This is a genomic window from Allobosea sp. GW823-FHT01F03, from assembly GCF_058798075.1.
In genome coordinates, this window is sequence record NZ_CM179505.1 from 4155370 (window position 1) to 4211806 (window position 56437).

A 56437-nucleotide genomic window follows, 5' to 3' on the forward strand; every position below is an offset into this window, starting at 1 on the left:
CGCAACTGAGACTGCAGCCGTCGAGATCGACGACGATGATTACGAAGACACCGGCCTGTACCACTTCATTGGTCCGCTGAAGGCGCTCCCCGATCTCGAGCCGGGTGATCCCGAGCCGACGCCTGCCGAGCATGCTCATCACGTCGAGTTCATGCGTCGGCGCGACTGGGCTGAGGCAGAGGTGCGCCGCGTTGAACGAGAGCGCGAGCGTGAGGAACGCGTTGCCCGTCTGCGCCTTGATCGGGACATTGCAGATGCCGCCAGGAAGGGCGACCACGTCAAGGTCGCGACGCTCACCGGCAAATCCAACCGGTTTCCGCCGGTCGCCAGCAACGATAACCGAAAGGGCGGCTCGGTTTATCCCGGCATCGTCAGTAGCGCCGAGTTCGTCAGCGGCTTCGTGCCGCCCGACTACCACTTGGACGGCGTAGCGCAGGCCGGGTTTTTGTATGCCCTGACAGCCGGCACAGGCACAGGCAAGACAGCCGTCCTCCTGGCGCTGACCGCTTCCACGGCGCTCGGAACGTCTCTGTGCGGCAGGGACGTCCGCAAGGGGAGTGTCGTCTATTTCGCAGGTGAGAACCCCGACGACGTCCGGATGCGATGGCTCGCTATGGCTGACCGGCTTGGCTTCGATCCTGCTGATATGGATGTCCATTTCATCGCCGGCACCTTCAGCATTCCGGTAGCGGTGGCGCGTATCGGTCTCGATGTCGATCGCCTGGGCGGCGCCGACATGATCGTGGTGGACACGAGCGCGGCCTATTTTCAGGGGGACGATGAGAATGGAAACACTGCTCTCGGCAAACACGCCCGCGATCTCCGCCAGTTGTGCAACCTGCCCGGCAAGCCCGCCGTCTTCGTCGCCTGCCACCCGACCAAGAACGCGGACCCGGCGAACCTGCAGCCTCGCGGTGGTGGCGCCTTCATTGCCGAGATCGACGGCAACCTGACGCTCACGAAGGATGCGGGGCTGTCGGGCAAGAGCGCATCGGAATCGTCCGGCGCCCTGCTTCAGCTTTCGCAGGCATTCAGCAACGGCAAGGTGCAGGCCGAGGAGTACAACTCGCTCCTCGATGGCGCCTATCCCCTCCTGCAGGCGGCGGCCGCGGGGATGCAGCAGGCTGGTGGTGACGTTGCGAAGCTCACCGCGCTCGTCAAGGACGGCAAGGTGTCGTCGGAAGGGTTCTTCCGAGCCATCCAGGCCGGCGCTCCGTTGCTCGAGCAGAAACTAGCCGGAGCCTCTCTCACGTCAGCCCAGGCGATGGAGAAGCTTCAGAATGAGGTTATCAAGGCCGCGGGTGAGTTCGACACGGCCACAGGCTTCTCGCGCGGCCTGGCGGTCGCGATCGACGGCCTTGCCGGCTCTATCGGCGGCGTCGGCACGGCGGCCTCCGGCGCCGTAAATGGCGTCCAAGCGCTGATTGCGAAGGTTGGAGAGCTGGCCCGGGCCAATGCAGGCGTCCAGCGCCAGCAGGGGCTGACCTATCAGGAAGAGCGGGCGGCCCGTGTTGCGCAGGCGCGCGAGATGGGCACGGCTAACGCCGGCGGGCGCGAAACTGTAGCGACTGAGCAGGCGGCAGCCAATGCCCGCGCTGCGGAGGAAAACCGCAAGGCTCTGGCGTCCTTCCGGCAGTCCGAAGTGGAATTCGCCAACGCCCTGAAGACCACTACGCTGCCCCCGGCGCGCCCAGGCGGCACGGGCAAGATCAACCCGATCGATAACGACAAATATAAACCGGTCGGCAGCAAGGACGGCAAAGGCGGCGGCGGATCCAGCAAGGACACACTCGACTCTTATGAGAAGGCCCTGGTCGCCAGCGAGAAGCGGCGTCAGGCGCTGCTCCTCGAGGCTGAAACCGAGGGAAAGGGCACGTTTGCGAAGGCCAAGGCCCGCGAAGCACTCGAGCTAGAAACCGCCGCAAAGCGTGCCGCGATCCCGATCACAGAAGAAATGCGAGCTGCGATCGATCGCGCTGCGACGGGTTACGCGAACGCAAAGGTCCGGGTCGAAGAGGTCCGCAAGGCTCTCGAGGATGCGCATGAAGCTCAGAAATTCCTCGGCGACGCCATCACGGACTCGCTCGGCGACCTGATTGTCGACGGCGAGAAGGCCGAAGACGTCATGCGCAATTTGGTCAAACAACTCGCGCGCGCAGCCCTGCAAGCCGCGCTGATTGGCGGCGGACCACTCGCCGGCCTTTTTGGGACTAGCGGCAGCAACGGCGCGCCCGGCGGGCTGCTCGGCATGCTGTTCAAGGGCTTTGCCGATGGCGGCTACGTCGGCGCCGTAAACTCAGACAATATGGAGGTGCTCGCGTGAGCGCTGTTGCGACATTTATCGAGCATGACCGCGTGCATCTTCTGGCCGACGCCTGCTTTTATGATGATACGGGCACCCTCACGGCGATCGAGCCGAAGGTCTGGACGGTGCCGCGCGCCAAGGCGGTGTTTTCAAGCCGGGGCGCACGCTTCGCGTTCGAAGCGTTCGAAACCGCCTGTGAATGCGTCGAGTACGACGGCTTCGACGACTTCGTTGCGAAGCTCGATGATATCTTCGCCGTGTTTGATATGCTGATGGGCGATCTCCTCGGAGAGATCGTCATCGCAGGCTGGTCCGATCGTGATGCAGTCGGGCGCGTCCTATTCCGCAAGACGTATCCTCGTGACGGCGACGAATGCGAGCCGGGGATTGTCTACGTTATGGGCAAGCGCTCCGGCTTCGGAGTCGATCGGCTGGATCTCGGCGATGAGTGGGTGGAGCAGCAGGCTGTGGCGGCCTTCCAGCGGGCTCGCGAGGGCTTGGAGGATATCCGGTACGGACTTGGCCCGGCCCCTGTGCTGCGGCACGCCGTAGGCGGCTACGTGGGGCACGCGGTAGTCGGGCCGGATGGTGTTGCCGGCGGCGTGATCCATGCTTGGCCGGAAGATGAGGTCGGTAGGCTAATTGAGCCTGCGACGGCTGCGATGGCGGTCTAAAATGATGATCTGGCGCCGCACGGACCGGCGCGGCGCCAGATTGAGACTACTTCTTTGCGCTACCGCTCTTGCCGTGCGCGGTCTCTGACTGCGCATGCGCATCCTTCGAGTGCGACATGGCATCCTTCGAGTGCTCCATCCCCTTGGCGTGATCGCCCTTGGAATGGCTGTCTGCTGCCGATTGGTGCGACTTCGCCGCTGCTGTATGGTGCTCGGCGGCCTTCTTGTGGGAGTCCATAGGCATAGGTGTGCTCCTTGGAACCACGGCTCGGGCATCAGTATTTTGAGCCGTGTCAGGGAAACCACCTGCTGGATGAACTGTTCCGGCCGTTCACGGTAACTTGTAACGCCCCCCAGCGCGCGGCAGACCGCCACAGGAACCGAGCCGGCTCCGGCTAGTTTCCTGTTTCCAATCATGGAGACTTATCATGGCCGCCACCCGCCTTCGTGACCATGATGACGGCGCCGCATACCGGCCCGCCCATGAGAGCGATTTTGGTTGCGTCGGTGATTTCGAGCCGGCGGTTTAGGTTTTCCATGACGCAGGTTAGCACGGCGCGCGGCCTGGGGGCGCGCCTCACACGCCATCCTACAGGAAATCGCCATCCACAGCTCTCCGGCGTGCTAGTGTGCATCTCAGCTCTGAATGCTGACAGCACAAAGGAGCGATTATGGATCACCATTTCAAAGTCGGCGACCAAGTCAGACTGAATTTCGGTTTCCACGACCAAGACGCCGTTGGAACGTATGCCGTCACCCGCCTATTGCCGACAAGCGACGACGGCGATCCGCAATATCGGGTTCGCGGCATGGACGACCGGGAGCGGGTTATAGGGGAGGCGCAGATTGATTGGCCCGGCAGGCCGAACTCTCCCGCCCGTCCCCGAAGTCCTCACAACCCGATTACCGAAATGTTCAACCGTCTCCTAAAGCCGAAGTAGCTTCCATCAATCCTCACTGTTGTCAGGGCTCGGCTTGCCGCGTGCCTTGCCGCGAGCCTGCCCGATCATCTCGGACTCGTCCGTAAGTGCACCACGGCGCTCGGCCTTCTGCTCCGCGGTCGCGTCCGAGCCGATTAGAGCTTCGTCTACGGCATCCGCGGCTTGTGAGCGGACTTCGTCGGCGCTGGCGTGCATTTCCGCCTCGGTGGCCGACTGGCGGGCCGGCAGGCGCACCGCAACACCCGGGCCGGCTGCCGCTTGGCCCTCAGCTAGGAGTTGGACGCCTGCAGCTTCAAAGGCGGCGCGGATGGCGGCTAGGTTGTTAGGGCCAGGGATGCGCCTGTTCTTCTCAAAGTCCCGAACGGTGCTCTCGCTCAGGTTTGAACGAGACGCCAATTCGGACTGGGACCAATCAAGAAGGCCACGCGCCGCGCGACACTGAGCAATGGAAATCTGTTTCATGAAATTCGTGTACCACAAACGAATTCCGTTGACGCGTCTTGTTTTCCGTGTTTTACGTTTATCATTAACGAAAACCGCGAAATAGGAGCGCCGGACATGGCCAGTATCGGATACACCTACAACGCCAACGCAGAGCCGAGCGCCGGCTATACCCCCCTGCCAGCCGGCGAGTACACCCTCGAGATCGTCGAGACCGATTACGACGTGAACGCCAAGGGCACCGGGATGATCCTGAAGTGCAAGGCTGAGATCATCGGCGGGGAATTCGACGGGCGTCCGTTCTACATCAACTACAACCTCGAAAACCAGAACGAGACGGCGCAGGAAATTGGCCAGCGTGACTTCGCCGGCCTGCGGCGGGCAACCGGCGTGCTCGCGCCGGAGTGGAGCACGGACCTCCATTTTATTCCGTTCCGCGTAAAAATCGGCGTGAAGGCCCACAAGGATACTCGCGAGCCGCAGAACGTCATCAAGCAGTATCTGTTCGATGGCGAGCCGATCGCCGCCTGATAGACGCCGGGCCGCTTGGGGGCTGGGGGCACTTGGGTGGCCCGGCGTCCGCTGCCGCATCTCTGAGGCGCACCCTAGCGGGCTCCGCAATTCGGGCTGAATTGGGGCCGCGAACGCCCTTCTCCGCAAGGGGAGCGGGTTAGCAATGGCGCCTGCCTAGCGTGGACGGAGCGAACACAGCGAGGATTGTGCTCGGCCGCCCCGTCCGCCCCCTGTAACGCCGGAGCGGGATCAGTTGATGATTTGAACGATGCGCCGGGTGCCAGGCTCCACCAGAACGGTGCGGCCGTTCACGACCGTGTAGCTGTAACCCTGCGGGCCGAACTCGGCAGGTAAGTCGCGATAGACTACGCCCTGCTGCGGCAGCACGGCACCGACCACCATGGGCTCGGCGTACGTGTAGGACGGGACGCGCTGCTCAACTATGTAGGCTCGGAATCGCGGCGTGTCGTCGATCATCACCCCGCCCGCTGGATCGCGCTTCAAAGGAGCCTCCACGGTGCCCGCGCCGAGCGCTGGATCGCGCGTCGAGCCCCCAGTTGGATCACGGACGACGACACCGGAATTCTGTGCGAACGCCATGGCGGGCAGTGCGACTAACGCAAACGCGAAAGCGAGTTTTTTCATCACCAATCTCCAAGGTTGCGTGCTCGAAGAAGCAACTTGGATGCGGCGATGAGGTTCCGGCGATTGACGAGCGAGGCGATGCGCAAAATCCAAGCGACGCGAATGCCCGTCGCTCCAAGCTACGGGCGCCAAATTGGCGGAAAATCGGTACTACAGACGGTACTACATGCCGCCTGCATACCCCGACAGGCCCGCAAAATTAGGCTTTGTCAGTCCAGTCCATCATAGGCGCAATGCAAAATTTCCATTCCATTTCAGCGGCTTATACGTTTTTTCCGTCCAGCGCAACGATGAGCAAATTCTGTTGGCCTATTGTCGGCGACCGCTGAAATCCGTCACATGAAGCCCGGATTTCGCGGAAGATACCGCCTCCAATCGCCGAATTCGCGCGTTGAAGCCAGAACCATGGGAAAAGTAATCCGCATCCCGTGCTTGAGAGCGACACCGGGAGCTTCGCTCGGGCCGGGGAGGAACGCTGACACATGCGCGCAACCGCCTGCTGCCGCGAAGTCCAGCGCGGTCGCGAAGGCAGCGCCCATATGGTCCGCTTGCGCGACCGCCAGGGGGCCGATGTGACCGGTTGTCGAGACGTAAGCGTAGCCAACGCAATCGCTACCGTCGTGGAGGAGAACGCCTTTCATCGAGGCGTCGTCCAGAAGATAGCGGTGATGCTTCTCGCGCGAGACCCCCAAGGCGCCTACATCAAGTTGCGCCAAAAAGTTGCGATGCGAGGGCGAAGGTTCGATGGCGACGCAGTGGAGCTTGGCGCCCGGCTGATTGGCGGTCAGCCCGGAACTGGCACCGCTGAAAAAGTAGATCGGCAGGCGCGGCAGCAAGCCATGCCGGATATAGAGACCCTGCGAAACGACATTGAATGTGAACGTGATGAGGCTTTTGTTGGTGGCCTTCGATTTTCTGGCATGATCGAGAGTATGTGCCAGCAGCTTGTCGCCAACGCCGCGACCTTGCTGACCAGGCGCGACGAAAAGCTCCGCTAGAAACCACAGATCGCCGCACGCCCAACTGAACGCGAAGCCGACAATCTCGTCGCCGGCTTCCGCGACCCATAGGCCGTCGGGATCATCCTTGAGTGAAAACAATTGAAAAACCGGGCGCCGCACGCTGGCCATCGGTCCAAATCCATGACGTTCGGTCAGATCATTGATGCTGCGAACGACGAGTTCCTGGGCCTGCTGCAAATCATCAGCACAGGCGGGTCGGAAGACGAGCGGCATAAGCGTCATCCTCTCGCGGACTACGGTGATAGCGCACCAAACCGATGCAGCGGCGCGACGATCATGCGTCTTGGGAGCAGTCGTCGGTCACAGGATTCATCACAACGAAGTTTGGAGCCCGGCAGCCTACCGGAATATTTTAACAACCTCGTTCAGTCCGTCCAATCCATCATCGCGGGACGGAGAAGCGAAGCCGCTCCGTAAAGGCCGTAATGCCGTGTTTCACGGGCATTTTGGTCAAGATAGCTCGCCTTTTTGTCTCGCTCCTTGCCGTTTCCATCAGGTCGCGACAGCAGTTTCAGTAGATGCCTTAGCGCTGGCGCGGCGGGAGCAGACATTCCGCGACGCCGTACCAACCTCCAGTCTCCGCATAACGCCCGCGAGCGCCTGAGAGCTGTGCTTGGGGGGCACCGGCGGACCTCGCCGCGCGCAGTGCGGCGCCGGACGTCAGATCAGTGTGGAAGCGCTGGATCTCGGAAATGCCCATCCGGCAGATCTCGCCTATTGAGATCAATGCGACACAGCAGCGAGATCGAGGCAATAAGAAGATTTATACACTTCCTTGTGTCATCGAAACACAAAAATCGAGAATTTACGAAACAATATATAATTTTAACTTGAAGATAAAATCAGATATCTATGCAAATTTAACTTACCAGAACAGATATACGTAAAATCTAAACCACGGGAAAACACGTTGCTTACCCCCCGCTGCAAGCCGAAATTTGAATATCGTCACCTGGATGGCACCGGCCTCCCCCGGGGACCATTCTTCCCGGTTGAACCGTCGCGTTGCGGCCACTACCTTTCGGACATGACAGTTTCCCCAGACATCATACGTTCGGCCCTTTGCCGGAGTTTCACCAGCGATGGACTGACGGTGCAGATCGAGATCTACCGGCTCCGAGACAGCGACAGCTGGACGTTGGAACTGGTCGATGACGAAGGCGACTCGATCGTGTGGGAAGAGCAGTTCGCGACTGATGCTGCGGCTTTCGCCGAGTTCACCGAAGGGCTTGAAGAACTCGGCTTGGAAAAGCTGATCGCGCCGGACGAGGAAGACACAGCCACGGTGCATTGAGGTCGGCGCGACCAATCCCTTGACAGCAGGCTCAGCTGCGCCGTCGGTCACCCCATTGTCATGCAAAGATGCCAAGGCTGCGTTTGCAGTCTTCGCTCTTGTTCCGTTCCTGGCGATCACCATAATGGCGAGGATTACGACGTAGCCTGCTCTCGCCTCCGGTGGAGTCGCCTATGTACGAAGACCAGTTGAAGCAATTTTCCGCGCGATCGATCGAAAAGACGCTGCGCGCCGGCTTGCCAGCTTACATCATGGACGAGGTCCGAGGCGAAGGCGTCATTCGCTTCCGCGTCGATGGCGTCAAAGAGCGCATAGTCATCGTCAGAGGAAAGGCTGTGATCGAGCCTTTTGAAACGCGCCCGAGCTGCAGCGGATCTCCCTCTTGGCGATGAAACGGACGAACCCGCTTCTCGCCATCTGAGCGTCGCGTGCGTCACGCCTCAGCGAATTCGAACAGGCCCAAAACCGGCCGGTGATGAGCCCGGACGGCAAACAACCCGGCCAGGGCCGGGCTGCGTGGTCGGCCTCGTCGCCAGGGGTGGGCCTCGCAGGCGGCCGCCTCAGGCGAGTTCGGCGGCACCGATCCGGTTGAGCAGCGCAAGCCGGTCCGCCGGATCGGCAGCACCTGGAGCCAGCGCCTGCTCGATCAGTCCGGTGAGCTGCTGCAGCGCACCCTCCGCGACGTCGAGCGGCAGCGGGCGGCGATCATAGGCTTCGGAGAAACGGCCGGCGAGATCGGCGAGCAGGCGCAGCAGCGCGGCATGCTCGGGCTCGGCGGCGCGCAGTTCGAGGGCGCGGCCCTGGAATTCGAGATAGGTGTTCATGCTGCCCTTCTGCTGGAGCAGCCAGTTCAACAGCTCGTTCATTGTCCTCTCCGGGTAGGCGGCCGTCCGATTTTGCGGCGGCCGATCGTTCAGGCCCGCGCCTTTCCGGCGGGCTTCGGGCGCGACGGGGCCGTCATCGCCTCGATCTTCAGGAGCTCGTCGAGCTCGGCACGGCTGAGCAGGCCTTCCTCGAGCACGATCTCGGCGACCTTGCGCTTTTCGGCGAGGGCGCGGCGCGCCACGCGCGAGGAGGCCTCGTAGCCGAGCCGTGGCCCCAGCGCCGTGACGAGGCCGATCGAATCCTCGACCAGCGCCATGCAGCGCTCGCGATCGGCCTCGATGCCGGTGACGCAACGCGTCGTCAGCGTCGTCACCGCGGCGGTGAGATGGCGCAGCGAGGAGAGCAGGCAATAGCCGATGGTCGGCTCGAAGGCGTTGAGCTGGAGCTGGCCGCCCTCGGCGCAGAGCGTCACGGTGAGGTCGTGGCCGATGACGAGATAGGCGACCTGGTTGACCACTTCCGGGATCACCGGGTTGACCTTGCCCGGCATGATCGAGGAGCCGGCCTGCACCGCCGGCAGCCTGATCTCGCTGAAGCCGGCGCGCGGCCCGCTAGAAAGCAGGCGCAGATCGTTGCAGATCTTCGAGAGCTTGACCGCGACGCGCTTGAGCACGCCGGAGAACAGCACGAAGGCGCCCATGTCGGAGGTCGCCTCGATCAGGTTCGTCGCCGGCACCATGGGCTGGCGGGCGGCGCGGGCCAGCTCCTCGATGGCGAGGGAGGCATAGCGCGCATCGGCGGTGATGCCGGTGCCGATCGCGGTCGCGCCGAGATTAACCTCGCGAAACAGCGCCGCCGCCTCGCGCAGCCGCGAGACATCCTCCTTGATCGTGGCGAAGAAGGCGTCGAATTCCTGGCCGAGCGTCATCGGCACGGCGTCCTGGAGCTGGGTCCGGCCGATCTTCAGCACATCGGCGAACTCGACCGCCTTGGCCTTGAAGGCGAAGGCGAGCTCGTCCAGCGCCGCGATCATCGGCTCGGTGGCGAAGATCACGGCGAGGCGCAGCGCTGTTGGATAGGCGTCATTGGTCGACTGCGCCATGTTGACGTCGTCATTGGGATGGAGCGCGGCGTAGTCGCCCTTGGCCTGGCCCATCAGCTCGAGCGCGACGTTGGCGATGACCTCGTTGGCGTTCATATTGGTCGAGGTGCCGGCCCCGCCCTGGACGGCATCGACGACGAACTGGTCGTGGAAGCGGCCATCGACCGCGATCAGGTCGCAGGCACGCTCGATCACCTCGGCTTTCGCGGCAGGAAGGTTGCCGAGGCGGCGATTGGCGCGCGCCGCCGCCTGCTTGACCAGGGCCAAGGCCCGCACGAATTCCGGGAAATGACCGACCGGCACGCCGGTGATCGGGAAATTGCCGACGGCGCGCAGCGTATGCACGCCCCAATAGGCGTCGGCCGGCACGTCGATCTCGCCGAGCAGATCATGCTCGCGGCGGGTTTTGACCTCGGCGAGCGCGATCGTCTGCGTCGTCGCGAGCTGGACGCTGTCGGCCTGCGGCGGCGCGGTGATCGGCGTTGCTGCTGCGGCATCGGCCATGGCGGAATCCTTGCGGGATCTGGGCTTCATCACAGGCCCTGCGTGTCAGACGCGCGGGGAAAGGCTGACGCGGCCGCCATGGCGGGTCGACCAGGCGACGGGATCGGCCAGGAAGCGCTCGATCTCGGCGCGATCCTCGGCAGCGAGTTCCTGGCCTGCATCGGCACGCAGGACATCGGCCCAGGTGGCGAGCGGATGCAGGGAAAGCCCCGCCTCCTGCAGGCGCTCGCCGGCGCCCGGAAAGACGTCGTGGTAGAAAATCGTCAGGACGTGCTCGACGCTGGCACCCGCCGAGCGCAGGCCGCGGGCGAAGCCGAGCTTGCTGCCGCCATCGGTGGTCAGATCGTCGACCAGGAGCACGCGCAGCCCATCGACCGGGCCGCCCTCGACCTGGGCATTGCGGCCGACGCCGAGCGGGCGCTTGCGGACATAGCGCAGCTTCAGCCCGGTGCGGTCGGCGAACCAGGAAGCGAAGGGAATGCCGGCGGTCTCGGCCCCGGCGACGGCATCGAAGCTGCCGGCGGGAAAGACCGCCTCGGCATAGCGGACGGCGAGATCGGTGACGGCGCGGCGCAATTGCGGATCGCCCAGCAGCAGGCGAACGTCGACATAGACCGGGCTCGCCCAGCCGGCCGCGAGCACATAGGGCTGCTGGCGGCTGACATGAATGGCGCCGGCCCGGAACAGCAGCCGGGCGACCGCCTCGCCGATCTCGCCGGCGCTCACGGACGCACCTCGCCGATCGACCAGGGCAGGTTCTCGGCGCCGCGGAAGATCACGACCTCGCTGTCCTCGACCTCGACGGCGGCGAGCGCCCGGCTCGGCTTGCGCTCCAGGGTGATGGTGCCCTCGTTCAGCGGCAGGCCGTAGAAGCGCGCGCCATTCTCGGAAGCGAAGGCCTCGAAGCGGTCGAGCGCGCCCGCCTCGTCGAAGACCTGGACATAGGTCTGCAGCGCGGTGGCGCCGCCGAAGACGCCGGCCGAGCAGCACTCGGCCTGCTTGGCGCCGCGCAGATGCGGGGCGGTGTCGGTACCGATGAAGAAGCAGGCATCGCCGGAGGTGACGGCCTCGCAGAGGGCGAGGCGGTGGCTCTCGCGCTTGGCAACCGGCAGGCAGTAGAGATGCGGGCGCAGGCCGCCCTGGAAGAGCGTGGTGCGGTTGATGACCAGATGGTGCGGGGTGATCGTGCCGGCGGCGCGCCCGGCATGGGCCCGGACGATCGCGACCGTCTCGGCGGTGGTGACATGCTCGATCACGACCTTGAGCCCGGGATGGCGCTTCAGCAGGGGCAGCATCTCCTGCTCCATGAACACCGCCTCGCGGTCGAATATGTCGACCTCGGGGTCCGTCGCCTCGCCATGGACGAGGACGGGCATGCCGATCTTCTCCATGCGCTCCAGCACGGGAGCGAGCTTGGGAATATTCGTGACGCCGTGGTGGGCGTTGGTGGTGGCGCCGGCCGGATAGAGCTTGGCGGCGGCCCAGACACCCTCCCGGAAGCCGCGCTCGATCTCGTCCGGCACGGTGGTGTCGGTGAGGTAGCAGGTCATCAGCGGGATGAAATCGCAGCCTTCCGGACGGGCGGCGAGGATGCGCTCGCGATAGGAGGCCGCCGCGGCGATGGTCGTCACCGGCGGCACGAGGTTCGGCATGATGATGCCGCGGGCGAACTGGGCGGCGGTGAAGGGCAGCACCGCCTTCAGCATGGCGCCATCGCGCAGATGGACGTGCCAGTCATCGGGCCGGCGAATGGTGAGCGAAACCGGCGCCTCCGCATCCGCAGCCGGCGCACCGTCGAAGAGTTGCGAAACGCTCATTGTACCGCCTCCCGGATGGCCGCCCGCATCACCGCAATGCCGGCTAGGAAATCATCGATCGCCATCGCTTCCCTGGGATTATGCGATCCGTGCTCGTTACGCACGAAGATCATCGCACTCGGGATACCGGCATTGGCGAAGACCGCCGCATCATGGCCGGCGCCGCTCGGAATCTCCTCGTCGGGAAGGCCGAGCCCGCGCGCCGCCGCCTTGAGCCGGGCGATCCAGCCAGTATCCATTACCGCCGGGGCCGATTCGAGGCGGCGGTCGAAGCTGAATTCGACCCCCCTCTCCTCGCCGACCAGCCGGCATTCCGAGAGGAACAGGTCGTAGAACGCCTCCAGCGTCTCGCGATTCTGGCTGCGCACCTCAAAGGAGAAGCTGACCTTGCCGGGAATCCGGGCGATGGCGTGCTCCTGCGGGTCGGTGCCGAGCACGCCGGCCGTCACCACCACGTCGCGGCCGCGCTCCAGCAGGGTGCGCCAGTGCCGGTCGAGATGAGTGATCAGCTCGGCCGTCGCGAAGACCGCGTCGCGCCGGAGCCAACGCGGCACCGCGCCGGAATGGCCGGCCTCGCCGATGCATTCGACGCTGCGATGGCGGACATTGCCGCGGATGCCGGTGACGATGCCGACCGGCAGATCGCGCGCGACCAGCACCGGTCCCTGCTCGATATGCAGTTCGATCCAGGCCGCGACGGTCGCGGGATCGAGCAAGGGCTCGCCCTTCTCGACCCGGGCCATGTCGACTCCGATATCGGCCATGCACTGCGCCAGGTTTCGGCCGGTGGCATGGTCGCGCACCGCGAGATCGGCGGCGGTGAGTTTCCCGAACAGCGCGCTCGAACCCATATAGGCCTTGCCGAAACGGGCACTTTCCTCGCCGCGCAGCGCATAGACCTTGATGGTCCGGCGCGGCACGAAGCCCTCTTCCCTGAAGCGGGCGATGATGGCGAGCCCGGCAATGACACCGGCCGCACCGTCGAAATTGCCGCCCTGCGGCACCGAATCGAGATGCGAGCCGCAGGCCAGGAAGGGCAGCTCCGGCTCGGCGCCTTCCAGCGTCATCACCAGATTGGCGCCGGCGTCGCGCTCGGTCGCGAGACCGAGCTCACGCGCCTTGGCCTCGACGAGATCGAGCGCCAGGGATTCGCGCTCGCTATAGGCTTCGCGGGTGATGCCGACACCGTCGCCCGTCGCCTCGCGCAAACAGTCGAACAGGGCCTCGGACAGGACGCGGTCGCCCTCGTCACCACTGAAGACGTTGCTCAGATTGGCAGGGTGCGCGGTCACGATACGGGATCCAGCCAGGCGAGGTCCGGCTCGTCGGCTTCCTCGATGACGACGCCGCGGATCAGATCGGTGATGCGCGGGATCTCGCGATGCAGGCAGAAGCTCCTGAGACCGTCGATGATCGTGGTCATCGCCGCCGGCTGCAGGAAGGTCGCAGTACCGACCTGCACGGCGCTGGCGCCGGCGAGCATGTATTCGATCGCGTCCTCGGCGGTGGAGATGCCGCCGCAGCCGATCACCGGGATCTTCACCGCCTTGGCGCATTGGAAGACCTGGCGCAGCACGATCGGCTTGATCGCCGGGCCGGAGAGCCCGCCCATGATGTTGCCGAGGCAGGGCTTGAAGGTCTTGAGGTCGATCGCCATCGACAGAATCGTGTTGGCGACCACCACCGCATCGGCGCCGGCGGCTTCCGCGGCACGCGCCACCTCCGGCACGTCGCCGGTATTGGGCGTCAGCTTGACCCAGAGCGGCAGGTTCGTCGCCTCGCGCAATTGCCGCGTCACCTTCTCGGTGGATTCGGCGCGCATCGCGAAGGCCTTGCCGTCCTCCTCGATGTTCGGACAGGAGATATTGGCCTCGATCGCGGCGATGCCGGGGATCGAGAGCTCGGCGGCGAGGCTGGCGAAGCCCTCGGCGGTCGGCGCCGAAATGCTCACCACCAGCGGCGTGTCATAGGCCGCATAATGCGGCATCGTCTGCTCGACGAAATAGCGCACGCCCTTGGAGGGGATGCCGATCGCATTGATCAGGCTGCCCGGCCGCTCGACGACGCGCGGCAGCGGGTTTCCGGCGCGCAGCTCGCGGGTGATCGTCTTGGTGACGAAGGCGCCGAGCCGGTTGAAGTCCATCACCTTCTCCAGCCCTTCGGCGAAGGTGCCGGAGGCCGGCATGACCGGATTGCGCAGGGTCAGACCGCCAATGGCGACCGAGAGATCGACCTCCGACGTCAGGCTCATGGCAGCGCCTCCATCAGGTCGAAGACCGGGCCGTCCCAGCAGACGCGCCGGTTGACGATCTCGCCATTGACGTTGAAGTCGCGCACGCAGCAGTAGCAGAGCCCGATTCCGCAGGCCATCTGCTGCTCCATCGCGACCTGGCCGGGCAGGCCGAATTCCTGCGCCAACCGCTGCTGCACGCGCATCAGCCGGCTCGAGCCGCAGGTGAAGAAGGCATCGCAGGCCCCGTCGGCGATCAGCCTGCGCAGGATGCGCTCGACATTGGCCGGACCGCTGGTCGATTCGGAATCGGTGACGGCGATGACGTCGGCACCATGGCTGTGGAAGAGATCGACCGAGACGAGCAGGTCCGGCCGGCGGGCGCTGAACACCGCGGTGACGCGTGTGCCGTTGGCCTTGGCCGCCTTCGCCAGCGGAGCGAGCGTCGCAAGGCCGGCGCCACGGCCGACCGCGACGATGCTGCGCCAGGAGGGATCGAGCGTAAAACCAGTACCGAGCGGCCCCATGATGTCGAGCCGGTCGCCGACCCGCAGCGTGTCGAGGCCGCGGGTGCCGGCGCCCGTCACCTTGTAGAGGAACTCGACCTGGCGCTTCTTCGGATCCGCCCCGTAGAGGCTCATCGGGCGGCGCAGGAAGGGCTGCTCGCCGACCGGCTGGGGGCAGAGCAGCTGGAAGAACTGCCCCGGCTCGGCCGCAGCGGCCTCGGCGCTGCAGCCGACGACGAGGTGGCGGTATTCGCCGTTGACCGCCTCATGCGAGACGACCTCGGCGAGTTCCGCGACGACGCTGGCCTTCCAGGAGGCGCAGGAAGCCGCGGCTCCCGCGCCGCCTGTCGTGGCGGCGAGCGAGCCCTGGTGAAGCGGTTGCATCGACATGGCTCGCTCCTTTCAGCGGCTCAGGAGAGCTCGGCGCCGCGGCGCTCGGGGATCAGCAGCCACATGGCCAGGATGTCGAGCACGTAGAGCGTCGCCAAAAGGCCGATCGCGAGCTCGAAGCTGTAGGTGGCGGCGATCGCGCCAACCACGACCGGTCCGAAGCCGCCGACGCCGCGCCCGATATTGAACAGCACGTTCTGGGCGGTGGCGCGGGCCGTGGTCGGGAAGAGCTCGCTGATCAGCGCGCCATAGCCGCCGAGCATGCCGTTGACGAAGAAGCCCATCACCGCGCCGCCGATCAGGAGATGGATCGGGTCGGTCAGTCGCGAATAGACCACGACCATCACGGCGGCGCCGAGCATGTAACCGAAAAAGGCCGGGCGCCTGCCGATCCGGTCGGCGATATGGCCGAAGGCGAAGATGCCGAGCGCCATGCCGGCGATGGTGACCGAGGTCCAGACGGCCGACTGGGTCAGGGCGAAGCCGAAGCGGGTCGCCAGATAGTTCGGCAACCAGATCATCACGCCGTAATAGCCGAAGTTCTGGACCGAGCAGAGGATGACCATGCCGAGGCTGAGCTTGGTGGTGTCCCAATCCTTGACCAGGGCACGCAGCGCGGATTCCTTCGGCTTGTCCTTGGTGCGGGCGACGAAGACGTCCGGCTCATGCAGCGAATGGCGGATGAAATAGGCGGCGATCGCCGGCAGCACGCCGATGGCGAACATGCCGCGCCAGCCGATCGTCGGCAGCAGCAGCGGGGTCGCGATCGCCGCGGCGAGCACGCCGACCTGCCAGCCGAGGCCGACATAGGAGGAGGCGCGGGCGCGCTTCGAAGCCGGCCAGGCCTCGGCGACGAGCGCCATGCCGATGCCGAACTCGCCGCCAAGGCCGAGGCCGGCGATGGTGCGGTAGATCAGGAGATCCCAATAGCCCTGCGCGAGGGCGCACATGCCGGTGAAGACGGCGAAGAGGACGATGGTCCAGGTCAGCACGCGCACGCGGCCGAGCCGGTCCGAGAGCATACCGAAGCCGATACCGCCGATCACGGCGCCGACCAGCGTCGCGGTGACGAGCGAGGCGCCCTGCGCCTGGGTCAGATTGAGATCGGCCGAGATCGCCCGCAGCATGAAGCCGAGGATCAGGAGATCGAAGCCGTCCATGGCATAGCCGATGGCCGAGCCCCAGAGAGCCTTCCTGGCCTTGCTGTCGACCTCTGTCGGTGCGGAATGGGCGATTGAGCCGGCGGTTGCGGCCTGGTTGTCACTCACGGCGGAGTCCCCTGTCTGGCTTCTGATGACGTGCACAGGAACGCAAATGCATCAGGGCACGCCCCGTGCGTGCCGCTGCCTGCCGTCCCTAGGAGTTTGGGCGTGCACCCATCTTCTCCGGACGCTTCTGCGTCACTTGACGGCCGACCGCTAGGGCCTGCCGCGAGAAGCTCACCGCTGCGCGAGACATAGCCCCTCCGCGCTGCACGGCGGCATGATTGTCACGGCACTATCTCATTTGCAATCCTAAATCTCAATTTTGCGACACTTTCGGAAAGCGGCGGGGTTTCCACAAGCATCGCCGTGTCGGAGCGCGATTCAGGGATTGACCTCGACCGTCATCGCGCTGAGAAGGGGCCGTTTGCGAGCCCGACATTGCCCCGCCCGAACGCCTCAGCCGGCGAACGATGGCGCTCAGCCCCTGGAGAAGAAGACCATGCCCAATCTCTACATGCCGGTCGACAGGGACACGATCGCCCTCGAGGCGGCCAAGATGCTGCTCGAAATCAAGGCCGTCCATTTCTACAAGGACAAGCCCTTCATCTTCACCTCGGGCTGGGCAAGCCCGGTCTATATCGACTGTCGCAAGATCATTTCCTTCCCGCGGCTGCGCTCCTCTCTAATCGACTTCGCCGCGACCACGATCGTGCGCGACATCGGCTATGAGTCGATCGACATCGTCGCCGGCGGCGAGACGGCCGGCATCCCCTTCGCCGCCTGGATCTCCGACCGGCTGGCGCTGCCGATGCAGTATGTGCGCAAGAAGCCCAAGGGCTTCGGCCGCAATGCGCAGATCGAAGGCGAGGTGGTCGAGGGCGCACGCACGCTGCTGGTCGAGGACCTCGCCACCGATGGCGGCAGCAAGGTGAATTTCTGCAAGGCGCTGCGCGACGCTGGCGCCAAGGTCGATCATTGCTTCGTGCTGTTCTACTACGACATCTTCCCGCAGGGCCGCGAGATGATGAAGGAGATCGGCGTCGGCCTGCACTATCTCACCACCTGGTGGGACGTGCTCAAGGTCGCCAAGGCGAGCGGCCATTTCGAGCCAAAGGTGCTCGACGAGGTCGAGAGCTTCCTCAACGAGCCGGCCAAGTGGTCGGCTGCGCATGGCGGAATCTCGGACTTCAACCAGGCCAAGCAGGGCTGAGCCACCACGCCATGCGCCTCATCCTCGATCGGGCGCATGGCCGCCTCGGCGACGACCGTGGCGGCAACTTCGATGCCGCCACGCGGCAATGGCAGCCGGACGGTGCGACTGCTGACGGCGAGCCAGTCTCGCCGACGCAGGCCCTGCACTGGCTCCAGCATGGCAGCGGCCGGCCCTTGCGCACGCCGGTCGCGGTGATCGGCACGCGGACACCCACGCAGGCACAGGAGCAGGCGGCCGAACAGACCGGCCTCCTGCTCGCCCGGCACGGCCTGACGGTGCTATGCGGTGGGCGCGCCGGCGTGATGGAAGCCGTCTGCCGCGGCGTCGCCGAAGGTGGCGGCCTCTCGATCGGGCTGCTGCCCGACACCGAGCCGGAAGCCGCCAATCCCTATGTCACCGTGCCGCTCGCAACCGGAATCGGTGTCGCGCGCAACGCCCTGATCGCGCGCGCCGCGCACAGCCTGATCGCGATCGGTGGCGGCTATGGCACGCTGTCCGAGATCGCCTTCGCGCTGCAGTTCGGACGCCCGGTCTTCCTGCTGGAGGGCGCACCGGCGGTAGACGGCGCGATCCGCTGCGCAAACCCGTATGAAGCCCTCGAACAGGTCGCCCGCGCGGCGCTGCGCCTGCCGGAATCAGAGGCTGGCTGAGGAAAGGTCCGGCACGCGCTCGACTGTCGCGCCGGAGCGCGCCAGCACGGCGCGCAGCACGGCCCCGGCCTCGCTGCCCTTCAGCGCCCGGCGCCAGAGATCCTCGGCCAGCGCCTCATAGAGCCTGACCGGCTGCTCATCCGCCGTGAGCATGGCGATGCCGGAGCGGATATTCGGCAATTCACCGCCGAGCCGGAACGGGCTCAGGCCGAGCAGCGTCTTCTCGGCGGTCCGGAACAGCTGGAAAGTCATGTTCGGCAGGGTTTCCTCGATCAGCCCGATCTGGATGCCCATCGGCTCGCTCTCGATCAGCGCCAGGAGATGCTCGACCTCGGCCCGCGCCGCGAGACGCCGCCGGGCGAGCTCATCCTCGGGAAGGTTGAAGCGGCCGACGATGCCGAGCTTCAGCCAACGCTCGATCTCCAGCACGTTGACGAAATTGACGACGCTGAGCCGGCGACGCTCGCGCGCCTTGCGGCGCTCGTCGAGGATGGCGATGACCGCGTCGATCTCACCCTCGGCCTTGTCGCGGTCCTCGACATGGGGCGGCAGGGCCTCGACCAGCGTCCGCCGGAGATAGGAAGCGTAGTCGCCGGAGGTCAGCAGATAGGAGAGCGGCGGGAAATGGGCGACGACCTGGTCTGCCTCTTCCTCGATCTGCCGCATGCGCTCGAAATAGGCGACAGGGCTGGCATAATATTCGACCCCTGCCCCGAGCAGCGACGCCACCGTGGTCTCGAGGACCGTCGCCAGCCGCTCGAGCGTCTCGATCTTGACGACGCCGCCGGCCTCGATGCGGTAGACTGCGGCGCGCGAAATGCCGAGCCGCTCGGCGACTTCCTCGGCCAGAAGCCCGCGCCCGAGCCGGTAGGCCTTCAGCCGGTGGCCGATCTCGTCGAAGCGGATAGCCATCGGGTCGGCCCTGTCGTCGCGTAGAATCTCAGATTTTAGACAAACTAGCCCAGTTCGCTGCGGATGCGAAGCGGCGCGACGGATGCAGCCAGCCGTTTCCCGCCGGGCCGGCATTGGCTCCGGCTCTCGGCATCAGCCCTTCCGGCGAAGCAGATAGGTGTCCATGATCCAGCCATGGCTGGCGCGAGCCTCGGCGCGGCGCTCCGCGATCTCCCCTGCGACCTCGGCGAGCGGGCCGGAAGCGAGGATTTCCTCCTCCGCGCCGAGATAAGCTCCCCAGTAGATGTCCAGCCCCTCCGGCGGGATCTTCGCGAAGGCCTGCTCGCCATCGAGCATGACGACGACGCTGCCCTGATCCCCCGGCATGCCGCTCTCGGCGAGCTTCCGGCCGGTGGTGATCAACACCGGCTCGCCGATCCGGTTCAATACCAGCCGATGCGCAGCCGCCAGCGCCTGGACGCTGCTGATTCCGGGGATCACGTCGTAGTCGAGAGCAAAGCCGCGGGCGCGCACCGCCTCGATGATCCGCAGCGTGCTGTCATAGAGTGCCGGATCGCCCCAGACGAGCAGGCCGCCGACCTCGCCTTCGCCGAGCTCCTCGCTGAAGAGCCGCTCATAGGATTCGGCCAGCGCCGCATGCCAGTCATCGACGCTGCCGCGATAGTCGGAGCCCGCGGCAGCACGCTGCGGCACGCGCAGCGGCACCATGCGGTAATCCTGCTTCTCTATATAGCGCCGGCAGATCTCCTCGCGCAGCTCGCGCAAAGCCGCCTTCTCCTCGCCCTTGTCGGGCACGAAGAAGACATCGACCTCGTTCAGCGCCCTGACCGCCTGGAGCGTCAGATGCTCCGGGTTGCCGGCGCCGATGCCGATGATCCTGATCCTACGCATGGGGTCCCTCGTGGCGGCGGTACCGGTGCGCATACACGATCCAGCCTGGGCTCGTCATGCTCGGGCGCAGCCCCGAGCATGACGATCTCCAACTAACCCAGAAGATTCCGGATCGTGCGCATGAAGACGCGGGCGCCCGGCGCGATCAGCGCGTCGGGAAAGTCGTAATCGGGATTGTGCAGGGGCGGCGTATCCTCGCCGGAGCCGAGCAGGAACATCGCCGATTTCGAGGAGCGGCCGAACAGGCCGAAATCCTCGGAGCCGCGCTGCGGCAGCGTCTCGCCATGGGCGATGCCCTCATCGTCAAGCGCGCGGCGCAGATGCGCCACCGCCTCGGGATGGTTCTCGCAGTGATGGAAGACGTCGAAGTAGTTCATGGAGACCGAGAGCCCGCCGGCGACGGCGGCCTCGCGCGCCAATGCTTCCGCTTCGGCGCAGAGCGCGCCCATCAGCGCATCGTTCAGGGTCCGCAGCGTCGCCCAGATCTCGGCGCGGCCGGGCGTGATTCCAAAGGCCTGCTCACCCATGCTGGCATGGGTGACGGTGACGAGCCGGTAATTGGCATCGAGCGCCCCGCCCGGACCAAGGGCCGTCAGTTCCGGCAGCAAACGGGCGAGCGCCTTCATCGGCGAGATCGCATGTTCCGGCGTCGCCGCATGCGAGGTGCGGCCGTTCAGCACGATCTTGAGGCCGCGCGAGGCGCAGTTCGCAGCCCCCTCGGACAGACGGATGGCGCCGAGCGGCATACCCGGCTTGTTGTGCAGCGAGAACGAAAAGTCCGGCACGATCTCCTTGAACTTCGGATCGGCGATGACCGCCGCGGCGCCCGCGCCGGTTTCCTCGGCCGGCTGGAACATCAGGATCGCCCTGCCCCGCTGTGGCCTCTGGCGCCCGAGCCCGCGCGAGAGCGCGGCAAGGATGGTCATATGGCCGTCATGGCCACAGAGATGGCCCTTGCCCGGCACCTGCGATGAGTGCGGCACGCCGGAGAGTTCCTCGATCGGGAGCGCATCGAGCTCGGCCCGGACCAGCACAGTCGGCCCCGGCTCGCTGCCCTCATAGATCGCGGCGACGCCATGGCCGCCGATCCCGGTCACCACCCGGTCGGGCGCGCTCGGAGCCAGGAAGCCGATGATCGTCCGCGCCGTTTCGCGCTCCTCGCCCGACACCTCCGGCTTGCGGTGCAGCGCATGCCTGAGCTCGATCAGCTCGACCATGTCGGAATTGGTGAGAAACATGCTGGCACTTCCTCGGCTGATTTTGTCCGAGCTTCACCACTGCGCGCCACACCGCAAGCCCCGGCAGCCGGTTTTGTCGGTCGGCGGCCATGCATGGCGATCAGAGCCAATCATTATTGCCTCGGCCCTCATCCTGAGGGGCCATTCCTTAGGGAATGGCGTCTCGAAGGATGCTCCAGGAGGTTCCGGAGGCATCTGGAACATCCTTCGAGGCGCGCCTGCGGCGCTCCTCAGGATGAGGGCTGAACATCGGGCCAGCCGATCACACCATCAACCAGCCGAACATCTGCTCGATACGGAAGCAGGCCGTCCCGGGCGAGCGAGCGAAGACCCGGGACCCATGCCGGAACGGTTCAGGCATGGATCCCGGATCGGCGCCGCTGACGCGGCTTGTCCGGGACGACCCGCCTTGGAAACGGGCCAGAGAACGCCGTCACCGCTTCGCCCTGGCCACGATCTGCGTCGGATTGACGAAGCGCAGCGCGATGACGAGCCAGATCAGCGTCGTCGCCATGTAGATCACCGCCATGGCGTCGATCGACTGCACGGCGCGCACGCCGGCGGCGAAGACCGCGTAATAGAGCGCCACCACCAGCGTCTGGCTGGTCGGGCCGGCCGTGAGGAAGGTCAGCTCGAACATCGCGATGGTCCTGACCAGCACGAGCAGGAGCGCGGCGAGGATGCCGGGCATCAAGAGCGGCAGCAGGACATCGATGAAGAGCTTGAAGGTGTTGGCGCCGAAGACCCGCGCCGCCGCCTCGATCTTGGTGTCGATCTGCTCGATGAACGGGATCATCACCAGGATGACGAAGGGCACGGTCGGCACGAGATTGGCCAGCACGACACCCGACATCGAGCCGGCGAGCCCGGTCCGGTAGAGCACCGTCGCCAGCGGGATGCCGAAGGTGATGGGCGGCACCAGGAGCGGCAGCAGGAAGAGCAGCATGACCAGCTTCTTGCCGGGGAAATCGCGCCGCGCCAGCGCATAGGCGGCCGGCACGCCGATCAGCCCGGAGAGGAAGACGACGAGGAAGACGATCTGGAAGGTGACCGTCAGCACGTCGCCGAGCTGGAATTCCGCCCAGGCGGCGCCGTACCAGCGCGTGGTCCAGCCATCGGGCAGCCAGGAGCGCAGCCAGCGCGTCGAGAACGAGCTGGTGAGCACCGTCGCGATCATCGCGAACAGGTTGACGATGAAGAAGCCGATCAGCGTCCAGTTGGCCGCGGCCCAGAGCTTGGTCGAGAGACGTGTATCCTTGACCATCGGATCAGCCCTTTCCGCCGCCGGCCGGACCGCGATAGAGCATCCCGCGCAAACCCAGAACCGCGACGACGATGGCGAGCTGGACGAGCCCCATGATCATCGCGACAGCCGAAGCCATGGAGTAGTCGTATTCCTCGAAGGCCGCCTGATAGGCCGCAATCGAGATCACGCGGGTCGGCCCCGCCGGCGCTCCGAGCAGAACCGCCGAGGGAAAGACCGAAAAGGCCTGCACGAAGCTGAGGCAGAAGGTGATCGCGAGCCCGGGCAGCAGCAGCGGAAAGAGGATGTGCTTGAAGCGCTGCCAGGGACCGGCGCCGAGCGTCGCGCCCGCCTGTTCCAGCGCCGGGTCGACGCCGGTGAGATAGGACAGGGTCAGGAGGAAGGTGAAGGGGAAGCCGGTGATCACCAGCGAGAGCATCACGCCCCAGTAATTGTGCAGCAGCTTCACCGGCGAGGAAATCAGGCCGATCGTCATCAGCGTACGGTTGAACCAGCCCTGCGGGCCGAGATAGTTCAGCAGCCCCTGGGCGACCAGCACGGTGCCGAGCGTGATCGGGATCACCAGGATGGTGGTGAGCAGGCGCTGGTTCTTCATCAGCCGGACGCGGAAGGCGATCGGGATGGCGAGCAGCAGCGTCACGATCGTCACCGGCAAGGCGAGCCAGAGCGTGGTCGCGATCGTCCCGTAGAGGAAGGAATCGGAGAAGAAGCGCTGATAGTTCGCCAGCGCCCCGCCGGCCTTGGGCGTGAAGGAGAGGAACAGCCCGTAGAAGAACGGATAGACGAAAAGCGCCAGCAGGAAGATCACCGCCGGCAGGACGAGCAGGGTCAGCCCGTCGAGGCCGCGCGCGGCAAGGCGCTGCGAGAACGGGATATCGGGAGAGGCCGGGCTCATGCGGCGCCCCCGAAAACCAGCACCCGCTCCTTGTCGGCGGCGAGACGGATGTCCGTGCCCGGCGCGATGCGCCGATCGGCCAGGAAGGTCAGCGGCGTATCGTCGGCCATGCGGGCGAAGCCGACGAATTCGCGGCCATGGAACTCGGTCGAGACGACCTTCGCCTCGAGCCCCTCCCCGCCCTCCGGCACAGGATGCAGATCCTCGGGACGGATCGAGAGATGGGCGCTCTCGCCGGCCGCCGCCTTGGTGCGAACACGGCCGGTGACGCCGACATTGCCGATCGTCACGGTCGCGAGATCGCCGGCGACGCTCGCCACCTTGCCGGAGACCTTGTTGCGGAAGCCCATGAACTCGGCGACATCGAGATGGTCGGGCCGCGAGAACAGGTCCTCGGGCCCGCCGACCTGGCGGATTTCGCCATCGCGCATCACGACGATCCGGTCGGCGAGCGAGAGCGCCTCCTCCTGGTCGTGCGTGACATAGATGGTGGTGGCGCCGAGCGTGTTGTGAATGCGCCGAATCTCGGCGCGCATTTCCAGGCGCAATTTGGCGTCGAGATTGGAGAGCGGCTCGTCCATCAGCACGAGCGGCGGCTGCACGGCGATGGCACGAGCGATGGCGACGCGCTGCTGCTGACCGCCGGAAAGCTGGCCGGGGAGCTTGTCCTCCTGGCCCTGAAGCCGAACCAGCGCCACCGCCTCGGCGACGCGGCTCTCGCTCTCGGCCTTAGGCATGCCGCGCATCTTCAGGCCGAAGCCGATATTCTTGCGCACGCTCATATGCGGGAAGAGCGCGTAGCTCTGGAAGACCATGCCGAAGCCGCGTTCTTCGGGGCGCAACGGATCGATGCGCTTCTCGTCGAGCCAGATGCCGCCCCCGGTCGCCGGCAGGAGGCCCGCGATCAGATTCAGCGTCGTCGACTTGCCGCAGCCGGAAGGGCCGAGCAGCGCGATGAATTCGCCCTGCCGGATGGTCAGCGAGACGTCCTTGACGGCGTTGTGGCTGCCGAAATCGCGGCAGAGCCGGTCGAGCCTGAGTTCGCGGAAGTTCGCAGCATGTATCGTCATGTGGACCATCTGGTTCGGACGGACGGCGGGCGTCCGGAGACAGGCGACAGCAAGGCGACAGGCCGGTCAAGGACCGGCCTGTCGGGTAGCGGAGGGGGCAGGTTACTTGCGCTTGGCGCCGCCGACCTGCTCGTCCCACATGCGGAAGGCGACGACCATCTTGTCGGGATCGAGCGGGGTTTCCATCGGATTCTCGGCGATCAGCTTCTCGTATTCCGGGCGACCATATTCCTGGATCGCCTTCTGGCTCGATTCCGGCGCCATCGACAGCGGCACGTCCTTCACCGCCGGACCCGGATAGAAATAGCCCTCGTCATAGGTGTAGGCCTGCTGCTGCGGCGTCAGCATGTGGCGGATCAGGTCGAGCAGCACGGCGAGCTTCTCGTCGGAGACGCCCTTGGGGATCATCATGTACTGGGCGTCGGTGACCCAGTGGAAGCCCTTCAGCGTCTGAATCTTGGCTTCCTTCGGCACGACGCCGAGGACGCGCGGATTGATGTCCCAGCCGGTTGTCGAGACGATGATGTCGCGGGTGCCGTCGCCGAGCTCCTTCATCGTCGCACCGGTGCCGCCCGGATAGTACTCGATGTTCTCGCCCAACGCCTTGAGATAGGCCCAGGTCTTGTCCCAGCCCTTGGCCGGGTCCTTGGGGTCGCTGTCGCCGAGGATGTAGGGCAGGCCCATGATGAAGGTGCGACCGGGCCCGGAGTTGGCCGGGCGGGCATAGAGGAAGCGGTTCTTGTTCTGCTTGGTCCAGTCGAGCAACTCCTGCGCGGTGGTCGGCGGAGTCTTGACCTTGTCGGGCATGTATTCGAGCAGCGGGCCGGACGGATAATAGACCATCGCCATCCCCTGCCCCGCCCCGAGATTGTGCATGGCGAGCGCTGGCTTGAGGAAGATCTCCTCGGGCTTCGGCAGCTCGGCCGCGAAGCGCGGCAGCAATTCGACCCAGAGCTTCTGGTCGATGCCGGCGGAGAGCACGTCGAGACCACCGATGACGAAGTCGATATCGACGCGGCCGGCCGCCTGCTGTGCCTTCAGCTTGGCCGGCAATTCGGGCGCCGGCGCTTTGGTGAAGGTCATGCGCGAAACGAGCTTGGGGTTCGCCTTGGCGTAGTTCTCCAGCGGCTGCTGCACCAAAGCGAGCGCACCGCCAACATCGATGATGCTGATCCCGAGCGGCGATGACGGCAGCTTGAGCTGCTGGGCGAAAGCGGCCGGCGCGTGCGCCAGCCCGGCCACACCGGCGACGCCGCCAAGGAACGTACGCCTGTTGATGCTGTCCTGGACCATGTTTCCCTCCTCGCGGCGGCTTTGCCGCTTCTTTGCTTGCGCCGAAACCGGCGCCGGCCATCTTGTGCCGGCCCCTGTCCGGCCCTTATCGCACGCAAGGCATTCGGAGTTGACGCCTCCCTGCCTCGACCAGTATCCTAGTATACTAGTGAACAAGAGCTTGGCAATGGGCATCGCAGCAGCACGGCAGACCACGGAGCAGATCCATCGCGCCTTGCGGAGCGACATACTGAACGCGGTGCTGCGCCCGGGGGAAGCGATTTCCGAAGCACGCATGGCGCTGCAGTTCGGCGTCAGCCGCACGCCCGTGCGCGAATCCTTCAAGCGGCTGGTCGAGGAGGGTTTCCTGCTGGTCGTCCCGCAGGTCGGCACCTTCGTCGCACCCATCGACCTTGCCGCCGTCTATGACAGCCAGTTCGTGCGCGAGACGCTGGAGTGCCGCACTGTCGCCCTCGCCGCTCAGCGCATCGACGCGGAGGGCAAGACCAGCCTCGCGCAATTGATCCGCCAGCAGGAACAGGCACTCGCGGCCGGAGACCGCGCCGGCTTCTTCCGCAGCGACGAGGCCTTCCATGCCGAGCTTTCGCGCCTTTCCGGCCATCCTTCGGTCTGGGGGCTGATCGAGGGCGTCAAGGCGCAGCTCGACCGGGTGCGCTGCCTGTCGCTGGAGACGAGCGGCTGGTCCGACATGATCCTCTCCGAGCATCGGCAGATCGCCGCCGCGGTCAGCGCCGGCGACGAGGCGGCGGCCGAGACGACCATGCGGGCGCATCTGCGCACCGTGTTCGACGCGATCGAGACCATCGCGCGCAACCAGGTCGACGCCTTCGCCGCCACCGGCGGCCTGAACAAGCCCGCCTGAGACGGCAACGACAGAGCCCGCAAGAGGACACCCGACAATGGAACAGAGCTGGCGCTGGTTCGGCCCGGACGATGTGGTGACTCTTGCTCAGGCGCGGCAGGCGGGCGCGCGCGGCATCGTCAACGCCCTGCACCAGATCCCCTATGGCGTGGTCTGGAGCGTCGAGGAGATCGAGAAGCGCAAGGCGATCATCGAGGCCGACAAGAGCCTCGGCCTGCGCTGGTCGGTGGTCGAGAGCCTGCCGATCCATGAAAGCGTCAAGATCGGCGAAGGCGATCTCGAGCCGGTCCTCGCCAATTACCGCCAGTCGATGCGCAACCTCGCCGCCTGCGGGCTCGAGGTGATCTGCTACAATTTCATGCCGGTGCTCGACTGGACCCGCACCGAACTCGCCGAGCCCCTGCCCGGAGGCGGCACGGCCCTGCGCTTCAACCTGCACGAATATGTCGTCGTCGACCATTTCATGCTGCAGCGTCCGGGCGCCGATCAGGGCCACCCGGCCGCGGTGATGGACAAGGCAAAAGCCTGGTTCGAGCGCTCCTCCGAGGCTGATCGCGCCCGCCTCCTCGCCAACATCATGGCGGGCCTGCCCGGCGCCTATGACCGCTATGACGTGCCGGGGCTGAAGCGCATGCTGGAGCGCTATCGTGGCATGAGCCATGAGCGCCTGCGTGCCAATCTCAAGCGCTTCCTCGAGGCGGTGATCCCGACGGCGGAAGAGGTCGGCATCCGCATGTGCATCCATCCGGACGACCCGCCACGGCCGCTTTTCGGCCTGCCGCGGATCTGCTCGGACGAGGAGGACATCGCCTTCATCCTCGGCGCGGTCGACAGCCCGTCGAACGGGCTCACCCTGTGCTCCGGCTCGCTCGGCGCCAATCCGAAGAACGACGTGCCGGCCATCGCCAGGCGCTTCGCCGACCGGGTCTGGTTCGCGCATCTGCGCAATGTCGCCAAGGACCCCGACGGCTCCTTCATGGAGGCCGAACATCTCGGCGGCGACACCGACATGGTGGCGCTGGTCGACGCGCTGATGAGCGAGCAGACCCGCCGCAAGGCCGCGGGCTGGAAACACTGGCGCATCCCGATGCGGCCCGACCATGGCCATGAACTGCTGGACGACGCCGGCAAGGGCTCGTTCCCGGGCTATCCCGCGGTCGGGCGGCTGCGCGGCCTTGCGGAGTTGCGCGGGGTGATGACGGCACTCGCCAGCGTCAAGGGCTACGCCGCCTGAGGTTGAGCGGCTGCCGGCGCGGGACCGCGCCGGCAGGGTCGCGGCTTACTGCCCAACGACCTGCGGCAGCGTCTGCATGCGCGTGACCGGCGGCGGATTCCATTTACCGGTGAGCGCTTCCGATTTCGGCCCGTAGAGCCTCATCGTCAGGTTGAAGCCGTCCTTCGGCGCCGGAAGCCAGTTGGCTTCCTTGTCCTTGCCGGGGCTCTCATTCTGGAAATAGAGATCGAGCGAGCCGTCGGCATTGTATTTGAACGGCATCCAGCTGCTCACCGCGAAGCGGTTCAAGACGTTGCCGACCTGGAAGCCCTGCGGATCATAGAGCGTGATCGACCAGAAGGCGTTGACCGGCGGGGCAGCCCCCTTCTCGAAGTGCAGCATGTATTTGTTGGCGCCGTCCAGCGGCCGCCCGGCCTCGTCGGCAAGGTTGAGCGGGTAGATCGCATCCTCGGGCAAGTTCGCACCGAGTCCCTGCTGCGCGACGATGGCGCGCTTGAGATAGTAGTTGCCGTAGACGCCCATCGTGTCGGTGTTCATCGACCAGTTGTTCGTGACGCGGGCGAGCGTCGGCAGTTTCCAGAGCATCAGCCTCTGCCCGGCCTCCGGCGCACCTTCGAGGCCTTTTTTCACCGCGGCCGGCAATGCCGCGAAATCGAAGCTCTGGCCCGGCACGATGCCGATGCGCTTCATCTGCGCGACGATCGGCTGGTCGGTGAGATGTGGCGGATGGAGCTTCAGCAGTTCGGCGGCATAGGCGAAATACTTGTCGGCCGGCATGCTGTCGGCCTGGGTCTTGGGCGGCGTCGTCATGTCGATGCCCGGGTCGATCTTCGCCTCGACCGGCTTCGGCGCCTTGCCCCAATCCGACAGGGCCGTAACCTTGTAGCCGGCCTGGATCTTGTGGACAGCGTCATAGTCGGAGGGGCCGTCGGTCTTGGTCCGCCCGATCACCCAGGTATAGGGCGTCGGCGCGCTGATCCGCGACATCTCGGCCGGCACCGTTCCGGTCCAGCCGGGCGGTGTGACGAGGAAATTGCCGGCCTGCGTGCCTGTCGTGCGCCATCCCGGCGACGCGAACACATCCGACCACATGTCCAGCATCGGCAGGAGATAGAAGCGCCCGCCAGTGTCCGGCGCGGAAACGACCTGCGGCTCCTTGGTGAGATCGAGCCAGGCGACGGAATAGAGCGTATCGAAGTTGACCCGCACCACCAGTTTCATGTCCGCCGACGGAAACGACGGAATATTGACGAACATGTTCATCGGGCCTTTGCCGAACTCCTTCCCGGCCTCGATATTCGTGGATTGTTTTCGCGTGATGTCCATCGTGACCAGTGGATAGAAGTAGATATAGGCATCGACACCGATGGCATGAGCCTCGGCCTCGGTCAGCGCAGGCTGAGCGCTTTGAGCTGAGACGCCCTGGACCAACGCGGGGGCGAGGAAAAGGCCTAGAAAAACTGCAACGATGCTCCTGCTCATATCGCAACTCCCCAATTGCCGGATCGAAATTCCATGTGACTGACAAAAAGGAGGCCAATACTTCAATCAATACCAATGACCTCGCGTCAGGCGAAAACATTAACATGGAACAGTATTTCGACAATCGCGCCTTGCAGGCGGATACAACGGCAACTCCCCTGCGAAAGCACGAATTCGTTACTGCCGAGGCGAGCGGTGCAGGCAGGAGCCTGCACCTTCGACCTCGCGCTCAGGCGAGGATGCGCTGATCCACCAGATGCACCACCCGCCCGCCGGCAATGGTCGCGACGATGCGCGGCTGCGGCTCGGCTGCGACCAGCACGAGATCGGCGCGCTTGCCGGGTGCGATGACGCCGCGATCGAAAAGGCCCAGCGCCTCGGCCGGCCCCTGCGAGACCAGTTTCCAGGCCGCCTCGAAGCTCGCCGCCCCGCGCTCGGCGAGAATGAAGGGCGCGAGCGGCAGCGCCGGATAATAATAGTCGGAGGCGAGGATGGTGCAGAGCCCCTGACGCACCATCTCCTCGGCGGCCGGGCAGCCGGTATGCGAGCCGCCGCGCACGACATTGGGCGCGCCGAAGACGATCGGCTCGCCATGGGCTGCGGCCTCGCGCGTCGTCTCCTCGTCGATCGGGAACTCGGCCACGCTGACGCCGAGGTCGCGGTACCAGCGCCGCATCTGCGGGGTCATATCGTCATGCGAGAGGGCCGGCACCCCGGCCGCCCGTGCGGCGGCGGCGAGCCGCGCGATCGAAGCAGGGACCTCGTCGCGGCGGCTATGGACGTTCTCGACCAGCAGCATGAAGTCCTCATGTGAGAGGCCGGTGCGCTCGACCATCTTGCCGACCTTGTCCGGCCGGCTGCGCGATTTCAGCGTGCCCTCCATATGGTCGTTGAAGGCGAGCAGGCCGACGCGGCCGGCGGCCAGCCAGGCGAGGATCTCCGGCTCGGCGTCGAGATTATAGGTCTCGTGGCGGAGGTGAAAACGCGTATCGGCGCCGAGCTCGGGTCCGAGCCGCTCGATCGCCTCGATCAGGCGCCTTGCATTCTCGGCTCCGCGCAGGCCCGGCTCCCAGGACCAGGTGACGCCATGAAAGGCGGTGGTGATGCCGCTGGCGAGCAGAGCCCGGTCGGCATCACGCAAGGCGAGATCGATGTCGAAGGAAACGCCGGGGCGCGGCATGATATGGCGCTCGAAGGCATCGCCATGGCAGTCGACCAGACCGGGCAGGACGAGCAGGCCTGAGGCGTCGAGGCGCAGGGCATTGTCCGGCAGCGCCGTGTCGGACGGGGCGATCACGCCATCGCGCACCCGCAGATCGGCGATTTCGAGGCCGCCGGCCAGCACCCGGCCACCAGAGATCAACAGCGCCACCGCATCCACTCCTTGTCGCTGGCACCGGATCATCCGCGCCACTTCGGGCGAAGGCGCATGCGACCGGCAGATGACAGCCGCATGACGAGACCGGTCACTCAACCGTCGTGCGCCTGTCACCGCAACGTCGCACGGGCACTTTAGCGCCGCCTCCGAACCCCGCAGGAGGACGTCCATGCTGAAAAAGCTGGCATATGCATTCATCGCGGCTGCCGCCGCCTTCGTAACCCCGGCCGCCCAGGCGCAGGAGACGATCCGCTTCGCCGTGACCGATGTCGACGGGCTGGAATCGCTGCAGCGCGAATTCGGCCCGTTCAAGGCCGCCTTCGAGAAGCTCTCCGGGCTGAAGATGCAGTTCTTCGCGGTCTCCGGCCGCACCGCGGCGGTCGAGGCCATGGCCGCCGACCAGATCGATTTCGTGCTGACCGGCCCGGCCGAATATGTGGTCTTCAAGGCGCGCACCGGCGCGGTGCCGGTCGTCGGCTGGCAGCGGCCCGACTATTTCTCGCAGGTCGCCGTGCTCGCGAGCGGCCCGATCAAGTCGGTCGCCGATCTCAAGGGCAAGACCATCTCCTTCGGCGAGATCGGCTCGACCTCGCAACATCTCGGCCCGGCCCAGGCGCTCGCCGATTTCGGGCTCAAGTACAATGTCGACTACAAGCCGATCTTCGTGAAGCGCAATGTCGCCGCCGAAGCGGTGAAGCGCGGCGATATCGCAGCGATCGGCCTCAATCTCGGCCATCTCAACAGCATCCGCAAATCCGATCCGAAGACCGGCTTCACGGTGGTGGCACGCGGCCGCGATCTGCCCAATGACGTGATGATCGCCAGCCCGAAGGTGAAGCCGGAGGTGCTCGCCAAGGTCCGCAAGACCTTCCTCGACAATGGCCAGGAGCTGATGAAGGCCGTCGTCTCCGACACCGACGACAACAAGAAGTTCGCCGGCGGCGTCTTCCTGCCCGAGGTCAAGGACAGCGACTACGACTATGTCCGCTCGATCTACCAGACCATCGGCATCACCGAGTTCAACAAGTTCATCGAGTGATGACAGCGCATCTGCAGACGGAACAGACCACGGGCGCGCAAGCGCCCGTGGTCGCCATTTCCGGCCTCGCCAAGAGCTTCGGCACGCGCCGGATCATCGAGCGGCTGGACCTCACCATTCCCCAAGGTGAATCGCTGGCGCTGATCGGCGCCAACGGCACCGGCAAGTCGACGCTGCTGCGCATGATCGTGCGCCTCGCCGAGGCGGATGCCGGCACGATCTCGGTCTTGGGTGACGAGGTCGGAAGCCTGCGCGGAGCCGCGCTGAAGCGCTTCAGGGCACGGGTCGGCGTCGTCTTCCAGAAGCACAATCTGGTCTCGCGGCTGAGCGCGCTGAGCAATGTCGTGCATGGCGTCCAGTCGCGCCGCTCCGGCCCGCGCACCTGGGCGCAGGCGCTGGCCCCGGCCGAAATCCGGGACGAGGCGATGGAATGCCTTGCCGCCGTCGGGCTCGCGGACAAGGCGATGCAGCGGGCGGATTCGCTTTCCGGCGGCCAGTCGCAGCGCGTCGCGATCGCCCGCATGCTGATGCAGCGGCCGCAGATCGTGCTCGCCGACGAGCCCGATGCCAGCCTCGACCCGCGCGCCGGGCGCGAGGTGATGGAACTGCTGTTCCGGCTGACGCGCGACAAGGGGCTCACCCTCGTCTTCGTCTCGCACCACATGGCGCATGCAAGGCGCTTCTCCGACCGCATCGTCGGCCTCGGCAATGGCGGCATCGCGCTCGACCGGCGCGCCCTGCACTGCAACGAAGCCGAGCTCGCCGCCTTCTTCGAGGAGCCGGCCGAGGACGTTCCCGCCGCACAGCCGGCCCTGGTGTTCGCATGAGCCTGCAATCCACCCCACACAACCTCCATGCCGGCGACCGTTTCGCGCGGCCGAGCACCGCCGCCTTCATGGGCTGGTTCCTGGCGCTGGCGCTGCTGGTCTGGTCGTTCAGCGGCTCCGAGCTCTCGGCCGAGAAGCTCGTGCGCGGCCTGCCCTATATGGGCAACATTCTCTCGCGGATGTTCCCGCCAGACCTCGCCAGGCTCGACAGCATCCTCGCCTCGCTGGCGACGACCTTCCAGATGGCAGTCTCGGGCTGCGTGCTCGGGCTGATCCTGAGCTTTCCGCTCGCCGTGCTCGCGGCGGAAGGCCTCTCGCCGCATCCCATCATCCGCGCGCTGACCCGCGGGCTGATCGCACTGTTCCGCACCGTCCCGGACCTGATCTGGGCACTGTTCTTCGTGATCGCGGTGGGTCTCGGCCCCGCTGCCGGCGTGCTGGCACTGATGATCGACACGATCGGCTATGCCGGGCGCTTCTTCGCCGAGGCGATGGAGGAGACCGACAAGGGCCCGCGCGAGGCGCTCTCCACCATCGGCGCGAGCCGGACCGGGCTGATCTTCTCGGCGGTGGTGCCGAATGCGATGCCGTCCTTCATCGCGACCTCGCTGTTCTGCGTCGAGAAGGCGACCCGCGCCTCGGTCGTGCTCGGGCTGGTCGGCGCCGGCGGCATCGGCGTCGAGCTCAAGGTTGCCTTCGATCTGTTCGACTACGATACGGCGCTGACGATCATCCTGGCGATCTTCGCGCTGGTCGTCGCGGTCGAGCAGATCGGCGGCTATCTGCGGCGCCGGATCATCTGAGGGCTCGGTCGGCCAGGGCTTCAGCCGGCGAGCAACGCGACGCCGGCGAGGACAAGCCCACCGCCGGCGACGCGGGCAAGAACGGGAGCCTGCTGCGCCAGCCGCGCCGCCAGGAAAAGGCCGACGCCGTGCAGCGCGGCGGTCGAGATGACGAAGCCGGCAGCATAGGCGAAGCCGCTGGCGTTCTCCGGCAACTCCGCTCCATGCGCGAAGCCGTGGAAGATCGCGAAGATGCCGCAGGCGAGCGCGCCGGCCGCCAGCGGCGGCGAGGCTTTCAACGCGATGGCGAGGCCGAGGATGACGATCGAAACGGCGATGCCGATTTCGGCGCCGGGCAATTGCCCGCCGGCCATGGCCCAGGCACCGGCCAGCCCCATCGTCGTGACGAAGGCGACGGGATAGGCAATGCGCGCCTTGCCTCCGACGAGCCCGGCCCAGAGGCCGACCGCGACCATGGCGAGGACGTGATCGAGCCCGGTCAGCGGGTGCAGCAGCCCATGCGCCAGCCCCTCGACGGAGCCGACGCCGGTATGCGCCAGCGCCGGGGCGGCAGCCCCCGTCAGCAGGAGCGTCAATGCCGCGGCCATGCCTCTCGCCGTCGTCCTGCGTGCCATCGCCTCAAATCCCTCAGCTCCGCGCCGTGGCCTTCAGCCCTCCGGCGGTCTCGATGAAGTCGACGACCTGATCGACACCCTCCCCCGCCCGCGTATTGGTAAAGGCGAAAGGACGCTTGCCGCGCATGGTCTTCGAATCCCGATCCATCACTGCAAGATCCGCGCCGACATGCGGGGCGAGGTCGGTCTTGTTGATGACGAGAAGGTCCGAGCGGGTGATGCCCGGCCCGCCCTTGCGCGGGATCTTCTCGCCGGCAGCGACGTCGATGACATAGATCGTCAGGTCGGCGAGTTCGGGCGAGAAGGTGGCGGCGAGGTTGTCGCCGCCGGATTCGATCAGGATCAGGTCGAGCGCCGGGAACCTGCCGCGCATCTCTGCGACCGCGGCGAGATTGATCGAGCAATCCTCGCGGATCGCGGTATGCGGGCAACCGCCGGTCTCGACGCCCATGATCCGCTCCTCCGGCAGCGCGCCGGAGACGGTGAGGATGCGGGCATCCTCCTTGGTGTAGATGTCGTTGGTGATCGCGGCGATCTCGTAGCGATCGCGCATGCGCTTGCACAGCGTCTCCATCAGCGCGGTCTTGCCGGAGCCGACCGGGCCGCCGATGCCGACCCGCAAAGGGCCATGGGGGGAAGCGCTCATGAGCGGAACAGCCTCGAATACTGGGTTTCGTGACGCAAGGCGGCGAGGTCCGAGCGGAAGGCGCAGCTGCCGAGCGCATCCAGCGCGGCGGCTTCCGCCCTCGCCGCGGCGCTACGCAAGAGCGGGGCCAAGCCGGCCGTGACGCGCTGGCCGTCGGTCTGGCCGACGATGCCGAGCCGGACCGCGGCCGAGACCAGATTGGCGACGAAGGCGAGCGAAAAGGCCTCGAGCGAAGGCAACAGCGGCAGCCCGTGGCCGCTCGCGGCGACGGCGACGGCGACGGGATAGGCGACATCGCCCGGCCAGGCCGCCTTCAGCGCTTCGATCGAAGTGCAGGGCCAGGAAGCGGCGATGGCGGCTACGAAGGCATTGCCCTGCGTCACCGTCTCCAGCCGCCGCTCGGTCGAATTGGCCAGCGCGAGTGCGAGCTCAGCGGCTTCGGCCAGCCCCTTCGCATCGCCATCGCCGACGGCGCGCCAGGCGGAGGCGAAGAGGATGAGGTCATTGCGCAGCGAGCCATGCTCGACGAGCGCGCCGAGCCAGTCCTCCAGGCCTGGCGCGTCGGTGAGGTCGCCGGTCTCGAAGGCCGATTCCAGCCCATGGGAATAGGCGAAGCCGCCGACCGGGAAGGACGGCGACAGCCAGATCATCAGGGGCAGCTGAACCCCGGTCATCGTTCAGTGGTCGTGCTTGTGGCTCTTATGGCCGTGCTCGGCGCCATGATGATGGCCATGATCATGCTTGTGACCATGGTCGTCATGATGGTGGTCATGGCCGCAGCCGCAGGAGGCGCCGTGGGCGTGCTCGTGCTTGTGCTCGCCATGGCTGTGGTCGTGGGCATGCGCCTCGCCATGGCCGGCATGGGAATGGCCATGGCCGTGATCATGATCGTGCTGATGGTCGTGACCGCAGCAGGCAGCACCATGCGCGTGATCATGTCCGTGCGCGTGGTCGTGATGCTCATGGCCGTGATGCTCATGGCCGTGATGGTCATGGCCGCAATTTGCGTGATCGTGGTCATAGGCCCCGCGCTCGGGCTGGAACGGCCGCTCGACATCGCTCATCGCGCAGCCCTGGCCGCGGACCATCTCGGCCAGCACATGGTCGTGCTCGATATAGATCGCGTCGGCGGTGATCTCCGCCGGGGTATGGCGGTTGCCGATATGCCAGGCGACGCGCATCAGGCGCAGTGGATTCTCGGCCTTGATCTCGATCAGCTTCTGCGCGGCAGCCTTGATCAGGACGAGCGAGCCGTCCTCCAGCTTGACGGCATCGCCATCGTTCAGCGCCGTCGGCTTGTCGAGATCGAGCAGGATGTCGCTCCCGCCATCGCCCTTCAGCGCGACGCGACGGCGGTTGCGGTCCTCATGGTCGAGGGTCAGGGTCTCGACGACCCGGTCCTGCTTGACCGCGGCCTTGCGGACGACGGAAGTGGCGCGCTGCATGTGACTAAACCCGTGGCGTGTTGGATCAAAGGCGATCGGCCGATCGCGGTTCCACCACTTCGACCACCGGAGCGAGGCCGACGCAAGTCCCGGGCCGGCTCCGATGAGGCGAGCCGGACGGAACAGGGCGCGCCGCTGCTGGAGCGGCAGCGGAACCGGACCGCCACACCTCTGAAAAGCAATTTCAATTCAATATCTTATCCTTCGATATCGGCCTAAAATCAGTTAGCCGCATAAATACCGTGGCGCCCGGCGCGGCGATCCTGTTAGATCGGCGGGTTAGCACGCCTGCCTGGTCTTTTGATCGGCAAGGACAAGGATAAAAGGGGAAGCCGACATGACCAGGATTTCACTGCCCGCTCTGCGCGGGCTCGCGGGCGCGCTCGCCGGCATCGGCCTGAGCGTCGCCATGGCCGGGGCAGCGGCGGCGCAAACGACGCTGGAACGGATCAAGCAGCGCGGCAACCTGATCTGCGGCGCCAGCCATGGCGTGGCCGGCTTCTCGCTGCCGGATGCGCAGGGGCAATGGCGCGGCTTCGACGTCGATATCTGCCGGGCGTTGGCGGCGGTGATCTTCAACGATCAGGAGAAGGCGAAGTACATCTCGCTGGCCTCGAAGGACCGGCTGACGGCTCTGCAGAGCGGCGAGATCGACGTGCTCTCGCGGACCACGACCTGGACGCTCGGCCGCGATGCCGGCTTCGGCCTCAACTTCACGGCGATCAATTATTTCGACGGCCAGGGCTTCCTGGTGCGCAAGAGCACCGGCGTGAAGGAGGTCAAGGCGCTCGACGGGGCCTCGGTCTGCGTCGCCCAGGGCACCACCACCGAGCTCAACCTCGCCGACTATTTCCGCACGCATAACATGAAGTACGAGGTCATCGCCTTCGCCGGGCTGGACGAGACGATCCAGGCCTATGAGGCCGGCCGCTGCGACGCCTACACCACCGATCTCTCGCAGCTCGCCGCCAACCGGATGAAGCTCAAGGTCCCGGCGGATCACGAGCTGCTGCCCGAGATGATCTCGAAGGAGCCGCTCGGCCCCTGGGTCCGCCAGGGCGACGATGCCTGGTTCGATATCGTGCGCTGGACGGTCTACGCGCTGATGAACGCCGAGGAATATGGGATCACACAGGCCAATGTCGACGAGATGGTGAAATCGACCAATCCCGAGATCCGTCGCCTGCTCGGCACCGAGGGCAAATTCGGCGAGAGCCTCGGCCTGACCAATGACTGGGTAGTCCGGATCGTCAAGGCGGTCGGCAATTATGGCGAGAGCTTCGACCGGCATCTCGGCGCCAAATCGCCGCTCAACCTGCCGCGCGGCATGAACAGGCTCTGGACGCAGGGCGGCCTGCAATACGCCCCGCCGGTGCGCTGATCTCCGGCACTTTGTCGGCACGCGGATTTCGCTCGAACCGCATCGTCATCCTGAACAAGCGGCGTAGCCGCGCAGCCCAGGATGACGATCTCGAAAAATCAGCGCGGCAGCGCCTTCACCTCGTCGTCGAACTTCTTCAGGAGGCGCGAGCGCTCGGCCGGGCTGCCCCAGCGCGGGGTGTCGTAGTCGATCAGCTTGATCTCCTCGAATTTCGGCGCATCAGGCGAGAGCTTGGCGTTCTTGTTGGAGGGGATCGAGTTGATCTTGAGCTTGGCGTTGATGTCCTGCGCCTCGGGCGAGAGCGTGAAGTCGACGAATTTGCGCGCCGCCTCCGGGTTCTTGCCGCCCTTGATCACCGAGACCGAGCCGGTCTCGTAGCCGGTGCCCTCGCAAGGGGCGACGATGCCGATCGGCGCGCCCTGCAGCTTCTGCGTCAGCATGTCGTGCATGAAGGCGATGCCGACCCCGGTCTCGCCGAGCGCCGTCGCCTTGACGGGAGCGATGCCGGATTTGGTGTACTGGCTGATGTTCTTGTGCAGGGTCTTCAGGAACTCGAAGCCCTTCTCCTCGCCGAGCCGCTGGACGGTCGTCGCGAGGAAGACATAGGCCGTGCCCGAGGAGCTGGGATCGGCGACCTGGACCTCGTCCTTGAACTTGGGATCGAGCAGATCGGCCCAGCATTTCGGCTCGGGCAGCTTCCTGCTCTTCAGGGTCTCGAGATTGTAGCCGATGCCGAGCGCGCCGAGATAAATGCCGGAGGTGCGGAACTTCGACTGCTCGGCATGGCGCTGCGCCCAGTCGTGCAGCTCGGCGAGCTTCGGCGACTTGTACTCGTCGAGCAGACCTTCCTCGGCCGCCTGCAGATGCGGCTCACCCGGCCCGCCCCACCAGACATCGCCGCGCGGATTGGAGGCCTCGGCCTTGACCTGGGCATAGACCTCGCCGGTCGACTTGCGGACCATCTGGACCTTGATGCCGGTCGACTTCTCGAAGATCGCAGCGCCCTCGCGGCACTGCTCCTCGAGGATCGAGCAATAGACGGTGACCTGGCCTTGGGCGGCGGCGGGGCCGGCATAGGCGGCGACGGCCAGCGTGGCCGTGGCCAGGGCGTGACGAAGACTTGGCAAGGTTTCCTCCAGGGCAACTTTTCTTAGCCGGCGAGATGAAGGCCAAGAGCCCAGCCCTGTCAACCGCGCCGGCTTGCGCCGCGATCAGCGCCGCCGCGTGCGGTCGGGAAGCTTGTCGATCGCCTCGTCAGCACCCTGCTTCCTGCCGAGCACGCCCTCGCGCAGGACCTTGGTGGCGGCGTCCTGCTTAAGCGCCGGCGAGGTTTTCAGCGGCGCCGTCGCCTTCGTCGCCTCCAGGCCGATCTCCTTGGGCTTGCGCCCGTCATTGCGGGCGCTGGCGGCGAAGGTGGCGAGTGCCTCCGGCTGCAGGCCTTTCGGATCGACGACTTTGGACTTGGCCATGGCTGGTCTCCCTGCGGCGTTTGGCGATCAACGCCAGGGCTCCACAGGGAGTTCCGCGCCGCGACGGCTCAGAACAGGAAATAACGCTGCGCCAGCGGCAGCTCCTTGGCGGGCTCGCAGACCAGCAACTCGCCATCCGCCACCACCGCATAGGTCTCCGGGTCGATGCGGATATCGGGGGTGGCGTCGTTGTGGATCATGCTCTTCTTGGAAATGCCGCCGCGGGTGTTCTCGACCTCGACCATCTGCTTGTCCGTGCCGAGCCGGCCCTTCAGCCCGTTCGCCAGCGCCGCCTGCGAGACGAAGACCAGCGAAGTCGTGCTGACGGCCTTGCCGAAGGCGCCGAACATCGGCCGGTAATGCACCGGCTGCGGCGTCGGGATCGAGGCATTGGGATCGCCCATCGGAGCAGCGGCGATCATACCGCCCTTCAGCACGAGGTCGGGTTTGGCGCCGAAGAAGGCCGGCGACCAGATCACGAGGTCTGCGAGCTTTCCCACTTCGACCGAGCCGATATGGCGGGATATGCCGTGCGAGATCGCCGGATTGATCGTGTATTTCGCGACATAGCGCTTGGCGCGGAAATTATCGGCGCCGGTGCCGGCATCCTCCGGCAATGGCCCGCGCTGGACCTTCATCTTGTGGGCGGTCTGCCAGGTGCGGGTGACGACCTCGCCGATCCGGCCCATGGCCTGCGAATCCGAGGACATCATCGAGAGCGCGCCGAGATCGTGCAGGATGTCCTCGGCTGCGATCGTCTCCTTGCGGATGCGGCTCTCGGCGAAGGCGAGGTCCTCGGGGATCGAGGGCGACAAATGATGGCAGACCATCAGCATGTCGAGGTGCTCGTCGAGCGTGTTGACGGTGAAAGGCCTTGTCGGATTGGTCGACGAAGGCAGGACATTGGGCAGCCCCGCCACCTTCATGATGTCGGGCGCATGGCCGCCGCCGGCGCCTTCGGTATGGAAGGCGTGGATGGTGCGGCCTTTGAAGGCCCTGATCGTGTCCTCGACGAAGCCGGACTCGTTCAGCGTGTCCGAGTGGATCATCACCTGGACGTCGTATTCGTCAGCGACCGAGAGGCAGTTGTCGATCGCGGCAGGGGTCGTGCCCCAGTCCTCATGCAGCTTGAGCGCGCAAGCGCCGGCCTCGACCATCTCGATCAGGGAGCCCGGCACGGCGGCGTTGCCCTTGCCGGCGAAGGCCAGGTTCATCGGGAAGGCGTCGGCGGCTCGGATCATCTGGCCGAGATGCCAGGGGCCGGGCGTGCAGGTCGTCGCCAGCGTACCATGGGCCGGGCCGGTGCCTCCGCCGAGCATGGTGGTCAGCCCGCTCATCAGCGCATCCTCGATCTGCTGCGGGCAGATATAGTGGATATGGCTGTCGAAGCCGCCGGCGGTGATGATCTTGCCCTCGCCGGCGATCACCTCGGTGCCGGGGCCGACGATGATCGTCTCCTCCGGCGCGAAATTGCCGAAACCGTCCTGGATATCGGGATTGCCGGCCTTGCCGATGGCGCAGATGCGACCGGCCCTGATGCCGATATCGGCCTTCACGATCCCCCAATGGTCGAGGATCAACGCGTTGGTGATGACGGTGTCGACCGCCCCGTCGGCATTGCGCACCTGGCTCTGGCCCATGCCGTCGCGGATGACCTTGCCGCCGCCGAACTTCACCTCCTCGCCATAGGTGGTGAAGTCCTTCTCGACCTTGATGACGAGCTCGGTATCGCCGAGGCGCACCGTATCGCCGGTCGTCGGGCCGAACATGGCGGCATAGGCATTGCGCGGAAAGGCGAAGGGCATGGTCGGTTCCCGATCTGGTCCTGCGATGTCTCTGGCAATTCTCAGGCCGAAGCCGTCCCCGGCTCAGGCGGCTCGCCATTCCCGGTCTCACTGGCCTTTGGTTCACTGTTCTTGGGTTTGCGGGGCCCCTTGCGCTTGCCGGCCGCAGCCTTGGCGAGCTTGCGGGCCTGGTCGCGCTGCGTCTCCTGCATCATCTCGAGCTGGACCTGCTGGATCTCGGCCAGGCGCTGCCACTGCTTGGTGATGAGATGGTCGATCTTCTCGTGCAGATGCCGGATTTCCAGTTCGGCCTTGAGATTGACCTGGTAGTCGTTGGAGGAGCGGGCGCGGTCCTTCTGCTCCTGGCGCTTCTGGCTCATCATGATGATCGGCGCCTGGATCGCCGCGATGCATGAGAGCACGAGATTGAGCAAAATGAAGGGATAGGCATCAAAAGCCCCCGGTCCCTCTGCGATATTGATCAGCATCCAGACCACCAGCACGCAGCCGAAGCTGATCAGGAAGGCCCAGGAGCCGCCAAAACTGGCGAGCCCGTCCGAGACGCGCTCGCCGAAACTGCGCTTCTCGTCGAACTCGTCATCGGTGTTGGCCGCGATCGTGTCCTGACGGGCGATGCTCTCGACGACCTCGCGATCGAGATCGGAGTATTCGCCATGCTCCTCGCGCAGGATCTCCTCGACATAGCGGGTACGGTAGCGCGCCAGCTCGGTGCGCGAGATCAGACTGTGCTCGGTCAGCTGCGGAAAATCCGCCAGAATGCGCTCGGTGAGAGAGGGGCGCAGCGTCTCCAGCGAGACCAGGTTCTTACGCGGGATCTCGGCACCCGAGATCGCACAGATGCCGTATTTCTTTTTGCCGTTCGCAGGAAGATGGGAGGGCTGCACGTCTGCTGCTTCGGTCATCGGCCGGCTCCGCCATTCGCTTTGTGCAGCTACAGCTTACCCATCACCTCCTGACGGAAGCCATAGACCTCGCGCTTGCCGGCCAGCACCACCAGCCGGACCTCGCGGGTCTGGCCGGGCTCGAAACGCACCGCCGTGCCGGCGGGAATATCGAGCCGGAAGCCTCGCGCCTTCTCACGCTCGAAGGCGAGCGCCGGATTGGCCTCGAAGAAATGGTAATGCGAACCGACCTGGATCGGCCGGTCACCGGTATTGGCGACACTGAGCGTCAGGCTCTCGCGGCCTTCATTGAGGATGAGATCACCCGGCAGGGTCGTGACCTCGCCCGGTTTCAGGCGGCCGGCGGAGCCACGGATCGGCTCGTGCACGGTGACGAGCTTGGTGCCGTCCGGGAAAGTCGCCTCGACCTGAACGTCGTGCAGCATCTCGGCGATGCCGTCCATGACCTGATCGGCGGTGAGGACATGCGCGCCGGCCTCCATCAGCTCGGCGACGGATCTGCCGTCGCGCGCGCCCTCGACGACGAAGTCGGTGATCAGCGCGACGGCTTCGGGATGGTTCAGCTTGACGCCGCGCTCGAGCCTGCGCCTCGCCACGATGGCGGCCATGGCGATGAGCAGCTTGTCCTTCTCGCGCGGCGTCAGGTTCATGCGTTGGCCTTCTCTGCCTCTTCCTCGTCTTCGTCATCCTCGGAGTCGTCGTCCTCGGACTCCTCGGCGTCGTCTTCCAGATCGTCCTCGTCCACCTCGCCGAGCGAAGCGTATTCATAGGCGAAGATGATCTCGCCGCTCTCCAGATCGAAGCTGCTGGAGGTCGATTCCTCGAAAGCGGCGATCAGCATCTCGGCGTCGGCGGGACCGTCGACGTCGAAGCGACGCACCGCGACCTCGCTTTCCGCGCCGATCAGCACGAGCTCGATCGCCCAGGCCCGCGAGCCGGTATCGTAGACGCATTTCAGACCCTGGATCGGCAGCATGGCGTTCTCCTCAGATTGACCAGGTGCGCGGCAGCGCACGCCCGGTCAGATGCCCGAGCAGCATGACGAGGGCGCGACGCAAGGCCTGCGCGTCGCTGCTGAGAAGCCGGATCAGGAGAAAGCCTTCATGCGCACCGGCAGCGGCCTCGACATCGGAAAAGGCGGCTTCTTCGGCGAGGCCCCCCCTGACCTCGTCGAGCCGCCCCGGTACCGTCGCGAGCACGGTCGAGACGGCGCGCGCGCCCTGCCCCACCGCCTTGCGGCGCAAGGTCTCGTCGATCGCGCCTTCGAGGCGCAGATCCTCGGCGAAGACCAGCCGGCCCTCGCGCCTTATGCGCCAGCGGTCATGCAAAGCGCCGTGAAGCAAGGTCTCGCCCATGGCGGCGCGGCCGAAATAGAGGGTTTCGCAGGCGATGAAGCCTGAATCCGCGGCAAGCTCGACGCTCAGGCTGCGCGCCAGCCGCGCGCCCGAGAACAGGATCGTCTCCTGCGGCAGCCAGGCGAGTTCGGCCCGCGCCGCGACGGCGATCTGCGTATCGACATGGGTATCTGAGCCCTGGCTGCGGTAGATCTTCTCCGCCGCCTGGGTGGTGACGACGGCCTGCGCCCCGGCATCGAGCCCGATCCGGGTGATGGCCCGGTCGCCGCCGGCCATGCCGCCAGCCGTGTTGATCAGCACCGCTTCGCAGCGGCCGTCATGGCTGGTCGGGAAACGGGCGCGATAGCCACCGCTCTCGGCGACCTCCAGGCGCATGGTGCGCGCTCCGACCGCACCAAAGCGCAGGCGGACGCCGCCGCTGGCCCGGACATAGTCCGGCAACAGCGGATCGACGGGCAAGGGCAATGCGGGAGCATACATGGCAGGCCGGCTCTGGCGGACCGCTGCAGTCTTCCGTGCCCGGAATTCATCGGCAAGGGCCAGCCCGCCGGGCACTGCCCAAATTACGGGCAGCGCCGCTCAGCGCGCGGGCAGTCAGGGATGCGCGGCCAGGAAACGCTCGACCTCCTCGCGTTTCGGCGTGCCGGCCCGGCCACCGAAACGGGTGCATTTGATCGCGGCGACAGCCGAGGCGAAGCGCACCGCTGCCCGCTCGCTCTGCCCTTCGGCGAGCGCCAGCGCGAAGGCGCCGTGCCAGACATCGCCGGCGCCGAGCGTGTCGACCGCCTCGATCGGGAAGGCCGGCAGATGGGCGATGCCGCCATTCTCCATGAACAGCACGCCGCGATGGCCGAGCGTGACGGCGAGCCAGTTGTCGGCCCCGCGCGCCAGCACGGCCAGGGCCTCGCGCGGATCACCCTCACCGCAGATCTCGGTGAGCGCCTTTTCGCTGAAGGCGACATGGCTGGCGGTCGTAATCATCTCCGGATGGGTCGGCTGGCGGTCGCCATCGATGACGCCGGGCACACCCGCCGCCCGCGCCAGCTTCAGCGCCGCGAGCGAGCCCTCGCCCCAGCGCGTATCGACCAGCACCGCATCGGCGCCCACCGGCAGCGCAGCCGGCAGCCAGTCGGGCTCGAGCGGGGTCTCGGGGTCGGTATAGGAAACCACCATGCGCTCGCCCTGGGCGTCGACCAGGATCGCGGAGACAGGCGAGCGCAGGCCGGGAAAGCGCCTGGCGAAGGCAGTGTCGACGCCGTCGCGATGCAGATCAGCGAGGATGGCGTCGCCGGTCAGGTCGTCGCCGAGCCGGGTCGCGAGCCAGGCCTTGCCGCCCGAACGCGCGACCGCGACCGAGCCGCTGCCGGCGCAGCCGCCGCCGGTGACGACGAGGTCGCGCGCGCGATCCTTCTCGCCGGGGCTCGGGACATGCGAGACGCTGTAGACATAGTCGAGGGTCGCGATACCAAGACAGAAGACACCGGCCATGAAGCTCAGACTCCGAACCTGAATTCACTGAGCTGGCGATAGACCTCGCCCGGCCGCAGCACCGTTGAGGGAAAATGCGGCAGGTTCGGCGAATCCGGCACATGCTGCGGCTCCAGCGCTATCCCGGCATTGGCTCCATAGGCAACACCGTCCAGCCCGGGCACCGGGGTGGCGAGCTTGGCGCCGTCATAGACCTGCAGCGCCGGCTCGGTCGTCCAGATCTCCATGGCGAGCCCCGAGCGCCGTGAGCGCAGCGTCGCGGCATGGGCGAGTTCGAGTCCGCCAGCCGCCGGCTCGCGCCGGTCGCGGCGCAGCACATAGTTGTGGTCGTACCAGAAGCGGCCGCCATCCTGACTGGCGAAGCGGATCGGCCGGGCCTTGCGGAAATCGAAGGGCGTGCCGGCGACATCGGCGAGCGAGCCGTCGGGGATCAGGTCAGCATCGACCGGCGTGGTCAGATTGGCGCGGACCTCGAGCTCATGGTCGAGGATGTCGGGTCCGTCATCGAGCCGGAAATAGGAGTGATGCGCGAGATTGACGATGGTCGGCGCATCGGTGGTGGCCGAGAGTTCGAGGCGCAGCGTCGCGCCGTCGACGAGGGCGTAGCGGCACCAGACCCGCAGCGTGCCGGGATAGCCGGCATCGCCGTCGGCCGAGACCAGCGCCAGCGTCACGCTCGCCTCGTCGTGCTGGATCATCGTCCAGGGCCGCTTGCCGAAACCCTGGCCGCCGCCATGCAGCGAATGCTTGCCGCCTTGATTCAGCGGCGTGCGATGGGACACGCCGTCGAGCATGAAGCGGCCATGGCCGATGCGGTTGGCGAAACGGCCGGCGATCGCACCCATATGCGGCGAATGGGCGGGATAATCCGCGAAGTTCGGGAAGCCGAGCACGACGCGCTGGCGGCCGCCACCCGACAGCGGCACGACGAGGTCGCGCAGCACCGCCCCCCATTCCATCACCCTGGCCTCGGCGCCGCCGGGCGAATGCAGCTTCGCTTCGTGAATCGGCGTGCCGTCGTCGAGATGTCCGATGAGAGCTTTGTTCAAGACCACCCCCCTTTAGCGACGCCTCGACCGGGGCGCCGGCCTGACTGGCCATATCGCCGGAAAGACCGGGCGGACAAGCCGCCCGGTGGGAGACTCGCTCACCAGACGCCGGTGTTCGGCATGCTCAGCCACGGCTCGGCCGGCGGCTTGGGATCGCCCTTCTGCAGCAATTCGATCGAGATGTTGTCGGGCGAGCGGATGAAGGCCATGTTGCCGTCGCGCGGCGGCCGGTTGATGGTGATGCCGGCCTTCATCAGCTTGTCGCAGGTGGCGTAGATATCGTCGACCTCATAGGCGAGGTGGCCGAAATTGCGGCCGCCGGTGTAGACCTCCGGATCCCAGTTATAGGTCAGCTCCAGGGTCGGCCGCCCCCGGCTGCCCTGCTCCTTCACATGCGGCGCGTCTTCCGGCGCGGCCAGGAAGACGAGGGTGAAACGGCCCTTTTCGCTCTCCATGCGGCGGGTTTCGACCAGACCGAACTTGGTCACGTAGAAATCGAGTGCGGCATCGAGGTCGGTGACGCGCACCATGGTGTGGAGATATCTCACAGCTCTTCTCCCAGGGTTGATCTGGCCGATAGATCGGGCCAAATCCGCCATTCGCCAAGAGGGCTCACGCGGACATATCATGAGCGATACGCAGGATCGCATGCCGGCGGCGGCGGCTTCGGCCGAGATGTCGCAGATCAAGCAGAGAGCGGCGGCGCTCTCGGTGGCCGCCAGCCTCCTGCTGACGCTGGCGAAGTTCGCGGCGGCGCTGGTCTCCGGCTCGCTCGCCCTGCTGACCGACGCGCTGCAGGGGCTGATCGATATCGGCTCGACCCTGTTCACCTGGTTCGCGGTGCGCGCCGCCGACAAGCCGGCCGACGACAAGCATCATTACGGGCACGGCAAGGTCGAGGCGCTGGCGGCGCTGCTCGAAACCGCGATCCTGTTCGGCCTCTCGGGCGCGATCCTGTGGGAGGCGATCAACCGTCTGCGGGCAGGCACCGAGCCGCCTGTCGAGGTGACCGCGCTCGTCGTCGGCGTGCTCCTGTTCTCACTGATGGTCGACGCGACGCGCTGGCGGGCCCTGACCACCGTGGCGCGAGACACCCGCAGCGAGGCGCTCGCCGCCGAGGCGACGCATTTCGCCACCGATTTCGTCGGCACCGCGCTGGTGCTCGCCGGCCTCGTCCTGTCGCGGATGGGCGTACCCATGGCCGACAGCGCGACGGCGCTCGGGCTCGCGGTCTACATGATCCTGACCGCGTATCGGCTCGGCCGGCGCACCATCGACACGCTGATCGACGCCGCCCCGAAAGGGGTTTCGGAGCGGCTGAGGCAGGCAGCGGCCGAAGTGCCCGGCGTCGTCGGCATCGAATGGCTGAAGCTGCGCCCCGCCGGCGGACAGGTGCAGGGCGAGATCGGCATCCTGGTCTCGCGCACCCTGCCGCTCGACCGCGTCACGGCGATCAAGACGGAGCTGCTCGCAGCCCTGGCCGCGGCAGAGCCCGGTGCCGAAATCACCGTCACCGCCAATCCCGTCCAGGTCGATGACGAGACGGCCCTCGAACGCGTCCTGCTGATCGCGCTCAAGATGAAGGTGCCGGTGCACCATGTCAGCGTCCACTCGATCGGCGAACGCCTCTCGGTCTCGCTCGACATGGAGGTCGATGCCGGCCTGCCGCTGTCCGAGGCGCACGACATCGCGACCCGTCTTGAAAGCGCGATCCGGGCGGAATTCGGCGGCGAAACCGAGGTCGAGACCCATATCGAGCCGATGGAGACCAGCCAGCCGAGCGGCCACAACGCCGCCTGGGAAACGGTCGAGGCGATCGGCAAGGCGATCGCCCAGGAGGCGGCGCGCGCCGCCGAGGCCGGAGGGCCGATCCGCGACATCCATTCGGTGCGCGTGCGCGAAACCCGCAACGGCCTCGTCGTCAACTATCACTGCCGGGCCGAGGGCGCACTCGATGTCGCCGCCGTGCACAATGCCGTCGATGCGATCGAGCGGGCGGTCCGGCAGGCGCGACCCGATGTCTGCCGACTGGTCAGCCATGCCGAGCCGGTCGCCAGCGCGCAACGCCATTAGCCTGGTCACGGGCCGGTTTTCGGATCGCCCGCCCAGCCTGTAAGACAAGCAACCAGCCTTACCAATGATCGGACGAGCCATGCGCGCCGAAGATGCCCCGATGATCCGCCTCGAGGACTACCGCCCTTCCGACTGGCTGATCGACACCGTCGACCTCGACATCCTCCTCGATGCGAACCGCACGCGGGTGCGCTCCCTGCTGAAGCTCCGGCCGAACCCGCAGGGCCGCCAGGGCGCGCCGCTGGTGCTCGACGGCGACGAGCTCGCGCTCGGCTCGATCGCGCTCGACGATGTGCCGCTCGCCCCCACTCTCTATACGGCGACGCCGCAGTCTCTGACGCTGCCCTCCCCGCCCGATCGGGCCTTCTCGCTGCGGATCGAGACGGAGCTGAACCCGGCCGCCAACACCAAGCTGATGGGCCTCTACCGCTCCAGCGGCGTCTATTGCACGCAATGCGAGGCCGACGGCTTCCGGCGCATCACCTATTTCCTCGACCGACCGGACGTGATGAGCGTCTACACGGTCAGGCTGGAGGCGGTGAAGGCCGAGGCGCCGGTTCTGCTGGCGAACGGCAACCTCGTCGCCTCCGGGGAGCTCCCCGGCGGCGAGCGCCATTTCGCCGTCTGGCATGACCCACACCCCAAGCCGGCCTATCTCTTTGCCATCGTCGGCGGCCGGCTCGACCATATCCGCCAGCCCTATGTCACCGCCGAGGGCCGCAAGGTCGAGCTCGCGGTCTATGTCGAGCCGGGCAAGGCCGGGCGCGCCGGCTGGGCGCTCGACTCGCTGGTGCGCTGCATGCGCTGGGACGAGCGCGTCTTCGGCCGCAACTACGATCTCGACGTGTTCAACGTCGTCGCCGTGTCGGACTTCAACATGGGCGCGATGGAGAACAAGGGCCTCAACATCTTCAACGACAAATATGTCCTGGCCGATCCCCTGACGGCGAGCGACGGCGACTACATCTCGATCGAGGCGATCATCGCCCATGAGTATTTCCATAACTGGACCGGAAACCGCATCACCTGCCGCGACTGGTTCCAGCTCTGCCTGAAGGAGGGGCTCACGGTCTTCCGCGACCAGGAATTCTCCTCCGACGAGCGCTCGCGCCCGGTGAAGCGCATCTCCGATGTCCGCACGCTGCGCTCGACCCAGTTCTCCGAGGATGCTGGCCCGCTCGCCCATCCGGTCCGGCCGCGCGCCTACAAGGAGATCAACAACTTCTACACGCCGACGGTCTATGAGAAGGGCGCGGAAGTCATCCGCATGCTCAAGGTTCTGACCGGCGACGACGCCTTCGCGCGTGGCATGGACCTCTATTTCGAGCGTTGCGACGGCACGGCCGCGACGATCGAGGAGTTCCTCGACTGCTTCATCGAGACCTCCGGCCAGGATCTCACGCATTTCGCCAGATGGTACGAGCAGGCGGGCACGCCGACAGTCGTCGCCTCCGGCCATTATGATGCGGCAGCAGGCAGCTACACGCTCGAACTCGCGCAATCGACACCGCCGACGCCAGGGCAGGAGGAAAAGGCGCCCGTCGTGATCCCGGTGGCGCTCGGCCTCGTCGGGAAAACCGGCGACCTGCCGCTCAACAGTATCTCCCCGGCACTGAAGGCGGGCGGGGTCGTCGTGCTCGACCAGCCCTCGCTCAACCTGACCTTCACCGGCCTTTCCGAGGCCCCCACCCCATCGCTGCTGCGCGGCTTCTCGGCCCCGGTGCGGCTCGAGCTCGATCTCGGCGATGCCGAACTGCTGCGCCTGTTCACCGCCGACAGCGATTCCTTCAACCGCTGGCAGGCCTTCCAGACCGTGGCGACCCGGGCCTTGGTGCGCGCGGGCAAGAGCGGCAATCTCCCCGAGCTCGCCGACAAGGCCCGCGACCTCGCGGCCGCCCTGACGGATTTCCTCGCCGGCCCGGCCATGGCCGACCCGGCCTTCGCCGCGCAGGTCCTGCGCCTGCCGAGCGCCGCCGACATCGCCCGCGAGATCGGCAAGGATGTCGACCCCGATGCCGTGTTCGCGGCCCATCGCGCCTTGTCCCGGGCGATCGGAGCGGCCCTGGCGGAGCCGCTCTCCGCATTGCAGGTGCAGCTGCGCCAGCACGGCCCCTATTCGCCGGCAGCCGGCCCCGCCGGCCAAAGGGCGCTGCGCAACGAAGCGCTCGGCCTGCTCGCCCTCGCCCTGCCGGTCGAAGCCAGCGCCCTGGCACAAGCCCGGTACGCCGAGGCCGACAACCTCACCGACCGGCTCGCGGCGCTGGCCGCCATGACGCTGATCCCCGGCGAGGCGCGCGAGGCTCTGATCGGCCGCTTCGTCGAGCTTTATGCCGACGAACCCCTCGTCCTCGACAAATGGCTGATGGCGCAGGCGCTGATCCCGGAAGCCGGCACGCTCGACCGCGTCAAGGCATTGATGGCGAGCCCGGCCTTCTCGCTCGGCAACCCCAATCGCGTGCGGGCGCTGATCGGCGGCTTCTCCGCCAATCTGACGCAGTTCAACCGCGCCGACGGCGCCGGCTACGGCTTCATCGCCGGCATCGTCACCGAGCTCGACCGCGCCAATCCCCAGGTCGCATCGCGTCTGCTCGGCGCGTTCAAGACCTGGCGCATGCTCGAACCGGGCCGGCGGGACCTGGCCAGGAGCGCGCTGCGCATGGTCGCGGCGACGCCGGGGCTGTCACGCGACGTTTCCGATATCGCGGCCCGCTCGCTGGCCTGACGTTAAGGCAAAAGCGGCGCTCCGGCGCCGCCAGTCGAAATGGTTAACGCTTCATTACGCGCACAGGATTCATCGACAATTTTAAGCAACCATAGCGCGTAAAGTGCGTGTATCACTCAACTCAAAGCTAGACAAAAGACCGCCCGCGGATTCAACTGAAACTGATTCGGGGATGCGGCACGTCTCCCGATCTTACTGACGGTACATCTTCCGAAGGGGGACGGGCATGGCGCGTGCAAACGCGGCTTGCGCAAACGTGCGCGCTGGCTCAATTCTGGGGGTCGCAAGATCCCTGACGCACCCGCTCTACCAGCGCTTTGAAAAGCTGGAACCGACCTTCCGCAAGGTAATACCGGCTCTGGTCGCCTGTTTCGTCGTGATCATGGCGCTCGGCGCCTATGTCCAGACCAGCGCGCTGCGAGACGACACCCTCGCCGATACGGAAACAGATCTGGATATTCTCGCCACCCTGCTGGCTCGCGAGCTCGATCTTGCTTCCCGCGACGAGAAAAATCTGCGCGCCATCCTCGCCGGCCTGAGCACCAGGCACATCGCCGGCCGTGGCCGCATCGTGCATGTCAGCGACGTGTCCGGCCGGGTGATCGCCAGCGAACCGATGCTGGGCAGCGGCAGCCGCAGCCTCGTCGAGCTGCTCGGTCCGGCCCAGGCCCTGACGGTGTTCGCCGAGCGCGCCGGGGTGATGAGGATCATGCTGCCGGGCGGCCTCGAGACGCTGGCGACCGTGCGCAACCTCGCCGCGCCCTTCGGCCAGGTTGCCGTGCTCCAGCCGATCAAGGGAGCGCTGTCGCTCTGGGAGGAGCGGAGCCGCTCGATCCTCGTGCTGTTCGTCTCGGCCGCGATCGTGCTCGCCGGCATCACCCTCGCCTTCATCCTGCAGTCGAAGCGCGCCCGCGCCGCCGACGACGATTGCGACTGCGTGCGCGAGCGCATCGACACTGCCCTGAGCCGCGGCCATTGCGGCCTCTGGGACTGGGACCTGGCGAAGGGCCGGATCTACTGGTCGGATTCCATGTACGCCATGCTCGGCTACGACCGCATGGGCGAGTTCATGTCCTTCGGCGAAGTGAACGCCTTCATCCACCCCGACGATGCCGATCTCTATGCGCTCGCCGACGCGATCAGCCGCGATGAAGCGACCCATCTCGACCAGGAGTTCCGCGTCCGCGACGCCAGCGGTCAATGGATCTGGCTGAAGGCCCGCGCCGAGCTGGTGATCGACCGCCGCACCGGCGCCCGCCATCTCGTCGGCATCGTCGTCGACATCTCCGAACAGCACCGCATGGCCGCCCGCACCGCGACCGCCGATGCGCGCTTGCGCGACGCCGTCGAGGCGATCTCGGAAGCCTTCGTGCTCTGGGACGCCGACCGCAAGCTCGTGCTCTGCAACGCCAAATACCAGCAGCTCCACCAGCTCCCGGCGGAACTGATGCGCGCCGGCACCAGCTACGAGGCGATCATGGGCTGCAGCGCCCAGCCCAGCGTCGACCGCGAGCCGGTCCGCAGCTCGCGCGCCGAACCCGGCAGCCATTCCTACGAAGCCAAGCTCTCGGATGGGCGCTGGCTCCAGATCAACGGCCGCCGCACCAAGGATGGCGGCTCGGTCTCGGTCGGCACCGACATCACCACGCTGAAGCAGCAGGAAGAGCGCCTGACCCGCTCCGAGCACCAGCTTCTGACCTCGGTGACCGACCTCAAGGCCTCGCGCCAGAAGCTCGAGGCCCAGGCCCAGCAGCTCGCGGAGCTCGCCGAGCTCTATCTCGAACAGAAGGCCTCGGCCGAGAGCGCCAACCGGGCCAAGTCAGAATTCCTCGCCAATATGAGCCATGAGCTGCGCACGCCGCTCAACGCCATCATCGGCTTCTCCGAGATCATGGAGGCGCGGCTGTTCGGCGATCTCGGCTCGGAGCGCTATGAGGAGTATGTCCGCGACATCCGCTCCAGCGGTGGCTATCTGCTCGCCGTGATCAACGACATCCTCAACATGGCCAAGATCGAGGCCGGCAAGGTCACGCTGGAAAAGACCGAGGTCGCGCTCGATCCGGTCATCGCCGAGGCGGCACGGACCCACCAGGAAGCAATCGCCGGCAAGCAGCTTTCCTTCTCCTGCGAGGTGCCCGGCGATCTGCGCCTCGAGGCGGATTCGCATGCCCTGTTCCAGATTCTCTCCAACCTGCTCGACAACGCCGTGAAGTTCACGCCGGAAGGCGGCACGATCGCGGTCCGCGTGCGGCCGGCGCCGGGCGCCCTCAACATCTATGTCGAGGATTCCGGCATCGGCATTCCGCCTGAGAAGATCGGCCGGATCGGCCGCCCCTTCGAGCAGGTCGAGGGCGAGCTGGCGCGCAGCTACAAGGGCTCGGGGCTGGGACTGGCGATCGCCCGCTCGCTGGCCGAGCTGCATGGCGGCGGCCTGCGCATCCGTTCGGTGATGGGCTCGGGCACCATTGTCATGGTGCACCTGCCTTTGAAGCACGAAATCAGCCCGAGCTTCGATCTCGTCGCCGCCTGATCGCGGCCTGCCGCCGGCGGCCTTGGCCTTCAGCCCTTCGCCGCGGCCAGGATCTGGCGAAACAGCGCCCGGACCCGCCCGCGCGTCTCGTCGAGTTCCGCCTTCAGCACCTTGGCGTCCGGCAGGCCAACGGCCGTCGCGATCCGGCGCAGCACCCGTTCCGGCACCGCCTTGGGGTCGAAGCGCTCCTCGACGGTGAAGCGCTGCCAGAGCTGGACGTCGCCGAGCAACCGCGCCGCTTCGGCGAGACGCAGCGCATCCTCCTCCGCGATCAGCCCGGTGCCGCGCGCCGCCTGGAACACCCCCGCCGTGGTCCGGGCCAGCAGTTCCGGGTGATCATGGGCATGGGCGAGGACGAGGAACTGGGCGAGGAAGTCGAGATCGGTCAGGCCGCCGGCGGCGAGCTTGAGGTCCCAGGGATCGGCCTCGCCCTTCTCCTTCGCGATCAAAGCGCGCATCTCGGCGACCGCCGCAGCGACCTTGGCCGGATCGCGCCGGCGCCGCAGGATATCGCGGATGGCGGCTTCGGCGCGCTGGCCCAGCACTGGATCGCCCGCCACGATGCGGGCGCGGGTCAGCGCCATCTCCTCCCAGATCTCGGCCTCGCCCTGATGATAGGCGATGAACCCCTCGAACTGCGTCGCAGCCGGGCTCTTGTTGCCGGAGGGACGCAGACGCAGATCGACCTGATAGAGCGTGCCCCGCCGCGTCGGCACCGTCAGGGCCGCGACCAGGCGCTGGCTGAAGCGCACATGCCAGGTAACCGGATCGAGCGGGCGCGCACCGGCGCTCGGCTCGGCATGCTCGGGCCGGTCGTAGAGCAGCATCAGGTCGAGGTCGGAGGACGGGGTCAGCTCCCCGGCTCCGAGCCGGCCTAGTCCGACCACGACAGCCTCGGCGTCGGGGATGACTCCATGCTCGGCGACGAAGGCGGTGCGGGTGTCCTCGAAAGCCGTCCGCAGGCAGGCCTCGGCGACCGCCGCATAGCCATGGCTGGCCTGCTCGGCGGTGATCACCCCCGACAGCAGGCGGGCGCCGACCAGGAAATTCTCCTGGCGCGCCGCATCGCGCATCCGGTCGAGCCCGTCCTCGACGCTCTCGGGCGTGCCGACGACCGCCCGGACGCGTCTTGCCACCGCCTCGCCGCCCTGGCCGGGTGTGCCGAAGGCGGGATCGATCACGGCGTCGAGCACATGCGGGTAGAGCGCCGCGACCTTGGCGAGGCGCGGCGCACTGCCGAGGATCTCGGCGAAGATGCCGAGCAAAGCCTCGCGAGAGCGCAGCAGGGTCAGAAGCTCGACTGCTGCCGGCATGCGCACGAAGGCGTTGTCGAGATGGGCGAGCGCGCCATCGGGATCGGTGGTGCGCCCGAGCGCGACCAGCAGGGCCGGGGTGAGCTCGGTCAGGACCTCGCGGGCGCGGGCGCTGGTCACGGCCGGCCGGCGGCCGAAATGCCAGCCGCGCACCGTCTCGGCCGCCGCCGAGGGCTGGCGGAAACCGAGCTTGCGCAGCGTTTCGAGCGTCTCCGGATCATCCTCGGTGCCGGTGAAGGAGAGCGCCCCGGCATCGCTGGCGAGACTCGGCGCATCCTCGAAGAGCAGCGCGTAATGGCTTTCGACCCGCCTGGCATGCGCGGTCAGCGCCTTGTCGAAGGCAGCGGTCGAGGGGTAGCCGCAGAAGCGGGCGAAGGCTTCCAGGTCCTTGGCCTCGGCCGGCAGGGTCTGAGTCTGCTCGTCATGGCGCATCTGCAGGCGATGCTCGATGGTGCGCAGGAAGCGATAGGATTCGGTGAGCTCGTCGCGGGCCTGCGGGTTGATCCAGCCCTCATTGGTCAGCTCGCCCAGCATGTCGACGGTCCGCGGCCCGCGCAGCGCCGGCCTGCGGCCGCCGAAAACGAGCTGCTGGGTCTGGACGAAGAACTCGATCTCGCGAATGCCGCCGCGGCCGAGCTTGACGTTGTGGCCGGGCAGGCTGAGCGTCTCGAAGCCCTTCACCGACTGGATCTGCCGCTTCATCGCATGGATGTCGGCGATGGCGGCGAAGTCGAAATATTTGCGCCAGATGAAGGGGGCGAGATCGGCGATGAAGCGGCGGCCGAGTTCGAGGTCGCCGGCGACCGGGCGCGCCTTGATCATCGCCGCGCGTTCCCAGTTCTGGCCGACCGTCTCGTAATAGGAATAGGCGGTGGGCAGGGCGACCGCGACATGGGTCGAGCCAGGGTCGGGCCGCAGCCGCAGATCGACGCGGAAGACATAGCCGTCCGGCGTGCGCTCCTGGATGATGCGGGCGATCTGCTGGGTGAGCTTGACGAAGAAGCTCGAGGGCTCGGCGACACCGGCCGCCTCGGCGATCTCCGGATCGAAGAAGACGACGATATCGATATCGGAAGAGTAGTTCAGCTCGCCGGCGCCATGCTTGCCGAGCGCGAGCACGACGAGGCCCGAGCCGGCGCCGGGATCGCCTGCATCCGGCAGCGCGATCCGGCCGAGATCGGCCGCCTGGCGCAGCGCATGCTCGGTCGCGAGCCTGACCGCCATGTCGGCCGTCGCGCTCAGAGCCTGCGTCACCTCCTCGACCGTCCAGGCGCCGCCGATATCGGCGAGCGCGACGAGCAGCGCCATCGCCTGCCGGAAACGGCGCAGCTCGCGCATCAGATCGGCGGTGGCCGTCTCGGGACCGGAAGCCTCCGCGATCCCACGCAGCAGCCCGTCGCGACGCTCGGCCGGGTCGGCGGTCAGGGATGCGAGCAGCCCGGCCGGGTCGCGCCGCATGATCTGGGTGAGGAAGGGCGAATGGGCGAGGATGCCGGCAACGAGATCCTGCGCGGCCGGATACCCGGAAAAATGCGCGGCGAGCGCCGCCCCCGTCTCCGCATCATGAAGCCGCTCAAGCAACTCACGCGCGACCAGCGGCTCGGCCCTCGTCCTTGCCGGCAGGACCGGCGCCGCCTTCAAGCGCTCGCATAGCGGCTCGCCCATGAGGCCCTCTCCCCGGCAACGGCCCGATTCAGGCCGACTGGAACCCTGCCGGCTTTGGCGGGGAAGTCGAGCCCGCAGGCTCTTCCACGGCCGGACTTTCCACAGCGGGCGGCGCCAGCGGCAGGGACATCTCGACACGCAGCCCAGGCGCGTTGTCCGCGAGTTGCACCGCACCGCCATGCAGGCGCGCCACCGCGGAAGCCAGCGCCAGGCCGAGGCCGAAGCCCGGCTTGCTGCGGCTCTTGTCGAGCCGGACGAAACGCTCGAGCACCCGGGCTCGGTCGGCTTCGGGAATGCCCGCGCCGTGATCGGCGACGCCGAGCTCGACCATATCGCCGACGCGCCTTGCCGTGACCTCGACCGTCGCCGGCGCCTCCCCCTCCGGCTTGCCGTATTTCAGGGCGTTGTCGATGAGGTTGGCCAGCGCCTGGCCGATCAGCTCGCGATTGCCGGTCAGCGAAAGCCCGGGCTCGACTTTGACCGAGAGCGAGAGCCCTGCCTCCTCGGCCAGCGGC

54 protein-coding genes (3 of these 54 only partly in view) are annotated in these 56437 nt (G+C 66.5%); 17 read left to right on the forward strand and 37 right to left on the reverse strand.

Annotated elements, in window-relative coordinates; genetic code table 11:
* Window positions 1-9: the 3' end of a hypothetical protein gene (locus AC3RCC_RS19960; protein WP_492256350.1), read on the forward strand. The gene continues 240 nt to the left of window position 1, outside the view; the window shows 9 of its 249 coding nt (coding positions 241-249); its start codon lies beyond the left edge, outside the window; its stop codon occupies window positions 7-9.
* Window positions 1-2323, forward strand: the 3' portion of a protein-coding gene (locus tag AC3RCC_RS19965) for a tape measure protein (protein ID WP_492256351.1). The gene continues 5 nt to the left of window position 1, outside the view; only the last 2323 of its 2328 coding nucleotides appear in the window; the start codon falls outside the window, past its left edge; its stop codon occupies window positions 2321-2323. Before AC3RCC_RS19960 ends, AC3RCC_RS19965 begins: the two co-directional genes overlap by 14 nt.
* Window positions 2320-2979, forward strand: coding sequence for a hypothetical protein (locus AC3RCC_RS19970; RefSeq protein WP_492256352.1), 660 nt, complete (start codon window positions 2320-2322; stop codon window positions 2977-2979). Before AC3RCC_RS19965 ends, AC3RCC_RS19970 begins: the two co-directional genes overlap by 4 nt.
* Before the next feature lie 46 nt (window positions 2980-3025).
* Here the strand turns inward: AC3RCC_RS19970 and AC3RCC_RS19975 are convergent, their stop codons facing one another.
* Together AC3RCC_RS19975 and AC3RCC_RS19980 are read right to left on the reverse strand one after the other, a co-directional pair.
* Window positions 3026-3217, reverse strand: a complete 192-nt coding sequence (locus tag AC3RCC_RS19975; protein ID WP_492256353.1) for a hypothetical protein — start codon at window positions 3215-3217, stop codon at window positions 3026-3028.
* 709 nt (window positions 3218-3926) lie between these two features.
* The gene (locus tag AC3RCC_RS19980) at window positions 3927-4382 is read right to left on the reverse strand and encodes a helix-turn-helix domain-containing protein (protein ID WP_492256354.1); all 456 of its coding nucleotides are present in this window, start codon (window positions 4380-4382) and stop codon (window positions 3927-3929) included.
* Between the two features lie 96 nt (window positions 4383-4478).
* Between AC3RCC_RS19980 and AC3RCC_RS19985 the strand changes: the two genes are divergently transcribed.
* Entirely contained in the window at window positions 4479-4892 is a 414-nt protein-coding gene (locus AC3RCC_RS19985; RefSeq protein ID WP_492256355.1) for a DUF669 domain-containing protein, read from the forward strand.
* Window positions 4893-5123: 231 nt separating this feature from the next.
* On the opposite strand, the gene AC3RCC_RS19990 is transcribed toward AC3RCC_RS19985, so the two are convergent.
* Both AC3RCC_RS19990 and AC3RCC_RS19995 read right to left on the reverse strand, forming a co-directional pair.
* Window positions 5124-5519 (reverse strand): DUF1236 domain-containing protein, encoded by a 396-nt coding sequence (locus AC3RCC_RS19990; protein ID WP_492256356.1) that lies wholly within the window; start codon window positions 5517-5519, stop codon window positions 5124-5126.
* Between the two features lie 335 nt (window positions 5520-5854).
* Complete coding sequence (locus AC3RCC_RS19995; RefSeq protein WP_492256357.1) at window positions 5855-6754, reverse strand: GNAT family N-acetyltransferase; 900 nt, start codon at window positions 6752-6754, stop codon at window positions 5855-5857.
* A gap of 697 nt (window positions 6755-7451) precedes the next feature.
* On the opposite strand from AC3RCC_RS19995, the gene AC3RCC_RS20000 reads away from it, so the two are divergent.
* Window positions 7452-7835, forward strand: a complete 384-nt coding sequence (locus AC3RCC_RS20000) for a hypothetical protein (RefSeq protein WP_492256358.1) — start codon at window positions 7452-7454, stop codon at window positions 7833-7835.
* 173 nt (window positions 7836-8008) lie between these two features.
* Window positions 8009-8227 carry a hypothetical protein gene (locus tag AC3RCC_RS20005; protein ID WP_291634981.1) on the forward strand — a complete coding sequence of 73 codons (219 nt, stop codon included), beginning with the start codon at window positions 8009-8011 and terminating at the stop codon, window positions 8225-8227.
* A gap of 168 nt (window positions 8228-8395) precedes the next feature.
* Here AC3RCC_RS20005 and AC3RCC_RS20010 read toward each other — a convergent pair whose 3' ends face one another.
* From AC3RCC_RS20010 to AC3RCC_RS20045, 8 genes are read right to left on the reverse strand one after another with little or no spacing between them, the layout of a single operon-like run.
* Complete coding sequence (locus AC3RCC_RS20010) at window positions 8396-8701, reverse strand: hypothetical protein (protein WP_291648752.1); 306 nt, start codon at window positions 8699-8701, stop codon at window positions 8396-8398.
* A 47-nt stretch (window positions 8702-8748) separates the two neighbouring features.
* A complete protein-coding gene (locus AC3RCC_RS20015) occupies window positions 8749-10266 on the reverse strand; it encodes an aspartate ammonia-lyase (RefSeq protein ID WP_492256359.1) in 1518 nt (505 codons plus the stop codon).
* A 45-nt stretch (window positions 10267-10311) separates the two neighbouring features.
* Window positions 10312-10992 carry an orotate phosphoribosyltransferase gene (locus AC3RCC_RS20020; protein WP_492256360.1) on the reverse strand — a complete coding sequence of 227 codons (681 nt, stop codon included), beginning with the start codon at window positions 10990-10992 and terminating at the stop codon, window positions 10312-10314.
* Window positions 10989-12083 carry a dihydroorotase gene (pyrC, locus tag AC3RCC_RS20025; protein ID WP_492256361.1) on the reverse strand — a complete coding sequence of 365 codons (1095 nt, stop codon included), beginning with the start codon at window positions 12081-12083 and terminating at the stop codon, window positions 10989-10991. The genes AC3RCC_RS20020 and pyrC overlap by 4 nt, the downstream gene beginning before the upstream one ends.
* Entirely contained in the window at window positions 12080-13375 is a 1296-nt protein-coding gene (locus AC3RCC_RS20030) for a Zn-dependent hydrolase (protein ID WP_492256362.1), read from the reverse strand. Before AC3RCC_RS20030 ends, pyrC begins: the two co-directional genes overlap by 4 nt.
* Window positions 13372-14334: a dihydroorotate dehydrogenase gene (locus AC3RCC_RS20035; protein ID WP_291634968.1), complete on the reverse strand. Its 963-nt coding sequence runs from the start codon at window positions 14332-14334 to the stop codon at window positions 13372-13374. Before AC3RCC_RS20035 ends, AC3RCC_RS20030 begins: the two co-directional genes overlap by 4 nt.
* Window positions 14331-15209, reverse strand: a complete 879-nt coding sequence (locus tag AC3RCC_RS20040) for a dihydroorotate dehydrogenase electron transfer subunit (protein ID WP_492256363.1) — start codon at window positions 15207-15209, stop codon at window positions 14331-14333. Before AC3RCC_RS20040 ends, AC3RCC_RS20035 begins: the two co-directional genes overlap by 4 nt.
* A 20-nt stretch (window positions 15210-15229) precedes the next feature.
* Window positions 15230-16477, reverse strand: a complete 1248-nt coding sequence (locus AC3RCC_RS20045) for an MFS transporter (protein ID WP_291634964.1) — start codon at window positions 16475-16477, stop codon at window positions 15230-15232.
* 436 nt (window positions 16478-16913) lie between these two features.
* Here AC3RCC_RS20045 and AC3RCC_RS20050 point away from each other — a divergent pair, with 436 nt between their 5' ends.
* Both AC3RCC_RS20050 and AC3RCC_RS20055 read left to right on the forward strand, forming a co-directional pair.
* A complete protein-coding gene (locus AC3RCC_RS20050; protein ID WP_291634963.1) occupies window positions 16914-17624 on the forward strand; it encodes an orotate phosphoribosyltransferase in 711 nt (236 codons plus the stop codon).
* Window positions 17625-17635: 11 nt separating this feature from the next.
* The gene (locus tag AC3RCC_RS20055) at window positions 17636-18277 is read left to right on the forward strand and encodes a TIGR00725 family protein (protein WP_492256364.1); all 642 of its coding nucleotides are present in this window, start codon (window positions 17636-17638) and stop codon (window positions 18275-18277) included.
* Here the strand turns inward: AC3RCC_RS20055 and AC3RCC_RS20060 are convergent.
* The 7 genes from AC3RCC_RS20060 to AC3RCC_RS20090 all read right to left on the reverse strand — a co-directional run bounded on the left by AC3RCC_RS20060 (window position 18263) and on the right by AC3RCC_RS20090 (window position 25840).
* Entirely contained in the window at window positions 18263-19189 is a 927-nt protein-coding gene (locus AC3RCC_RS20060) for a helix-turn-helix domain-containing protein (protein WP_492256365.1), read from the reverse strand. The two genes, AC3RCC_RS20055 and AC3RCC_RS20060, sit on opposite strands and share 15 nt — an antisense overlap.
* Window positions 19190-19321: 132 nt before the next feature.
* Entirely contained in the window at window positions 19322-20080 is a 759-nt protein-coding gene (cobF, locus tag AC3RCC_RS20065; RefSeq protein WP_492256366.1) for a precorrin-6A synthase (deacetylating), read from the reverse strand.
* Window positions 20081-20172: 92 nt separating this feature from the next.
* Window positions 20173-21318, reverse strand: a complete 1146-nt coding sequence (locus AC3RCC_RS20070) for an amidohydrolase (protein WP_492256367.1) — start codon at window positions 21316-21318, stop codon at window positions 20173-20175.
* Window positions 21319-21751: 433 nt separating this feature from the next.
* The gene (locus AC3RCC_RS20075; protein ID WP_492256368.1) at window positions 21752-22582 is read right to left on the reverse strand and encodes an ABC transporter permease; all 831 of its coding nucleotides are present in this window, start codon (window positions 22580-22582) and stop codon (window positions 21752-21754) included.
* A 4-nt stretch (window positions 22583-22586) separates the two neighbouring features.
* Entirely contained in the window at window positions 22587-23477 is an 891-nt protein-coding gene (locus AC3RCC_RS20080) for an ABC transporter permease (protein WP_291634950.1), read from the reverse strand.
* Complete coding sequence (locus AC3RCC_RS20085) at window positions 23474-24547, reverse strand: ABC transporter ATP-binding protein (RefSeq protein ID WP_492256369.1); 1074 nt, start codon at window positions 24545-24547, stop codon at window positions 23474-23476. Before AC3RCC_RS20085 ends, AC3RCC_RS20080 begins: the two co-directional genes overlap by 4 nt.
* Window positions 24548-24649: 102 nt before the next feature.
* Window positions 24650-25840: an extracellular solute-binding protein gene (locus AC3RCC_RS20090; RefSeq protein WP_452119539.1), complete on the reverse strand. Its 1191-nt coding sequence runs from the start codon at window positions 25838-25840 to the stop codon at window positions 24650-24652.
* 166 nt (window positions 25841-26006) lie between these two features.
* Here AC3RCC_RS20090 and AC3RCC_RS20095 point away from each other — a divergent pair, with 166 nt between their 5' ends.
* Both AC3RCC_RS20095 and uxuA read left to right on the forward strand, forming a co-directional pair.
* Complete coding sequence (locus AC3RCC_RS20095; RefSeq protein WP_291634944.1) at window positions 26007-26702, forward strand: GntR family transcriptional regulator; 696 nt, start codon at window positions 26007-26009, stop codon at window positions 26700-26702.
* Between the two features lie 37 nt (window positions 26703-26739).
* Window positions 26740-27936: a mannonate dehydratase gene (uxuA, locus tag AC3RCC_RS20100; RefSeq protein ID WP_492256370.1), complete on the forward strand. Its 1197-nt coding sequence runs from the start codon at window positions 26740-26742 to the stop codon at window positions 27934-27936.
* Between the two features lie 45 nt (window positions 27937-27981).
* Here uxuA and AC3RCC_RS20105 read toward each other — a convergent pair whose 3' ends face one another.
* Both AC3RCC_RS20105 and AC3RCC_RS20110 read right to left on the reverse strand, forming a co-directional pair.
* Window positions 27982-29418, reverse strand: coding sequence for a DUF1254 domain-containing protein (locus AC3RCC_RS20105; RefSeq protein ID WP_492256371.1), 1437 nt, complete (start codon window positions 29416-29418; stop codon window positions 27982-27984).
* Window positions 29419-29647: 229 nt separating this feature from the next.
* The gene (locus AC3RCC_RS20110) at window positions 29648-30790 is read right to left on the reverse strand and encodes an alpha-D-ribose 1-methylphosphonate 5-triphosphate diphosphatase (RefSeq protein ID WP_291634939.1); all 1143 of its coding nucleotides are present in this window, start codon (window positions 30788-30790) and stop codon (window positions 29648-29650) included.
* 175 nt (window positions 30791-30965) lie between these two features.
* On the opposite strand from AC3RCC_RS20110, the gene AC3RCC_RS20115 reads away from it, so the two are divergent.
* The 3 genes from AC3RCC_RS20115 to phnE are packed head-to-tail and all read left to right on the forward strand — an operon-like array spanning window position 30966 to window position 33465.
* A complete protein-coding gene (locus AC3RCC_RS20115; RefSeq protein WP_291634938.1) occupies window positions 30966-31835 on the forward strand; it encodes a PhnD/SsuA/transferrin family substrate-binding protein in 870 nt (289 codons plus the stop codon).
* A complete protein-coding gene (locus AC3RCC_RS20120) occupies window positions 31835-32662 on the forward strand; it encodes a phosphonate ABC transporter ATP-binding protein (RefSeq protein ID WP_492256372.1) in 828 nt (275 codons plus the stop codon). The genes AC3RCC_RS20115 and AC3RCC_RS20120 overlap by 1 nt, the downstream gene beginning before the upstream one ends.
* Window positions 32659-33465, forward strand: a complete 807-nt coding sequence (phnE, locus tag AC3RCC_RS20125) for a phosphonate ABC transporter, permease protein PhnE (protein WP_492256373.1) — start codon at window positions 32659-32661, stop codon at window positions 33463-33465. Before AC3RCC_RS20120 ends, phnE begins: the two co-directional genes overlap by 4 nt.
* A gap of 20 nt (window positions 33466-33485) precedes the next feature.
* On the opposite strand, the gene AC3RCC_RS20130 is transcribed toward phnE, so the two are convergent.
* Genes AC3RCC_RS20130 through AC3RCC_RS20145 form a run of 4 tightly spaced genes read right to left on the reverse strand, consistent with a single transcriptional unit; the run spans window position 33486 to window position 36170 of the window.
* Complete coding sequence (locus AC3RCC_RS20130) at window positions 33486-34052, reverse strand: HupE/UreJ family protein (protein ID WP_492256374.1); 567 nt, start codon at window positions 34050-34052, stop codon at window positions 33486-33488.
* A 40-nt stretch (window positions 34053-34092) separates the two neighbouring features.
* On the reverse strand, window positions 34093-34725 hold the full coding sequence (gene ureG / locus AC3RCC_RS20135; RefSeq protein ID WP_291634930.1) for an urease accessory protein UreG: 633 nt from the start codon (window positions 34723-34725) through the stop codon (window positions 34093-34095).
* Window positions 34722-35399: an urease accessory protein UreF gene (locus AC3RCC_RS20140; protein ID WP_492256375.1), complete on the reverse strand. Its 678-nt coding sequence runs from the start codon at window positions 35397-35399 to the stop codon at window positions 34722-34724. The genes ureG and AC3RCC_RS20140 overlap by 4 nt, the downstream gene beginning before the upstream one ends.
* Before the next feature lie 3 nt (window positions 35400-35402).
* Entirely contained in the window at window positions 35403-36170 is a 768-nt protein-coding gene (locus AC3RCC_RS20145; protein WP_492256376.1) for an urease accessory protein UreE, read from the reverse strand.
* Between the two features lie 337 nt (window positions 36171-36507).
* Here AC3RCC_RS20145 and AC3RCC_RS20150 point away from each other — a divergent pair, with 337 nt between their 5' ends.
* Entirely contained in the window at window positions 36508-37551 is a 1044-nt protein-coding gene (locus AC3RCC_RS20150; protein WP_492256377.1) for an amino acid ABC transporter substrate-binding protein, read from the forward strand.
* Between the two features lie 98 nt (window positions 37552-37649).
* Here the strand turns inward: AC3RCC_RS20150 and AC3RCC_RS20155 are convergent, their stop codons facing one another.
* The 10 genes from AC3RCC_RS20155 to AC3RCC_RS20200 all read right to left on the reverse strand — a co-directional run bounded on the left by AC3RCC_RS20155 (window position 37650) and on the right by AC3RCC_RS20200 (window position 46167).
* Window positions 37650-38678 (reverse strand): ABC transporter substrate-binding protein, encoded by a 1029-nt coding sequence (locus AC3RCC_RS20155; RefSeq protein ID WP_452119528.1) that lies wholly within the window; start codon window positions 38676-38678, stop codon window positions 37650-37652.
* Window positions 38679-38762: 84 nt separating this feature from the next.
* Window positions 38763-39020 carry a hypothetical protein gene (locus AC3RCC_RS20160; RefSeq protein ID WP_492256378.1) on the reverse strand — a complete coding sequence of 86 codons (258 nt, stop codon included), beginning with the start codon at window positions 39018-39020 and terminating at the stop codon, window positions 38763-38765.
* A gap of 68 nt (window positions 39021-39088) precedes the next feature.
* Complete coding sequence (gene ureC / locus AC3RCC_RS20165; RefSeq protein WP_492256379.1) at window positions 39089-40825, reverse strand: urease subunit alpha; 1737 nt, start codon at window positions 40823-40825, stop codon at window positions 39089-39091.
* A 41-nt stretch (window positions 40826-40866) separates the two neighbouring features.
* On the reverse strand, window positions 40867-41727 hold the full coding sequence (locus AC3RCC_RS20170) for a DUF1003 domain-containing protein (RefSeq protein WP_291634918.1): 861 nt from the start codon (window positions 41725-41727) through the stop codon (window positions 40867-40869).
* Between the two features lie 29 nt (window positions 41728-41756).
* A complete protein-coding gene (locus tag AC3RCC_RS20175) occupies window positions 41757-42377 on the reverse strand; it encodes an urease subunit gamma (protein ID WP_291634916.1) in 621 nt (206 codons plus the stop codon).
* Complete coding sequence (locus AC3RCC_RS20180) at window positions 42374-42703, reverse strand: hypothetical protein (protein ID WP_291634915.1); 330 nt, start codon at window positions 42701-42703, stop codon at window positions 42374-42376. The genes AC3RCC_RS20175 and AC3RCC_RS20180 overlap by 4 nt, the downstream gene beginning before the upstream one ends.
* A 10-nt stretch (window positions 42704-42713) precedes the next feature.
* Window positions 42714-43562, reverse strand: coding sequence for an urease accessory protein UreD (locus AC3RCC_RS20185; protein ID WP_492256380.1), 849 nt, complete (start codon window positions 43560-43562; stop codon window positions 42714-42716).
* Between the two features lie 114 nt (window positions 43563-43676).
* Window positions 43677-44570, reverse strand: a complete 894-nt coding sequence (locus tag AC3RCC_RS20190) for a PfkB family carbohydrate kinase (RefSeq protein WP_492256381.1) — start codon at window positions 44568-44570, stop codon at window positions 43677-43679.
* Window positions 44571-44575: 5 nt separating this feature from the next.
* Window positions 44576-45619, reverse strand: a complete 1044-nt coding sequence (locus AC3RCC_RS20195; RefSeq protein ID WP_492256382.1) for an aldose epimerase family protein — start codon at window positions 45617-45619, stop codon at window positions 44576-44578.
* Between the two features lie 98 nt (window positions 45620-45717).
* Window positions 45718-46167: a VOC family protein gene (locus AC3RCC_RS20200; RefSeq protein ID WP_291648693.1), complete on the reverse strand. Its 450-nt coding sequence runs from the start codon at window positions 46165-46167 to the stop codon at window positions 45718-45720.
* Window positions 46168-46246: 79 nt separating this feature from the next.
* On the opposite strand from AC3RCC_RS20200, the gene AC3RCC_RS20205 reads away from it, so the two are divergent.
* The 3 genes from AC3RCC_RS20205 (at window position 46247) to AC3RCC_RS20215 (ending at window position 52944) form a co-directional block, all read left to right on the forward strand.
* Entirely contained in the window at window positions 46247-47692 is a 1446-nt protein-coding gene (locus AC3RCC_RS20205) for a cation diffusion facilitator family transporter (protein WP_492256383.1), read from the forward strand.
* 79 nt (window positions 47693-47771) lie between these two features.
* Window positions 47772-50414 carry an aminopeptidase N gene (gene pepN, locus AC3RCC_RS20210; RefSeq protein ID WP_492256384.1) on the forward strand — a complete coding sequence of 881 codons (2643 nt, stop codon included), beginning with the start codon at window positions 47772-47774 and terminating at the stop codon, window positions 50412-50414.
* A gap of 256 nt (window positions 50415-50670) precedes the next feature.
* Complete coding sequence (locus tag AC3RCC_RS20215) at window positions 50671-52944, forward strand: PAS domain-containing sensor histidine kinase (protein WP_492256385.1); 2274 nt, start codon at window positions 50671-50673, stop codon at window positions 52942-52944.
* A 29-nt stretch (window positions 52945-52973) separates the two neighbouring features.
* On the opposite strand, the gene AC3RCC_RS20220 is transcribed toward AC3RCC_RS20215, so the two are convergent.
* Together AC3RCC_RS20220 and AC3RCC_RS20225 are read right to left on the reverse strand one after the other, a co-directional pair.
* Complete coding sequence (locus AC3RCC_RS20220; protein WP_492256386.1) at window positions 52974-55922, reverse strand: bifunctional [glutamine synthetase] adenylyltransferase/[glutamine synthetase]-adenylyl-L-tyrosine phosphorylase; 2949 nt, start codon at window positions 55920-55922, stop codon at window positions 52974-52976.
* A gap of 28 nt (window positions 55923-55950) precedes the next feature.
* Window positions 55951-56437: the 3' end of a HAMP domain-containing sensor histidine kinase gene (locus tag AC3RCC_RS20225; protein ID WP_492256387.1), read on the reverse strand. 1013 nt of this gene lie beyond the right edge of the window; only the last 487 of its 1500 coding nucleotides appear in the window; the start codon falls outside the window, past its right edge — the gene reads right to left on this strand; it ends in the stop codon at window positions 55951-55953.

Bases quoted from the DNA above. Each gene is read 5' to 3' on its own strand.
- AC3RCC_RS19975 (WP_492256353.1), bottom strand. From the start codon at position 3,217: ATGGACTCCCACAAGAAGGCCGCCGAGCACCATACAGCAGCGGCGAAG.
- AC3RCC_RS19980 (WP_492256354.1), bottom strand. From the start codon at position 4,382: ATGAAACAGATTTCCATTGCTCAGTGTCGCGCGGCGCGTGGCCTTCTT.
- AC3RCC_RS19985 (WP_492256355.1), top strand. From the start codon at position 4,479: ATGGCCAGTATCGGATACACCTACAACGCCAACGCAGAGCCGAGCGCC.
- AC3RCC_RS19990 (WP_492256356.1), bottom strand. From the start codon at position 5,519: ATGAAAAAACTCGCTTTCGCGTTTGCGTTAGTCGCACTGCCCGCCATG.
- AC3RCC_RS19995 (WP_492256357.1), bottom strand. From the start codon at position 6,754: ATGCCGCTCGTCTTCCGACCCGCCTGTGCTGATGATTTGCAGCAGGCC.
- AC3RCC_RS20005 (WP_291634981.1), top strand. From the start codon at position 8,009: ATGTACGAAGACCAGTTGAAGCAATTTTCCGCGCGATCGATCGAAAAG.
- AC3RCC_RS20010 (WP_291648752.1), bottom strand. From the start codon at position 8,701: ATGAACGAGCTGTTGAACTGGCTGCTCCAGCAGAAGGGCAGCATGAAC.
- AC3RCC_RS20015 (WP_492256359.1), bottom strand. From the start codon at position 10,266: ATGGCCGATGCCGCAGCAGCAACGCCGATCACCGCGCCGCCGCAGGCC.
- pyrC (WP_492256361.1), bottom strand. From the start codon at position 12,083: ATGAGCGTTTCGCAACTCTTCGACGGTGCGCCGGCTGCGGATGCGGAG.
- AC3RCC_RS20035 (WP_291634968.1), bottom strand. From the start codon at position 14,334: ATGAGCCTGACGTCGGAGGTCGATCTCTCGGTCGCCATTGGCGGTCTG.
- AC3RCC_RS20040 (WP_492256363.1), bottom strand. From the start codon at position 15,209: ATGTCGATGCAACCGCTTCACCAGGGCTCGCTCGCCGCCACGACAGGC.
- AC3RCC_RS20050 (WP_291634963.1), top strand. From the start codon at position 16,914: ATGCCCAATCTCTACATGCCGGTCGACAGGGACACGATCGCCCTCGAG.
- AC3RCC_RS20055 (WP_492256364.1), top strand. From the start codon at position 17,636: ATGCGCCTCATCCTCGATCGGGCGCATGGCCGCCTCGGCGACGACCGT.
- AC3RCC_RS20060 (WP_492256365.1), bottom strand. From the start codon at position 19,189: ATGGCTATCCGCTTCGACGAGATCGGCCACCGGCTGAAGGCCTACCGG.
- cobF (WP_492256366.1), bottom strand. From the start codon at position 20,080: ATGCGTAGGATCAGGATCATCGGCATCGGCGCCGGCAACCCGGAGCAT.
- AC3RCC_RS20070 (WP_492256367.1), bottom strand. From the start codon at position 21,318: ATGTTTCTCACCAATTCCGACATGGTCGAGCTGATCGAGCTCAGGCAT.
- AC3RCC_RS20075 (WP_492256368.1), bottom strand. From the start codon at position 22,582: ATGGTCAAGGATACACGTCTCTCGACCAAGCTCTGGGCCGCGGCCAAC.
- AC3RCC_RS20080 (WP_291634950.1), bottom strand. From the start codon at position 23,477: ATGAGCCCGGCCTCTCCCGATATCCCGTTCTCGCAGCGCCTTGCCGCG.
- AC3RCC_RS20085 (WP_492256369.1), bottom strand. From the start codon at position 24,547: ATGACGATACATGCTGCGAACTTCCGCGAACTCAGGCTCGACCGGCTC.
- AC3RCC_RS20090 (WP_452119539.1), bottom strand. From the start codon at position 25,840: ATGGTCCAGGACAGCATCAACAGGCGTACGTTCCTTGGCGGCGTCGCC.
- AC3RCC_RS20095 (WP_291634944.1), top strand. From the start codon at position 26,007: ATGGGCATCGCAGCAGCACGGCAGACCACGGAGCAGATCCATCGCGCC.
- uxuA (WP_492256370.1), top strand. From the start codon at position 26,740: ATGGAACAGAGCTGGCGCTGGTTCGGCCCGGACGATGTGGTGACTCTT.
- AC3RCC_RS20105 (WP_492256371.1), bottom strand. From the start codon at position 29,418: ATGAGCAGGAGCATCGTTGCAGTTTTTCTAGGCCTTTTCCTCGCCCCC.
- AC3RCC_RS20115 (WP_291634938.1), top strand. From the start codon at position 30,966: ATGCTGAAAAAGCTGGCATATGCATTCATCGCGGCTGCCGCCGCCTTC.
- AC3RCC_RS20120 (WP_492256372.1), top strand. From the start codon at position 31,835: ATGACAGCGCATCTGCAGACGGAACAGACCACGGGCGCGCAAGCGCCC.
- phnE (WP_492256373.1), top strand. From the start codon at position 32,659: ATGAGCCTGCAATCCACCCCACACAACCTCCATGCCGGCGACCGTTTC.
- AC3RCC_RS20130 (WP_492256374.1), bottom strand. From the start codon at position 34,052: ATGGCCGCGGCATTGACGCTCCTGCTGACGGGGGCTGCCGCCCCGGCG.
- ureG (WP_291634930.1), bottom strand. From the start codon at position 34,725: ATGAGCGCTTCCCCCCATGGCCCTTTGCGGGTCGGCATCGGCGGCCCG.
- AC3RCC_RS20140 (WP_492256375.1), bottom strand. From the start codon at position 35,399: ATGACCGGGGTTCAGCTGCCCCTGATGATCTGGCTGTCGCCGTCCTTC.
- AC3RCC_RS20145 (WP_492256376.1), bottom strand. From the start codon at position 36,170: ATGCAGCGCGCCACTTCCGTCGTCCGCAAGGCCGCGGTCAAGCAGGAC.
- AC3RCC_RS20150 (WP_492256377.1), top strand. From the start codon at position 36,508: ATGACCAGGATTTCACTGCCCGCTCTGCGCGGGCTCGCGGGCGCGCTC.
- AC3RCC_RS20160 (WP_492256378.1), bottom strand. From the start codon at position 39,020: ATGGCCAAGTCCAAAGTCGTCGATCCGAAAGGCCTGCAGCCGGAGGCA.
- ureC (WP_492256379.1), bottom strand. From the start codon at position 40,825: ATGCCCTTCGCCTTTCCGCGCAATGCCTATGCCGCCATGTTCGGCCCG.
- AC3RCC_RS20170 (WP_291634918.1), bottom strand. From the start codon at position 41,727: ATGACCGAAGCAGCAGACGTGCAGCCCTCCCATCTTCCTGCGAACGGC.
- AC3RCC_RS20175 (WP_291634916.1), bottom strand. From the start codon at position 42,377: ATGAACCTGACGCCGCGCGAGAAGGACAAGCTGCTCATCGCCATGGCC.
- AC3RCC_RS20180 (WP_291634915.1), bottom strand. From the start codon at position 42,703: ATGCTGCCGATCCAGGGTCTGAAATGCGTCTACGATACCGGCTCGCGG.
- AC3RCC_RS20185 (WP_492256380.1), bottom strand. From the start codon at position 43,562: ATGTATGCTCCCGCATTGCCCTTGCCCGTCGATCCGCTGTTGCCGGAC.
- AC3RCC_RS20190 (WP_492256381.1), bottom strand. From the start codon at position 44,570: ATGGCCGGTGTCTTCTGTCTTGGTATCGCGACCCTCGACTATGTCTAC.
- AC3RCC_RS20205 (WP_492256383.1), top strand. From the start codon at position 46,247: ATGAGCGATACGCAGGATCGCATGCCGGCGGCGGCGGCTTCGGCCGAG.
- pepN (WP_492256384.1), top strand. From the start codon at position 47,772: ATGCGCGCCGAAGATGCCCCGATGATCCGCCTCGAGGACTACCGCCCT.
- AC3RCC_RS20220 (WP_492256386.1), bottom strand. From the start codon at position 55,922: ATGGGCGAGCCGCTATGCGAGCGCTTGAAGGCGGCGCCGGTCCTGCCG.